The organism is Campylobacter concisus (genome assembly GCA_002092835.1).
Taxonomy (GTDB): domain Bacteria; phylum Campylobacterota; class Campylobacteria; order Campylobacterales; family Campylobacteraceae; genus Campylobacter_A; species Campylobacter_A concisus_K.
Window position 1 is genome coordinate 288,358 of sequence record LVWL01000018.1, and the last position, 57,671, is coordinate 346,028.

Here is a 57,671-nt window from a genome sequence, read left to right on the forward strand (position 1 = left end):
GCTTTGGCTATGCAAAAGTGGCAAAAACAAAGCATGATGAATGGCGCAAAAATTTAGATGAGTTTTTGAAATTTAGAAGCGACATTAGACTTTTTATACATCTAATTGACGCTAGACATTTTGATTTAGACATAGACGTAAATGTAGATGCTTATCTAAAAAGCTTTTTAAGGGCTGATCAGAAAATTTTAAATTTATATACAAAAAGCGATAAGCTAAATCAAAGCCAAAAGAGTGCGGTAATGAAATTTGACCCAAGCGGTATCTTGGTCTCAACTCTTAATAAAAGCGGTATCGAAAAGGCTAGAGAAGCCATCATGAATAACGCTCTTGGTAGATAAAATGCAAACCATAAGCAGCTTAGATATTAAAATTTTTAAAGAATTTTGGTGGGCTGTTTTTTTATTCTCATATGAGATCGCAACTACGCAATTTGGCTTTTTGCCACCACTCATTGGTATTTTTTTTACTTATATGATTTTGGAGTATTCAAGAAAACAAAAGCAATACGACGAGTTTAAGCACAATTGGTACTTTGCGATAATTTTTATAATATTTGCTGAGCAAATTCATGGATTTCATCTTTTTTCAACAATTATTGCATTTTTGCTTTTTTATAATTTTATTTTAGACTGGCTATATACCACGATGAAGTGGCGAAACTGCCTACTTATCATCTTTGTAGCAGCTGGATATACTTTAACATTTCTTGTAAATAATCTATTTGCTTACGTTTTAAATGAGCAAAATTTAGCATTTTCGTCTGAATATCTATTTTTTATAGCATTTGAAAGTATTTTTGCTATTGTTCTTTTTAGGGATAAAGTGCTATGAGAATGCGCATAGTCTTTAGTGTGATCGCTCTTTTTTGGATTATACTTTTGGGACGAATTTATCACCTAAGCATAAACTCAAATACCTACTACAATGAGATCGCAGAACAAAACGCGATAAAGACTATCTATATTCCGCCAGTTAGGGGTATTATTTTTGATACACATGATAAGCCAATGGCTGTTAATCGTCTTGGCTTTTCAGTATCCATTAGACCTCATTTAAGTGCTAATAAAAAGGTAAAAATTTTAGATGATGAGCTAGCTTACATTGGCTCACTATTTAGCGATCTAAATGTTACAAAGCTTAAAAATGAATACACAAAAAATGACTCAGCTTATAACCAAGATTTTATAAATGTGGTCGAATTTATTGATTATGATAAATTTTTACCATTTTTTGCATCGCTTTCTTTGCGTGAAAATTTAGAGATAAGGCCCGCTTCAAAACGCCATTATCCGTATAACGATCTAGCTTCTCACATTATCGGCTATGTCGGTAGGGCAAATCAAAAAGATATGGATAATGATCCTTTGACAAAGCTTACAAATTACATTGGTAGAAGTGGTGTGGAGCGGTTTTATAATCCTATTTTGCAAGGAATACAAGGCTTTAAAAAAATAAAGGTAAATGCCTTAAATGAAGAGGTTGAGCAGGTAAATTACCAAGCGCCACAAAGTCAAAATATCAAGCTTGCAGTCGATCTTGAGCTTCAGCAGTTTGTGGCCGATGTCTTTGGCAAAGATGCAGGAAGCGTCATAGTTATGAGTCTAAAAGACGGTGCTATCATAGCTGCTGGTAGCTTTCCAGAGTACGATCTAAACCCATTTGTACTTGGAATTTCTCAGCCTGAATGGGAAGAGCTTGTAAAAAACGTCGATCACCCTTTTACAAACAAGCTAATAAACGGCCTTTATCCGCCAGGTTCGGTCGTAAAAATGGGTATGGCGCTAGCGTTTTTGGATAATGGCATGAGTAAATACGATAGCTTTTTTTGTAGTGGCTCGTATGAGCTTGGAGGACGTAAATTTCGCTGCTGGAACTCTCACGGACATGGAAATGTTAATATGAATACGGCAATTAGAGAGAGCTGTGATGATTATTTTTATAAAGGTAGTCAAAAGATCGGCATAGACGCTATTGTACCGATACTTGAGCGTATGGGGTTTGGTAGAAAAACCGAGGTTGATTTACCAAATGAATTTGTAGGGACTTTGCCAAGTAGAGAGTGGAAGATGAGAAAGTATGGCAAAGCGTGGTTTCAAGGCGAGACCCTTATCACTTCTATCGGACAGGGAAATTTCTTGGTCACGCCTATGCAAGTGGCAAAATATACAGCAGGCCTTGCAACTGGGCTAAATGTGACTCCACATTTTTTAAAGAGCATTGATGACAAGGATGTTGATTTTACACCAACAGATGATGCTTTTACGCCGTTTGAGAAGTCGCAGTTACCAGCCATTAGGCATGCAATGTATGAAGTGGCAAATCACCCAAGAGGAACGGCAAATAGGCATTTTATTGGAAGCCTAGTTAAAGTTGCTGCAAAGACCGGTACTGCCCAGGTAGTTGGAATTTCTCAAACTGAAAAGAAGCGTATGAAAGAAGAGGATATGGCGTATTTGCAAAGATCCCATGCATGGATGACTACATATGCGCCCTATGAAGATCCGCAATATGTCATTACAATGGTTATCGAGCATGGTGCCATGGCGGAAGTGCGGCTGGGCCAAAAATTGCTCAAATTTATAATAAACTTGTTGAAATGGGATATATAAATTTAGAAAAAATCCAAAGTGATCAAAATAAAAAACAAGACAACAAGAAAAAATAAAGATCACTAAAAAGCTGTGGCAGTAACCACTTACTTATAAATTTTTACCTTGTGCTTGGTGCGTTTTGGCTAAATTTATCAACTACTTTTTAATCCTCCTTATTAAATTTTGGCAAGGTTGACTGAGAATTTATGTTTTTGGTAGGTAGCAAGAGTCTAAGCGTTGATATATCTTTAAATCTTAACAAAATGTGGTGATTAGGAAAAATATCAATTTCCAAAATGTTTAAATATAGTAAAACGTAGCAAAGCAAGATATCTCTTTGCTACTTTTAGAGGCTCATAAGGAAAATTTTTGATTTTTATATGAGATTTTATCAGTAGCATTTGCCTTTTTAAAGCCATTTAGCCTTAATCTACAGCTATCGCAAAGTCCGCATGCCTCGTCCTCGCTCTCGTAGCAGCTCCAAGTAAGCTCTAGTGGCGAGTCAAGCTCAAGCGACTTTGCTACGATGTCAGCTTTGCTTAAATTTACAAGTGGAGTAATTATCTCGCACGAAAAACTAGGCGATGTACCCAAATTTATAGCCTTGTTTATGCTTTTTATGAAGCTTTCTTTGCAGTCAGGATAGCCTGAACTATCTTCTTCTACGACACCGATATAGATAGCTTGTGCATTTTCTTTTTCGGCAAGTGCGGCAGCGACTGAGATAAAAATACCATTTCGAAAAGGCACGTAAGTATTTGGCACATCTTTTTCCACCCCATCTTTTCTTATTTGTAAGCTTTCATCAGTCAAAGAATTTCCGCCTATTTGGGCAATAAAGCTAACATCCAAACTCATCTTTTTTGTAATGCCTAATCTTTCACAAATTTCGTTAAATGCAAGTTTTTCGCGTTTCATCGTTCTTTGGCCATAGTCAAAATGAAGTGCTACAATATCATACCCAGCCTTTTTTGCCATTACAGCACAAAGCGTACTATCCATACCGCCACTCATTATACAAACTGCTTTTTTCATATTTTGCCTTTTATTTTTGCTAGAATTATACAAAAAGTTACTAAGGAAAGAGCCTAAAATGATACTTTGCGAAGAGAGCTATCCAAAAATTTTAGATGAAATTTGTGAATATTTGACACTAGGAGAAATCGAGCTAGTTTTTGTCGATAAAGAAGAGATGAGAGAACTGAATAAAACTGAGCGAGGCATTGATAAAACGACAGATGTTTTAAGTTTTCCGCTTGAGCTTGTCATTCACGCCCCACTTGGCTCAATCGTTATAAACAAAGATATAGTAAAAGAAAAAGCTGCAGAGCTAAATCATAGCGAAGATGCCGAAACCGCACTACTTTTTACACATGGATTGCTTCATATCTTGGGATTTGATCATGAAAAAGATGATGGCGAAATGAGAGAAAAAGAGTGCGAGGTTATCAAGAAATTTGAGCTGCCTAAAAGTCTAATCGTAAGAAGTGAGGATGTTAGGCTAATTGATCTTATAAATAATAAAAATTTAAAAGAGTAGATTTTCTTCAGATGCTTTGTGAAGCTCTTCTAAAAGCTCCTCTTTTTGGCATAAAATCAATATATAGATAAAATTTTTAAGCTTTTTTATCTCGCTTAAATTTTTAAAGTAGATTGCGTTTTGTACTTTTAATAACGAGCCTTCTGGTAAGCAAATTTTTATCTCATCAGGGCTAAATTTTTTATTTAAAAATATACTTTGGCTTATGAATAAATCTTCATCGCTTTCAGTAATTATGGCTCTAAAGCTATTTCCAAAACTAGTAGGAATAAAATTTTTATCTATAAAAATCGGGTCAAAATGCCCGTGAATCCTACCTTCGTAAGGCTTAAATGAAATTTTATTGCTATCAAGAAATTTTAAAAGCCCATAAAACATCCCAGCAAAAACTCGTGGTATGTTTAAGTTTTGATAGTATGTTTGCTTAAATACTGTGTTTGTAAAAAAGATCGAGCTTGGATTTATCTCGTGCATAGTCGTATCTGTGTAAATGGTCTCAAAAAGAGGCGATATTCGCTGAAGTGTTCTTGTGTCATCGCCAAAAAAGACATCAAAGACCTTTGCGTGAAAAATTTGATTAAAAAGCTCAGTGATATTTTTTGACATGACGTGTGCGTTAGAGCCAAGCTTTGATTTTTCTAAAAAGTCATTTATAAAAGGATTTACGGCGCAAAATTTTAAATCTTTGTGAGTAGCCTCAAATCTCATGAGTTTTATCATGGCGGTTTGTAAGCTACTAACTTTTAAAAAAGCGATCTCTTTATCGATAATTGGCACATTATCTTCGCTAATTATGGCGTATGCGCCTTGTTTAATCGCTGTTTCTATGTCGCTATCATTTGCGTTTAAGCAAATATATGCAAAGCCACGTCTTACATGCTTTAGCTCGAAAACAAACTCGCTTACGCTAGTTATCGTCGGTGCATTTAGAGCCTCGGCATTTATTAGACGAGTTAAATTTTCTATTGTCATTTAGCCAACGATCGCGCCATTTTTAACTTTACCTTGCGTACCAAGAAGTGTTAGCGAGCCATCAGATGCGCTTAGGATCATGCCTTGAGAGACATATTTTTTCATCATCGTTCGCTCTTTTAAATTTGCTAAAACGCAAACTTGCTTACCAATAAGCGAGCTAGGCTCGTAGTATTTTGCGATGCCAGAAAGAATTTGACGTGGCTGCTCCTCGCCAAGATCTATCTTAAATTTAAGCAGTTTCTCACTACCCTCGACTCTCTCGCACTCGAGCACTTCACCTACTTTTATCACCACCTTTGCAAAGTCATCAATGCTAATGATATCTTCCTCTCTTTTCTCTTCTTTTGGCTCAGTTTTTACCTCAACCTTTGGCTCATTTGCCTCGCTCATTAGCTCTTTTTCTATCCTTGGGAAAAGTGGCTCAGTGGCTTTTGCCACAAAATTTAAAATTTCATTTTTTAAGACAAGATTCTCGTAAGAAGCTGTGTCTATGCTAAAGCCAAGCGTGTCAGCTATCTTAGCACAAGTTTTTGGCATGGCTGGACTAAGTAGTATCGCCACTTTTGCAAGCAAATTCGCACAAAGTGCCACAAGCGCGTTTGCCTCGTCAGTTTTGCCAGCTTTTACAAGTGACCATGGCTCATACTTCGCAACGGCTGCGTTTGCAAGCGTTACGACTTTCCAAAGATCCTCTAAATAGCGGTTTGTAGCTAAAATTTCTAAATTTTTATAGCCTCATCAAGGTAGCCTTTTGCTTCATCAAGCTCAGCTTTGTGAAATTTGAGCACATCTTTTGAGCCGATTTTATAGTCGCTATACTTTGCACTCATGCCAACAATGCGACTTAGCAGGTTACCAAGTCCGTTGCCAAGCTCTGAGTTTATGCGCTCGATCAAAGCCTTTTGGCTGTAGTCGCCATCTTGACCAAATGGTACCTCTCTAAGCAAAAAGTATCTGAAATTTTCAAGTCCATAAGCGTTTGCAACCTCTCTTGGGTTTATAACATTACCCTTACTTTTGCTCATCTTTTCGCCATTTATGGTCCACCAGCCGTGCGCTGCTACGTGTTTTGGTAATGGCAAGCCAAGACTCATCAAAAATGCTGGCCAGTAAACTGCGTGAAAACGTAAAATATCTTTGCCAACGATGTGAGTAGTGTATGGCCAAAGATCCATTCTAGCGTCATCTCTTGAATATCCTAGTGTTGTTAGGTAGTTTATAAGCGCGTCAAGCCAGACGTACATAACGTGCTTTTCATCGTTTGCGCTCTTTGGTAGCTTTATGCCCCAGTCAAAGCTCGTTCTAGTTACTGAAAGATCTTTTAGTCCACCTTTTACAAAGCTTACGACCTCGTTTTTCTTACCTTTTGGGATGACGCAAAGCTCGTCATTTTCGTACCATTTTAAAAGCGCGTCTTCATATTTTGAAAGCTTGAAAAAGTAGCTCTCTTCTTTGACTAAAGACGTCACGCGGCCACAGTCTGGACAGTGGTTGTCTTCTAGTAGGTCTCTTTGGTTAAAAAAAGTTTCACAGCTAACGCAGTAAAATCCCTCATATTCGCCTTTGTAAATGTCGCCATTTGCTTGCATCTTTTCAAAGACATTTTGTACGGTTTGCTTGTGCTCTTCGTCGGTCGTTCTTATAAAATGATCATAGCTTATCTCAAACTCATCCCAAAGTGACCTAAATTTAGCGCTAATCTCGTCGGCGTACTCTTTTGGAGTCTTGCCTCTAGCACGAGCTGCTTGCTCGATCTTTTGTCCGTGCTCGTCTGTGCCCGTCATAAAGTAGGTCTCTTTGCCTTGCAAGCGGTTAAATCTAGCAAGTGTATCGGCGATGATGGTCGTATATGCGTGGCCAATGTGTGGCACGTCGTTTACATAGTATATTGGGGTCGTTATATAAGCTTTTTCTTTCATATTTTTCCTTTTATTTTAAAAATCAAATCCGCCATCGCTGCCAGTATTACCCTTTGACATCGAGTTATAGCAGCTATTTACGTACTCTTTTCTTGTCTCGCAGTCAAAAAATACTTCGCAACTAAAGCAGCTTTTTTGCCCTTTTTGGCTTTGGCACTCTTGCAAAATTTTTGCCTTTTGCTTTAAGGCTAGCTCAAATGCATCAAGTGACTCGCTTGCTTGTGTTTCTTGCATTATTTTTGCTCGTAAAATTTATGCAAAAGAGAAATTTCATCACGTGAGCCAAAAAAGCATGGCGTTGTTTGGTGAATTTTTTCTATTTTTATATCAAAAAGCGTTTGATTTTTACCGTTTGAGGTTGCGCCCTTTGCGTTTTCATATATGAAGGCAAATGGCAATACCTCAAAGACTACTCTTAGCTTGCCATTTGGATGATCGCTCGTTGCTGGGTAGCTAAAAAGACCGCCACCTTTTAGCAAAATTTGATGTAGGTCGCTTACCATCGCACCTGAGTATCTTAGTCTGTAGCCCTCGTTAAATAGCTCGTTTATAAAATTTCTATGTGTTTGGCTCCAGCCTTTTTGCGTGGCTCCCGTGGCATTTAGCTTGCCTTTTTCTTTTAGCTCAAGCTCTTTTACAAATTTAAACTCGCCATCTTTGCCAAGTCTATAAAATTTAGGCAAGGCGCCCTTTTTCTCGGCAATTACCAGCTCAAGTCTTGGACCATAGATGCTGTAAGCTGCGGCTATTAAATTTTCTGGTTTTACTTCATTTTCGTAGATACCAAAGATCGAGCCAACGGCAAAATTTACATCAACTAGGCTTGAGCCATCAAGCGGATCATAAGCGATTATAAATTTAGCATTTTTGTTTATCTCAAGCTCGTCCTCTTTTTCTTCGCTAATTAGTGCTTTTACGCAGGCAAGCTGCTTAAATTTAGCCGTGATGATCTCGTCGCTTTTGACATCAAGCTTTAGCTGGGTGTCGCCGGTCGCATTTTCGTGAGTTGTGTAGCCAAGATCGGCGTATTTTATCACTTCGCTTATCTCTTTTGCGATATATTTGATGGTGTTAAAAATTTGGTTTAGTTCTTGCATTATACAGCCTTTGCATTTTTGATTATCCACGCACAAATGGCGTCTATATCGTCTAAATTTATATTTTTTATCTCGTAAGGAATTTGTTTTTTGTATGTTGCGATAGCATCTGAAAAGCTAAGATATTTTTCATCTATTTCATCTTTAAAAACGCTTAATCTTGGTAGTGGAAGCGTCTTTAACCCCTCGACTAATAGCATATCAAACTCGCCTAGCATTTTAATGACGTCGCTAATTTCTTGTGGATTTTGTGAAAAATAAGTTGTTCTAGTCGGACTCATCACAACCACATCTGCTCCGGTTTGAGAAAATTTAAAGCTATCCTTGCCTTCAACATCAAATTTGGCCTTGTCGCCCGGGTCGTGTTTTACTATCGCGACTTTCAAACCATCATCTATAAATTTTTTTGCTACCTTTAAAATAAGAGTCGTTTTTCCGCTATTTGAAGGGCCAGAAAAAGCGATAGCAAGTCTTTTCATAAGAACCTTTTTTGTTAAAATTTCTCGCGATTATAACTTATGTTGGCTTTAAAATTTATGAGTGAAATTTAAAAATTAAAATGCTAAAATGGCAGAAATTTTAGAAATTTAAGAGTTTTTATGAGCAAATTTATATCGTTTTTTGTATTCATTTTGATGATATTTGGCTGTGCTGGTGAAAAAGTAATCGTGCATGAGCCGTTAAAAAATGAGCTTTTGGCCTACACAAGCAAGAGCGAGATCATTGACGGCACTGATAGAACGCTAATTGTAGCAACCTATCTAAATCCTATTTATAACTCAAATTTAGATGCAAGCAAAGAGCACTTTTTGGTGGCCATAAATCCAAAAGAGCACGCTAGTGAGCTAAATAATATCAAGGTAAATAACGACTCAAACGCCACAAATGCAAGACTGCTTGATGAAAACAACGAGATGCTTAAATTTGCTGGATTTTCTATGCCTTGGGCGGTCTATTACGAAGTGACCGCACCAAGTAAGCAAAGCGACGATCTTGCACTTAGTTTCGAAATTTATCAGTCAAAGCAGGTTTTGTTAAATTTTCGAAAAGTTGCGAAATCTTTATACTGGAACCATTAAGCGCCATATAGATCACGTAGTTTGCAAGCACCTTCTTGCCGTAGTTTCTAGTCTCAGCCACAGGGACTAGCTCGATCGATAAAAACGGCTCAAATTTACCTTCTTTAAACATATCATCTCTTGTGATGACTTTTTTGGTAAAGCCGATACCGCCGTTATACGCGTAGGCCGTAAAGAGCGGATGATAAAGAAATTTATCAAGGTAGTTTAAGTGGTGATTTGCAAATTTAAAGGCGACATCTGTTTTAAAAAGATCGTCCTGGTCAAAATTTGGAATTTTTAGCTCTTTTTTGCCGATCGCATTTGCAAGAAATGGCATAAACTGCATCATTCCAAGGGCGTAAGAGGTAGAAACGACGCTTGGGATAAAGAGACTCTCTTGTCTAGCCAGAGCGTAGATCATTGACTTTCTCTCGTTGCTGATACCCTCAAGCTCAGGAGAGCTTGGCATCAAGAAGTATTGCTTCTCCCAGCCATGCGCCTTTTGCATGAAGTATGCATAGGCGCCGATGCTTTCGTTTGTATAAAATTTCTTCGCAAATTCGCTTGCTTGCGTGGCATTCATATCTTTTGCAAGGGCTGCAGTTTTGTTCCATAAAAACGGATCGCTCACGTCAAAATTTTCGATATTTTGCTTGCTAGGTTTTGGTACGATGACTTCAAGTGGTTCGCCACCAATCAAATCTCTTGCGTAAAGCGAGTATATATTTGTATCCTTGCTGGCACTTAACTCTTTTAAAAAGCTTTCGTTTTTGCTTATCTGATAGAGCCAAAATGTCGCATTGTCTCTTTGCCAAGCCCTTTCAAGGGTATTTTTGGCTCTTGCAAAAAGACTAAAAGCGATATCGTCTTGTCCTAGTAGAATCGCATTTAATCCAAGCGTAAAAGCATCACTTTTTTCAGTGACAGCTGGATCAATACTCAGCAAATTTCTTCTAAAATCTTCATTTTTCTTGTTAAAAACAAGGTCGTTTAATAAATTTGTAAAGCCTTTTTGAGAGTATAGCTTAGTCATAAAATTTGCGTCAAAATTTGCACTAAAAAGTGTGTTTTTATTTTGTGAGCTAGAGGCGTTAAAAAGTTCTAAAAAACTCTTTGTATCGTTTAGATTTACAAATGCCTGGGCCGGATTTGCCTCGTTTAAAGTGCGTAAAATCCTAGCTTTTTCTGGGTTTGTGCTTGCAAGATTTGCCGCTAAAATTTCACGAGTTTTGCTATCAAGTTTTAGAGAAAAGCTCATCGTTGTTAGTAAATTTTGGCAAGCCAAGCTAGCAGTTGTAATGTTGCTTGCACTTATGTCAGGACATTTGCTAGGGGCTGCTTTGGGAGGTAAAATTTTATTGATTGATTTTTGAACTAAGCCACTTTTTCTAAAAACGTCGCGTGAAAGCTCAGCTATCTGCTCCTTTGTGTAGCTGCCTTCGTTTATAAGGCGGTTTATGTAGTAGTCTTTTGCAAGGCTTTTTGGCTCGTTTTTTAGCTCCTCGTAGGTGTAAATTTTAGCTAAAAGAGCAACGCAGGCTAAAGAGAGGATACTAAAGTGACGCAGCAAAAACAAATAAAAGCCTTATTAAAAATTGATCTATGAGTTGAAGTGCTAAAAGCACGATGAGTGGGGAAAAGTCGATGCCGTTAAATTCTGTTTTGATGTAGCGTCTGAGGAAGCTATAAACAGGATCAGTCAGCCTATAAAGTAGCTGCACGACTGGCGAGCTAGGATCAGGCTTGACCCAGCTAATGAGTGCTGCCGCGATGATGACCCAAGTATAGACCGTAATAATAAGGTGCAAAATGTTTGCAATCGCTGAAAATAGAGTGGAAAGTATCATTTTTGCTCCTAGATTAAAATTTTGCCTAGATCATCTTTGATGAGTGGATAGAGCTCGCTAAGCTCAGGGCCGTGAAGGTCGTTTGTAAGAAGCGCACGTAGCGGCATGAAAAAGTTTTTGCCTTTTAAATTTGTAGCGCTCATAAGCTCTTTTTTAAACTCATCAAATGTTTCGCACGGTTTTAAATTACGAGCTGCTTTTTTGATGATCTCAAATTCATTTTTATACTCATCTGGAGCTATTTTTGGTGAGTATATAGCCTCAACTTTTGCCTTTATCTCAGGCACTAGCGAGCTTTCTTGAGTGTAAAATTTAACTAGCTCAACCTTGCTCTCATCCACGCCAAATATCTCTTTTATGCGCTCTTTTGAAGCAAGCTTGATGTGTTCTCTATTTATCTGCTCAAGTTTTTTCACGTCAAATCTAGCAGGTGAGCGTGAAATTTTAGTTATATCAAACCACTTTACCGCCTCTTCAATGGTAAAAATTTCGGTTGGAGTTTTGTTGCCAAGAAGTATCAGATAGTTAGCGATCGCCTCAGGTAAAAATCCCTGCTCAAAGAGCCATTTTACGCTTGATTCGTTCTCGCGTTTGCTCATTTTTTTGCCCTCTATATTTAAAAGGATAGGCAAATGCGCGTAGTTCATCTTGCCGGTGTAGCCAAGCCCCTCACGTATGAGGTCTTGCTTTGGTGTGTTACTCACGTGATCCTCGCCGCGTATGACAAAGGTCACACCCTCAAGCATATCATCAACCGCGCAGGCGAAGTTATAAGTTGGAGTTTTGTCTGCTCTCATGATGACAAAGCTATCAACGGCGTCTGGCTCGAAGCTTAGCTCGCCTTTGATCGCGTCTGTAAAGCTCATCGTGCGCGTTGGCTTTTTCATACGGATGACAAATGGCTTCTCACAGTTTAAAACTTCAGCATCGCTTAGTCTCTCGCAGGTACCGTCATATCTATATGCCACACCTTGCTCTTTTGCTTTTTGTTTTTTTGCCTCGAGTTCTTCTTCGGTGCAAAAGCAAGCAAAGGCCTTTTTGTCAATGAGAAGCTTTGAGGCTAGCTGTCTGTGGAATTTTAAATTTTCACTTTGGATGTAAATTTGCTCTGGCTTTATACCAAATTTGCTTAAAATTTCTAAGATATCTTTCTCTTTTCCCTTAATATTTCGCTCTTTGTCGGTATCTTCTATGCGTAAAATAAAGCCACTTTTATCTTGCAAAGAACAAATATAATTAAAAATAGCGGCACGTAAATTTCCTATGTGCATATCTCCTGTTGGAGAGGGTGCAAAACGATACATAAGCTCATTCCTTACGTTAAATTTTGAGTTTGGATTATAACACCAGCTTGATAAATTTAAAGTTATGTAATTTGATTTTTTTAGCCGAAGCAAAGCATTTCTTGAATAAAATCCGAACAAAAATTTAACATTTTTAGGAGAAACAATGAGTTTTATAAGCGAATTTAAAGAATTTGCGATGCGTGGAAATGTCATAGATATGGCTGTTGGTGTTGTTATAGGTGGCGCGTTTGGAAAGATCGTTTCATCACTAGTTGGTGATGTCATCATGCCAGTTGTTGGCGTTTTAACTGGCGGTGTAAATTTTACTGATCTTAAGCTTACACTAAAAGAAGCGGTAGATGGCGTACCTGCTGTTACGATAAACTATGGCTCATTTATACAAACAATGGTTGATTTTTTAATAATCGCATTTTGTATTTTCTGCGTTATCAAAGCTTTAAATACACTTAAAAATAAATTACCAAAAGAGGAGCCAGCTCCAGCAGAGCCTGAAACTCCAGCTGACATAGCACTTCTAACTGAGATTAGAGATCTACTTAAAAAATAATTTCATAAATTCAAAGGGAAAATTCCCTTTGAAAATCTATTAAAATTTATCTTATTTTTATATGCTAAAATATTTTTATTTTAAAAAAGCGAGTAAAAAAAGGCGAGTGAAAATATGATAGAGAAAATCCCATTTTTTCAAGGCTTAAACGAAGAAGATTTAGCCAAACTTGAAGCCATAAGTGTTGTAAAAAAGTATAAAAAGGGCGAATTTTTATTTATAGAAGGCGAGGAGCCAAAATGGTTAATATTTTTGATAAGTGGCTCTGTTAAGCTTTATAAAACCACGGCAAACGGAAAAGAAATTTTTATTCATCAGTTAGCACCTATGAATTTTGTAGCTGAAGTCGTAAATTTTGAAAATATTGTCTACCCGGCTAGTGCCATTTTTACCATATCTGGCGAGGTATTAAAGATAAATTATGAAAAATTTGCAGCAGAATTTTTAATAAAACCAGAAATTTGTATGAAATTTTTAAAATCAATGTCTGAAAAGATAAGAATCACAACAAATCTACTTCATCAAGAGTTAATTTTAAGCTCAGAAGAAAAAGTGGCTAGGTTTATTTTAGATCATGAAGATTTATTTAATGAGCTAAAACATACAAAAATTTCATCAATACTTAATATGACTCCAGAAACTTTTTCAAGGATTTTAAATAAATTTAAAACAAATGGTTTGGTTAAACTTGACGAAAAGAACCAAATTTTGGAAAAAGATGTAGGTGGACTGCAAGAAATTTATTCTTATTGAAAGTTAATATCAAATAAATATTTTTATTTACTTAAAGAAAAAATTTATATATTTTTTGATAGTATTCACTTAAAATTTTCGTAAAAATTTACGATATATTGATAAATTCAGGAGGAGATTTTGGCTGAAGTTAAGAAGAAATTTTTTGTTTGGTCATCTGTTATTATCGGCATTGTGATCGGACTTATTGCGTCTATGGGTATTGCTGATGCGCTTCATGCAACTGGTAGCGGCTACATCTGTACCATTTGCCACACTATGGATCCTATGAATGCTGCATATCATGAAGATGTACACGGTGGCAATAACAAGCTTGGCATAAAAGCTGAATGTTCAGCCTGTCACCTAAATCATACAAGTGCCTATACCTATGTACTTACAAAACTTAAAGTATCGATAAATGATGGTTATAAGACATTTTTTACAGATACGGACAAGATCGACTGGCGCAAAAAACGCGAGCATGCATCTCACTTTGTCTATGATAGTGGATGTTTGACTTGCCACTCAAATTTAAAAAATGTTATTCAAGCTGGTAAATCATTCTTGCCACATAGAGATTATTTCGTTCTTGGAAATCCTAATAAAAAATCATGTGTTGACTGCCACGAGCACGTTGGTCACAAGAATTTAGGACTACAAATCGATAAATTTGAAGCAATTAAAAAACAAGAAAACAATAAAACCAAGTAAGGAGGAGAGATGTTTAAAAAGTCGCTAATGTTATTAGCCTGTCTAATGTCTTTTGGCTTTGCCGCAAACATGGATGCAAATAAATCTGACGCTTTAAACCTTAATGTTGTAAAAAACATTAAAGTTGCTCACAAAATGTCAGACTTATCAAAAAGCTGTGTTGAGTGCCACGCTAAAGAGACACCCGGCATAGTTGCCGATTGGAAAAATAGTCGCCACGCTCACGTTGGCGTAAGTTGTATGGATTGCCACTCTGTAAATGCAGATAATCCTATGGCTTCAGTTAAGGTGCATCCAAAAGATTCTAACAACCATGTTTCAATGCTAGTTAGCCCAAAAACTTGTGCTAAGTGTCACGAAAATGAGGTTGAAGAATTTGTTAAGAGTGGTCACGCAAGAGGTGCTATGCAAATGTATGCTAACCCTGTGATAGTAAAACTAATGTATCACTATGAAGGTATGGATCATCCAGAATACAAAATGGCTCCAGACGCTACTGGTTGTTCTCAGTGCCACGGAACCGTCATCAAACTAGACGCTGATCACAAACCTACAAAAGAGACTTGGCCAAACTACGGTATAGGTAATGTTTATCCTGATGGTGGCGTAGGCGGATGTAAATCATGCCACAGCGCACACACATTTAGCATAGCTGAAGCTAGAAAACCAGCTGCTTGTGCATCTTGCCACCTTGGACCTGATCACCCAGATATTGAGATCTTTAACAACTCAATGCACGGACATATCTATAATAGCGAAGCTCACAAATGGAATTTTGATGCTGCTCCTGATACATGGGATGTACCAGACTTTAGAGCTCCAACTTGTGCAGCTTGCCACATGAGTGGTGTTGGTGAAACAACAACAACTCACAACGTTTCAAGAAGACTAAAATGGAACCTATGGGGCGTCAGCAGTAAGCTAAGAACAGCTGGTGATGAACAAGCTGCTGTTGTTTACGAAAAAACTGGCAAACTAAACGTAGGAACACCTCTAGCAGGTCATCCAAATGGACCAGAAGCAGCAAGAGCTGAGATGAAGCTAGTTTGTAAAGCTTGCCATACATCAACTCATACAGATAACTTCTTCATTATGGGTGATAAACAAGTAGAGCTTTATAACGTTTACAATGCTGAAGCAACTAAGATGCTTGAAGAGTTGAAAGCTAAAAACCTACTACTAGAAGATGCTTGGGAAGATGAATTCCAAGATGTCTATTATCATATGTGGCACCATGAAGGTCGTCGTATGAGACAAGGCGCTCTAATGGGTGGTCCTGACTACTCACACTGGCATGGTGTATTCGAAGTTAAAAACGATATAAGAAAACTTCGTGAGATCCACAAACAAAGAATGGAACTGGTAAAGTTAAATAATTCTTTATAAGGTGGGCTTTGTCCCACCTTACTTACTTAAATAAATATTAGATTTACTCAACTTTAAATCATTTTTTATACGTCCAAAACTATACAATTTTTAAGACTAATAACATTAAAAATAAGATATTAATTTTATAGTACAAATTTAAAAATATAAAATATAATTTTTATTTTTTACAAGGAGAGTTTTTTGGGGCTTTTGAGAATTATTATTGGAGCATTTATATTTAGTTTTCTTATAAATTTTTATTCGTATAATCGTTTCATAAAAAAGGTCTCGTTTTTTATACCATATCTTGCAAAAATTAGAATACTTCTATATGTTATTTGTATTCTTGAGTTTATATTTGTTCTTCAGATCAGGTTTTCATTTTTAAGTATTGAGCTTTATTTGATCGCTGGTACGCTCATAGGCTTTTCGCTATTTTTGTTTGCTGTTAGTCTATTTTATGATATTTTGCGTAGCTTTTTTTCTAAAAGTAGTTTTAGTCCAACAAGACGAAAATTTATAAAATTTTGCTTTGATATTACATTTGTCATTTTTGTAATTGCTTGTTTTTTAAAAGGTATTTTCAATGCTTTAACACCACCAAAGATCAGACAAGTAGATATAAAAATAAAAAATTTACAAAGCAGCTTAAAAATAGCCATGATAACGGACATACATATAGGAGAATTTCTGCAGAAAGACTTTATGAAAAAACTCGTCAATGACATAAATTTGGCAAATCCTGACATCGTAGTGATAGTGGGCGACTTGGTTGATGTAAATGCTGCTTTTATAGGAGATTTTTTAGAGCCATTAAAAAGTCTTAAAAGCACTTATGGGACTTTCTATGTCCCCGGCAATCATGAGTATTATCATGGGATAGATGGTATTTTAGAAAAGATCAGTTCTCTTGGCATAGAAATTTTAGGTAATAAAAACAAAAAAATTGCGAGTATAAATCTAGCTGGCGTTTACGATTTGGCTGGCATTAGGTTTAAACATTTAGAGCCAAATTTAGATGAAGCATTGACAGGATGTGACCCGTCGCTACCTACTATCTTGATCTCCCATCAGCCAAAATTTATAAAATCAATGCAGCAAGACGTTGATCTAGTGCTTTGCGGACATACACACGCTGGTCAAATTTTTCCTTTTGGTCTTTTGGTTTTACTTGACCAGGGATTTTTACATGGACTTTATAAGATTAATGATAAAATGCAAGCTTATGTTAGTAGTGGTGCTGGATTTTGGGGGCCTCCTGTTAGAATTTTTGCTCCAAGTGAGATTGCAATATTAAATTTAAGTAAGGAATAAAATGAATAAAGACAATCTGTTTTCTCAAATTTTTGGAAAGGTTGCAAAGATTAACTTTTTCAAACCACTTCAAGAAGCCATAAATTCTTTTTACATAAAGCTGTTTAAGATAGACATGAGCGAGTTTAAACCAGCAAATGAATATAAAAATTTAAATGAGCTTTTTACTAGAAGGCTCATAAAACCAAGAGATTTTGATGTAGCAGATGAGATGTTTATAAGCCCAGTTGATGGTACTTGTCTTAGTTTTGGCAGTACAAAGGAACTAAAGGCCTTTAGCATAAAAGGCATGGAGTATAGTGTAAGTGAACTATTGGGGCAGAGTGAGCTTGAGGGCGAATATGACTTTGCAAATATCTATCTTAGCCCAAAAGATTATCATCATTATCATGCGCCTTGCGATATTGCCATTAAAAAAGCCATATATATTCCGGGTAAACTTTATAGCGTGGCTGCAAAATGGCTTGCAAAAGTGGATAGTCTTTATACAAAGAACGAACGCGTCGCACTATCTTGTGAGATGAAAAATGGTAAAAAACTTTGGCTTGTTTTTGTAGGTGCGCTAAATGTCGGAAAGATGAAATTTTGTTTTGATGAGCGTATACAGACAAATGCGATGGCAAATTTTACACAAATTTACGAGTATGAAAATTTACATATCAAAAAGGGCGAGCGTCTTGGGAATTTCGATCTTGGCTCAACTATCGTGATACTTAGTGAAAAAGATGTGATCGAATACAATCTCTTTGAAAATAAAGAGCTTAAATTTGCTGAGACCATTGGAATAATAAAATAAATATGCTAGGCATATAAGTAAAATTTTTATACCTTACTCGTGGCCGGTGCTATTTGCTCAGACTTTGGTGGTTTTTTCATATATCCATTATAATATGAGCTTAAAATAGTAACATGTTTTTATAATCATAAAACTCATAGTTTTCAAAATTTATTATAGGTATGAAAGCTTGTAAAATATAATGAGTGTATTATTTTAAAATTTACTAAATAGTCAATATCGTCAACCTCTGCAACTAAGCTATTATCTTTACTTATAAAACCCATATTGATATCACAGAGCTGATAGCTTTTACATCATTGCTTGTATAGAGAAGCTTATGTATCAATAAGATATTAATAAGACGATATAGCTTAGTATATTTTTCAAAAGAATTTTTATCAACTATAATAAGGAAGTTTTAATTTACCTTATGCAGCCCAAGGATTAAATATTTTTTGACTATTTAGCCCAAAAAGGGCTAAATTTAGACATTAAACCTAAAGTGCATCACGTCGCCATCTTGTACGATGTAGTCTTTGCCCTCAAGTCTCATCTTGCCAGCCTCTTTAGCTCCGTTTTCGCCGCTATGTGCAATGTAGTCCTCGTAGCTTATCACTTCAGCTCTGATAAAACCCCTCTCAAAGTCGTTGTGGATGACGCTTGCTGCTTTTGGCGCTTTCCAGCCATTTGTGATCGTCCAAGCCCTTACTTCCACGACGCCAGCGGTGAAATAGCTTATCAAATTTAGCTTTGCAAAAGACGTTTTGATGATCTTTTCAAGTCCGCTTTCGCTCGTGCCAAGAGAGGCTAAAAACTCGTGTGCCTCTTCGTCGCTTAGTCCGATTAGCTCCTCTTCTACTTTGGCGCAAAGCTTGATCACCTCGTGATCTGAGGCTTTTGCGTACTCTTTTAACGCTTTTACAAATTTATTATCTTCGCTAAGTCCCTCTTCATCGACATTTGCGCCATAAACTACCTCTTTTGCGCTTAGTAGTCTTAGCTCTTTGTTGAGTGCCAAAAACACCTCGCTATCTCTTTGCTCAAAGCTGCTTGCGCTTTTGCCATCATTTAGGTGAGCTAGAAGTAAATTTGCTATCTCAAGCACCTCTTTAGCGCCTTTTGCATTTGCTTTTGCCTCTCTTGTGAGCTTTTCTATCTTTTTGTTTAACTGCTCGATGTCAGCTAGTATCAGCTCGGTTTGGATGATCTCGATGTCTCTTACTGGATCGACGCTGCCCTCGACGTGAGTGATGTTCTCATCCTCAAAGCAGCGAACTATGTGTAAAATAAGCTCGGTTTCTCTGATGTTTGATAAAAATTTATTGCCAAGCCCTTCGCCAGAGCTAGCCCCTTTTACAAGGCCTGCGATATCTACGAATTCGATGGTTGAGTATTGAATTTTATTAGGACTTACTATCTTTGCAAGCTCATTTAGGCGCTTATCAGGCACTGGCACGATGGCTTTGTTTGGCTCGATAGTGCAAAACGGATAGTTCGCACTCTCGGCATTTTGCGCCTTTGTAAGTGCGTTAAATGTCGTTGATTTGCCCACATTTGGTAGGCCTACTATTCCAACTGAAAGTCCCATCAATTCTCCTTGCTAAGTGCTTGTAAAAAGTATAAATTCATCCTCACGCCAGCCCCGCTCGCACCTGTTTGATTGTATCCCCAAGCCTTTTCGCGGTATGCTGGGCCTGCGATATCAAGGTGTAGCCACTTATCTTTATATTCATCTTTGATAAATTTGGCTAAAAACATGCCAGCTGTGATCGCGCCGCCATATCTGCTTGAGGCGCAGTTGCTAACGTCTGCGATCTGGCTTTTGATAAGCTCGCTAAGATAAGGGTTAAAATCAAGCGTAGTCGCTAGCTCGCCGCTATCTTTTATCTTGTTTTTAAACTCGCTTTTTAGGCTCTCGCTGTTGCCCATGATGCCTGTTGTGTATTCGCCAAGCCCCACGACGCAAGCGCCAGTTAAGGTTGCCATGTCGATTAGGATGTCTGGCTTAAAGTCCTGCGCGTAGCTTAGGCAGTCAGCCAAGACCAAACGTCCCTCTGCGTCGGTGTTTCTAACCTCTATGCTAACGCCACTTCTTGAAATAAGCACGTCATCAGGTTTGTAGGCGTTACCACCGATCATATTTTCAGTGGCACCTAAAATGGCGTGAATTTCAAATGGTAAATTTAGCTCTGCTGCACCTTTAATAATGCCAAGAGCTGCTGCTGCGCCGCTTTTGTCTGACTTCATAGTAAGCATATAGTCAGCTGGCTTTAAGCTAAGTCCGCCGCTATCGTATGTTAGGCCTTTGCCAACAAAGATGATGCGTTTTTTAGACTTTTTAGGCTTATAGGTTAGGTGGATGAGCCTTGGCTTATGCACACTTGCGCGATTTACCGCCAAAAATGCGTTCATGTTCTCTTTTGCTAGAAATTTCTCGTCATAGACCTCGCACTTTATGCTGGCGATATTTTTAGCTAAATTTTGCGCATCCTCGGCCATCTTTTGTGGTGTGTAAATTTCTGGGATTTCATTTACGATATCTTTTGCGAAATTTGTAGCACTTGCTATTATCTCTGCCTCTTTAAAGCCCTCATTTGCAGCCTTTAGATCGACCTTTTTGCCAGAAAATTCTTCAGTAGAAAAGATGATCTCTTTAAGGGTGTATTTCTCTTTTTTCTCTTTATATTTATTAAATTCATAGCTTCCTAGCAAAAAACCCTCAGCAAGTGCTTCAAAACTTAGTTTTTGACACTCCGCTACGTAAGAAGCTAGCTTTATACTCTTAATGTTTAGCGATTTTAGTGCGTTATAAGCTTTAGCGGCTGCAACTCTAAGCTCGTCAAGATCAAACTTGGAAAGTGGCACGTAAGCCCTTTTTGCCTCGCTTAGGATGAGGACACTATCGCCTTTGTAATTGTTAAATTTAATAGCCTCTTTATCGCTTATAAATTTATGTTTTAAGTCCTTATCCACTATGAAAATTAGTTCAATGTCAGCTTTTATATCTTTTAATTTTTTATCAACTATTTGAAACTGCATGTTTTCTATCTCTCCTTTCGTTTAAAATTTTATTTTCGATGCGCTTAAATGTGTATATCAAAAGCCCCATAAATATGGCAACCACCGGGATAGCGACGTACCAGTGCTCTTTTGCTTTTTGAAGCAGCACTAATATATGCTCGCCAAGTATCCAAGCAGGTATGGTGGTGATCGCCGCCCAGCACCAAGCGCTGATTAAATTTATAAAGGCGTATTTTTTAGCGTCATAGCCGGTAAGTCCTATGCAAAGCGGTATGATGACACGAAAGCCATACATATAGCGTTGCAAAAAGATGATCGGCCAGCCGTATTTTTTCAGCATTATGTGCGCCACTGCAAATTTTCTCCGCTGTGTGTGAAGCTTTTTTGCGATGTATTTTTTATTGTAACGGCCAAGATAGAAGTAAATTTGATCTCCCACAAAGCCTCCAAGTCCAGCCACAAAGATAGCAAGCGCGATGTGCATATGTGTGGTGTGAGCGAGAATTCCAGCCATTATTAAGGCCATCTCGCCCTCCATGATACACCAGACAAAAAGTATGATGTAGCCGTACTCTTTAAGCAGTTCTATAAAAAACTCTTCCATTCTAAACCTCTAAAACGCTGTAAATTTTAGTAAGCGACTTTAGCCTTTCGCTACCTTTTAGATCGACTAGATCTATGAGAAAGCACGCCTCTACGCAGGTTGCGTTAGTTTGATTGATAAGCTCAACTGAGGCCTTTGCAGTGCCTCCAGTGGCTATGAGATCGTCCATTAAAAGTACTCTAGCACCTGCTTTTTCTCCAAAAGCATCGATGTGAATTTGCACTTCATCGACGCCATATTCTAGGCTATATTTTTGAGAAAGCGTGATAAAAGGCAGTTTTTTTGGCTTACGAATAGGTACAAAAGGCAGCCTTAGCCTTGCTGCAAGTGCCGCGCCAAAGATGAAGCCGCGAGACTCAATACCAGCGATGTAGTCGATATTTGCACCCTCATATCTCGCCACTAAATGATCTATCAAAAAGTTAAATGCTTCTTTGTTGTTTAGTAGTGTCGTGATGTCGCGAAAGACTATGCCAGGCTTTGGAAAGTCGTTTATGCAGCGAATAGAGTTTAGTAAAAATTCTCTTCCATTTTGATCTAAAATTTTCATAAATTTCCTTAAATTTGAGGTTATAGTAGCGCTTCGATCTTGCCTTCAAGCTCACGGATGCGTTGTCTTAGCTTGTCGTTTTCTAAGCGGTACTGGGAATTTCTTGTGCGAAGTGAGGTTACGTCGTTTTTGGTCTTATTTAGCTCGTCTGTCAAGATGTCGATGTTGCCTAGACTTCGTTGGAGTTGGATCTGAAATTTTCTTATGACGACCTCGGTGTCTTGGAGGTTATTTTTCATAAAATCTTTTGTCGCACGCTCTTTTTTTAGAAGCGTTTTGAAGTAAAAAACCATGACGGTTAGGTAGATCGCAGCACAAATAAGAGCGGTAAAAACGATCCACTCGCCTATCATTTGCCTGCCTCAAGCTCTATTTTTTTGACTCTTCTTTTGTGTCTGCCGCCTGCAAACTCAGTCTTTAAAAAGGCTTCTACTGCCGATATAGCCACACCTGCGCCGATAACCCTTGCACCAAAAGCGATCACGTTTGCGTCGTTGTGCTCTCTTGCAAGTCTAGCGGTAAATTCGTCGTGGCAAAGGGCACACCTTACGTTTTCATGCCTGTTTGCAGCTATTGATATACCTATGCCTGTGCCACAAACTAGCACGCCGTAGCAGTTAGGCTCAAGTTTGCTTGCTAGCAAATGCGCATAATCAGGGTAATCAACGCTATTTTTATCGTTTGTGCCAAGATCAACTACTTCGTATCCAAGCCCTTTAATAGCCTCTTTAAGCTCGTTTTTTAGCTCAAAACCAGCGTGATCGCTAGCTAAGAAAACTTTGTCTATCTTCATGAAAAGTCCGTTAAATTTTTTGTTGATTATAGTCAAAGTTGCATTAAAATAAAATTTTACTCTCAGCCAAAATGAAGCTATAATTTACCAAAAATTTAAAGGAGAAAATGTGAAAAAAGTGCTCTTTTTGGTGGCTTCTACACTAGCCTTTGCAAATGAAAATTTGATAGAGATCTACACGGATCAAACCATAATCACTCAAAAATTTAGTGACGCAAATAGCTCTTTTAGCGCCTTTGTACCAGAAGGCGTGCAGAGTGAGAGCATCATTATAAATGGTGATTGTGACGCGAATGCTTATTTAAAAAAGATCAGTGAAGAAAATAGCCCAAGCTACATAAAATGGAAGCAAGAAGTTGCAAATTTAAGTAGCAAGCTTGAGGCGCTAAATGCAAGAGGTAGGTTTATAGAGCAAGCTTTGATAGAAGAAAACAAAAGTAACGATGTGACAAAAAGAGCTAATGAGTTTTATAAATTTAGCCTAGAAAATATCGAGAAAATTTCAGCTGCTAAAAGTGAGCTTGAAGCGCTTAATAAAAATGAGCCAAAGAGTGAGATGGCTGGATTTTTGCAGCTTGATATGAAATTTGCTTGCAGTCCAAAAGAGGCGACGCTTTCATATATGGATGATGAGGCGCCAAAGACGCTAAATGAAATTTATGCAGACACAAAAAACAAAAATATCTTGATAAAACAAGAAATTTTACTCACCAACCCATATGCTAGTGAAGTTAAAAATTTAAAGCTCGCTATCTATCCAACCAGATATCAAAAGGCTCTTGCTCCAAGCAAGTTTTACCCTTGGTACGAGGAGAGCGAGGTGGAGGCTGATGGTTACGGTGCTTCAAAAAATATGCTAAGAGCTGCGAAAGTCACTGCTGAGGTCGCTGATATGCGTGTGCAAAGAGATGAGAACGAGTTTGCCAAAATTTGGAAGATAGATGGGATAAATTTAGCAAAAGGCGAGAGTAAATATATAACTTACGACACGCAAAAAATGGATGCAAATTTTAGCGTTTTTGCTGATTTTTACGGCTCACTAAAGGCATATAACGTAGCTAGCTTTAAGCTAAATGACGATCTAACGCCAGCTAAAACGCAGTTTTATGTTAATGGTGTGAGTGTTGGTAGTCCAAGCGAGTTTGAGATGAAAGCAAAAGATGAGCCAGTGCAGTTATTTTTAGGACAAAACGAGCTAATCGAGCTTAAAAAAGAGCGATTAAATAAATTGAAAAAGAGCTCGCTTCTTGGCAAAGACCGCATAAGCGAAGAGGGCTATGAGATAAGTGTTAAAAATAACTCAAGTAAGAGTGTCGATGTCACTTTGGTTGAACGCGTGCCAGTATCTGCTGACGAGGCGGTAAAGGTCGAGATAAAGGGCTTTGATAAAAAAGATATCAGCAAAGATGGCAAGGTGGAGCTTAAATTTAGCCTTGCGCCAAAAGAGGAATTTAAAAAAGAGTACTCTTATAAGATCACAAAGCCAAAAATTTAGAGCAAATTTACTCTAAATTTAGCCATTTATAAAGGCGCTTGCGATATCTAAAACGTATCTTGTCGGATAAAAGATAGTATCTTTTAAAGGCGAGACGAGGATGATGATAAGGATGACAAAGCCATATCGCGAGATGCCCTCAAGCTTTTCTGCCAGTGCGTGAAAGCCAAAATTTCTAAGCGCATACTCGAGCGCGTGAAAGCCGTCAAGTGGCGGGATCGGATAGAGGTTAAAGATGGCTAACATCAAATTTAAAAGCGCAAGCGTAAATAAAAACTGAAGTAAAATTTCAAAGGTTTCTATGTTTAGCAGAGCCTTTAACACAAAAAGCGACAAGATACCTAGGATGATGTTGTAGCAAATACCAGCTAGACTTACGTAGATAGCTGCCTTGTATCCGCCATTTCGCACGACTGTGTAGGTATTTACAGGCACTGGCTTTGCCCAGCCAAACATCATGCCAGTGCTTAGATAAAGCACCAGTGGCACGATGATAGTGCCAACAAGATCGATGTGTTTTATTGGATTTATGCTAAGTCTGCCAAGGCTTTTTGCGGTGTTGTCGCCAAATTTATAAGCGACATATCCGTGAGCGATCTCGTGGCCTACGATGGCGATTATTAAAGAGATGACGATAGTGGCGACTTTTATGGGATCAAAATTAGTGAAGTCCATCAACTTCTCCCTCTTTTAGAGCTTGTTTTGTGAAAAACTCATCATTTTCTATCGTATCTACAAAGCGTCCGATACGCTCCCAGCGCACATTGTAGTTGCTATCCCAGCTAAAATAAATAAACCAAGGCTGACCGACTATGTCCTTGTAAGCCACGCTTCCCCAAAAACGGCTATCGTTTGAGTGATCGCGGTTGTCGCCTATCATAAAGTATTCATCTTTTGGCACTTTGACGTAAAAAGCGTTAAAGTTAAAATTTTGATTTTGCGGTAGTGAGCTAATGAGCGCTGGCTTCATAAAAACGTTTGATTTGTTTGTATTTAGCATGAAAACCATCTGCTCAAATAAATTTACATTTTCGTCGTAATGGATGCCACTAAATCTATACGGCTCTTTTATGAAAAGTTTGCCATCAAGCTCGGCTATGTCGCTGCATGAGTAGCCAAATTTACTCTCTTTGCCATTTAAATTTTCACGGCAGTTTGCCTTTATGAAGCTATCTCCCTCTTTTGGGCGCAGATAGAGGGCTTTTTCAGTAAAAACGATCTCGTCCTCGCTAGTTGCAAAGCAGCGCTTTACAAAGTGAGTTTTCTCATCGTTTGGATAGCGAAAAACGACTATATCGCCCCTTGCAGGACCATCGCCAGTTATAAGGTGACCATTGTCATTTAGCTCAGGTAAAATTTTCACCTCAAGCCAAGGAATTCTTGGTGTTGGTATGCCATAAACATACTTTTTAGCAAATAAAAAATCCCCAACCAAAAGTGTGTTTTTCATCGAACCAGACGGGATCACAAAGGCTTGAGCCACAAAGAAAATGACAAGCAAAACGATGATAACCGTGCCTGTCCAGCTCGAGCAAAAGTCATAAAATTTAGTAAAAGCTCTCTTCATTATCTCACTCTTTAATTTTTTTTGCCTGTGCAGCAAGGATGGTGTTGTTTAAAAGCATGGCTATGGTCATAGGTCCAACGCCGCCAGGAACAGGCGTGATATATGAGCATTTTGGTGCGACCTCTTCAAAATCCACATCGCCCACAAGCCTGCCATCATCAAGTCTATTTATGCCCACATCAACGACTACTGCGCCATCTTTTACCATATCAGCCTTTAAGAAAAATGGCTTGCCAATGGCTGCAACTATGAGGTCAGCATTTTTGCAAATTTCTTTTAAATTTTTAGTCTTGCTATGTGTCACAGTAACCGTTGCAGAGGCATTTAGGAGTAAATTTGCCATAGGCTTGCCAACGATGTTGCTTCTGCCGATCACCACTGCATTTAGCCCAGCCACTTCTATGCCATACTCTTTTAAAATTTCCATCACACCAAGCGGTGTGCAAGGCACGAAGCCATCAAGTCCGCTAACAAGTTTGCCAACATTTACAGCGTGAAAGCCATCTACATCTTTTCGTGGATCGATCGCTGCGAGCACGACGTTTGTATCGATATGCTTTGGCAGTGGCAGCTGAACCAAGATGCCGTGGATGCTATCGTCTAAATTTAGCACGTTTATAAGGGCAAGTAGCTCGTTTTGGGTTGTATTTTCGCTTAGACGGTGAGCCACGCTTTTTATGCCGTATTCGTTGCAGGCTTTCTCTTTGGCTCTAACGTATGTTTGAGATGCTTTATCTTCGCCGACTAAGACGACGGCCAAGGTTGGCTCAACACCAAATTTCTTTAGCTCATCAGCTCTTACTTTTACGCTTTCTTTGACCTTTAAAGATACGGCTTTTCCGTCTAAAATTTTCATATTCGATCCTTACTTAAAAGCTTTTTTAATCACAAGGGTGGTATCATACCTAAAAATAAATTAAATTTTTAAAAGAGAGGTTTATGAGGTCTGTTTTTTTGATTTTGCTTTTTTGCGTGGCGATTTTTGGTGCTGATTTTATCACAAAAACCGAGTACGCCAAGATGCTATACCTAAATCCACGTGGCATAGGATGCGACAAATGTCACGGTGCAAAGGGCGAGGGTAGTCTGATATCCAAATACAAACACTTTGACAAAAAAACAAACAAAACGGTTGATGATGAGCTTAGAGCACCAAAGATAAATGATATAGATTTTGAGAGCTTTAAAGCCGCTTTAACAAAGCCAAAAGGTGTCATGCCAAGCTACTTTTTAACAGACGAGGAGACAACCATCCTTTATGAATACATCACGAATAAGATGAAAACTCCTTTAAAAGCAGCAAAAGCGCAAAATTTAAACAAGCCAGTTGATACTGATACGACGCAAAAACAGCCAGAGCAATCTGCTAAATCCGCCCCTGCTACAAAACCAGCTGAGTCAGCAAAAACTGCACCAGCTAAGCCAGCTGAGTCAGCAAAAACCGCCACTACGCAAGCACCAAAGTCAGCAGTAAAACCAGCTACAAACCCAAAAGATAATCAAAAAATAAATCTAAAAACACAAAATCAAAAGGATAAAAAATGACAAATAAAGAGGCATTTAGCGAAGCCAAAAAATATATCCCAGGCGGGGTAAATTCACCAGTGCGAGCATTTGGTAGTGTTGGTGGTGAGCCTGTGATGATAGATCACGCTAGGGGTGCTTATCTATACGACGTCGAGGGCAAAAAATACCTTGACTTTATCCAAAGCTGGGGACCGCTCATATTTGGTCACTGCGACAAAGATATCGAAGAAGCTATCATCTCTGCTGTAAAACAAGGCGTATCTTACGGCGCGCCATCTCCAAAAGAGACCGCTCTAGCAAAGCTAATATGCGATGAGTTTAAACAAATAGATAAAATTCGCTTCGTTAGCTCTGGCACAGAGGCTACCATGAGCGCTATCAGAGTGGCTAGAGGATATGCTAAAAAAGATGGACTAATAAAATTTGAAGGCTGCTACCACGGACACAGCGATGCACTTCTTATCAAAGCAGGAAGTGGCGCTACGACATACGGCAACGCTTCAAGCAGCGGCGTGCCACAAGATGTTGTGAAAAACACTTATCTAGCAGTTTATAACGATATAGAAAGCGTAAAAGCCATCTTTGAAAACAATAAAGACAAGATAGGCGTCGTCATAATCGAGCCTATCGCTGGAAATATGGGGCTTGTGCCAGCTGATAAGAAATTTTTAGAGGAGCTTAGAGCACTTTGCGATAAATTTGGAGCTGTGCTTATCCTTGATGAGGTTATGAGTGGCTTTAGAGCTTCTCGGTTTGGATCATATCCATTTCACGAAGTGGACGCTGATCTCATTACATTTGGCAAGGTTATAGGCGGAGGTATGAACGTCGCTGCATTTGGTGGCAAGGCTGAGATAATGGACTGCTTAAGCCCAGAGGGCGCTGTCTATCAAGCAGGCACGCTAAGTGGCAACCCAGTAGCGATGAGTGCTGGTATAGCGGCTATTTCTAAGATAAATAGCGATACAAATTTATATTCTAGACTTGAAAAACTAGCTAAAAAACTAATGGACGGCTTTAAAGAGGCTGCAAAGAGTGCTGGCATTACTATCCAAACTGATGTTCGTGGCTCTATGTTTGGCTACTTTTTTACAGATCACGCCGTAAAAAACTACGACGATGCGTTAAAGAGCGATACAAAGCTATTTGCTAAATTTCACCAAACGATGCTTAAGCGTGGAATTTATCTTGCACCTAGCCAGTTTGAGACTGGATTTGTCTGCGATGCGATGAGTGAAGCGGATATCGATCTAGCGGTAAGCGCAGCTAAAGAGGCGTTTTTGGAGATAAAAGCCTAATGGCAAAATTTAAGATAAAAGATATCGTAGCGGGTGCTGAGCAGCTAAGCCTTGGAGTTTCAATCGTAGTTGCGATCTTGCTTGGCACCGGACTTGGGTATTTTGTAAAAAAGGCTACAAATTTTACGCCAGCTCTTTGGATAGGCTTTGCTATTGGCATCGCAGCTGCCATTTTAAATGTCTATAAAGCTTACAAAGCACAGGTTAAAAGCCTAGATGAGCTAAAGGATGAGACTAGATATAAGGGCTATAAAAAAGACGATGATGACGAGGACGATTAGCAGGATTTTTATTTGCTACTTTGCGCTTTGGCTAGCCCTTAGCGTGGTTGGCAAATTTATATCAAATCAATTTTTTATAAGCTCACAAATTTCATTTTTTGCCTCGCTTATCATCCTAACGGCTAGCTTTTTTGCCTATAAAAATCGCATAAACTCAAGGCTAGAAAATGCAAGAGATGAAATTTTAGCCAAGATAGAAGAAGAGGATGAAGAGGATGAAGAAAATTTGCCCCAGAGGGAGGCAAAAGAGTTTAGCCTAAAAGATGAAAAAGCAAGGCTAAAAAAGCAGAAATTTTCATTTAAAGATAGAAGCTTTGTGGCAGCTTTTATGCCTTATCGCTTGGTTGCGTATGCGATACTTTTTTTTGGATTTATATTTTTAAAAAATGAAAATTTACTAAACGTGCCTGGCTTTTTAGTTGGGCTTGCTCCGATGCCAATTGGCGCATTTATTTTTGGGCTTATGGAGAATAAGTTTAATACCACAAAGGATACTGATGGCAAGTAGCTTTAGGATCATCCGCTCGATGGGACCGCTATTTTTGGGCATGAGTTTGCTTTTTATCGGAAATGGCCTAGTCATCGCATCTTGTAGCGCACTTCTTAAGCAAAATGGAGTGGGTGAGCTAGAGATTGGATTAATCAATACAGGCTTTTTTGTAGGCGCGTTAATTAGCACCATTACAGCTCACAGAGTCATCTCAACTACTGGCCACATAAGAGCCTTTGCCATCTTTTCAGCCATTTTTGCAGTCTCAGCTATGCTTCATGCGGTAAATCAAAATTTAGCATTCTGGGCGATCTTGCGTGCATTTTTGGGATATTGCTACTATGCGCTTTTGATGGTTATAGAAAGCTGGCTAAATGCAAAAATTCCAAATAAAATAAGATCTCGCGTGATAGCCTTTTATGAAGGCGTTTTTTACACAAGTTTTGGACTTGGCATTTTGATCTTGGCGCTTAACCTTAATACCTTTGAAATTTTTATCATAAGTGCAGCTTTTATCATGCTCTCAAGCATTCCTTTAAATTTGATCCGTATAAATCAGCCTCAAATCCCAGAGCGTCAGCCCATAAACATCCCAAAAATTTTTGGTATCGTTCCGCTTGCTCTTGTTGGCGCGCTCATTGCAGGCTTAGCAATAAATGGCTTTTTTTCGATGGCAAGCCTTTTTGTTTTGCTTCAAGGATACGGCACAAAAGAGGCATCGTTTTTTATGACGGTTGCGATGATCGGAGGCTTTTTAGCTCAAGTTTTTATCGGTAGTTTTTCTGATAGATATGGCAGAAGGCCAGCTATTTTGCTTTGTAGCAGCGTGGCTTTAATAAGCGCGGTTTTGTTTTTGCTAAATGGCAAAAATTTAACGATTGAATATCTACTTTCATTCTTTTTTGGAGCTGGAATTTTTTGCACATATGGACTTTCTTTAGCTAGAGCAAATGATGAGATCACAGACAAGACAAAGAGTGTGCAAGTCGCACGTGCTTTGCTATTTAGCTACTCTTTGGCTTCGCTTTTCTCACCGCTTCTTATGAGCTATGCGATGAAAATTTTTGGAGCATTTGGCTTTATCTATGTTTATTTGGTGCTTTTTGCTGGGCTTATTTTATTTGCACTAACGCAAAAGACAATACCACAGCACATGAGAAAAGAGTATAACGACAGGCTCGTTGCAAGGACGGCTGGTATCGCTACTATTGAGCAAAATGGAAATTTTGTCGATAGAAAAAATAAAAAGTAAAAAATGAACGTAGGAAATTCTTTGAATATATCAAATACTTCGGTTCAAACTGGACAAAATACTGCTCAAAATGTGCCAGTTCGTAAAAATGAAGGCTCGCTTTTTAAAAATCAGCCAAGCGTACAAACGCCTAGTGAGCAAAGCATTTCAGAGACACTTGATAATGTTGGGAAACTCGTTGCAAGAGTGCTTGATGATCTAAAAAGCGCTTCAAGTCTTAGCAAGGCTGAACAAATTTTATCTCAGGCAAAAGACACGAAAATCTCTCCAAATTTAGCCAGCGAGCTATCAGACCTTGCAAAAAGTTTAGAAGCAGAAGCAGCGCAAAATGAAAATAGTGAGATAAAGAGCCTTGCACTAAAGCTAAAAGAATTTCTAAAACCAATAGCCGATCTAAAAGCCGGCTCACTAAATGATCAGATCAAAAACTCAGGCGTAATGCTTGAAGCAAATTTAAAACACGCACTTAGCCCAGAGAAGCTTCCAAGCTCGGTTCAGAAGCTACTAAGCGATATAAAAAATCTCTCAAGCGGGAATTTACTAAATCAAATTTTAACCCTAAGTGATGAAAAATTAGACAATCAAAATTCTTTTTCAAAACTTGCTTCTATACTTGAAAAAGCGAGCAATGACGCAAAAAACATCCTTGATAACTCAAGCATAAAAACCCTTTTAAAAGATGTTGATAAGCTTGATAGTGTGGTTAAATTTTTAGATAAAAATTTTTCAAAAGATCAAAATGGCGAGCTAGTAAAAAATCAAATAGGCAAAATGCAAAATTTCATCTCAAATTTAAGCGAGAAAGTCGCAAGCCTAGCAAATGAAAAGCTAAATCAAAATTTTGGTTTTAGCCAAAATCACAAAGAGCTAAAAACTATCCTTGATAGCATAAAAAACGATCTAAAAACGCTAAATAATATAGGCGATGAAGCAGGGCTTGTAAAGGCATTTAATGAGATGAGCGATGTTTCAAAGGATGGTAGCTTGCAAGATAAGCTCCAAAGCGCGGCGAGGCGTCTTGCTCATAGCCTAAGTCTTGCTGATGCTAAGGCAAGTTTGGCTAAAAATGAACTAAGTGAGAGCAAGGCGCTTTTAAAACAACTAAATCTCGCTACAAACGATATAAATAATATTACGACTAAAAATAGCAACGAAATTTCAAAGGTGCTAAGCCAAGATATAAAAAGTACACTTTTAAATATCAGTGAAAAGAGTCAAAATCCGCAAAGCGTAAATGCTGCAAATAAGATGATTTCGCAGATCGAGATGCATCAAATGATATCAAGCCTTCAAGGCGGGATCCAAACTTATATGCCTTATATTTGGGACGGCGTTGAGGGTGGAAATATCGCATTTAAGCAAGGCAAAAAGGATAAATTTTACGCTCAGATCGATCTAAATTTTAAGAAATTTGGACAGATAAATGTGATGGTTGGACTTATTGATAAAAGGTACATTGATCTCTCGGTAGCTACGCAAACAAATGAGTTTAAGGAGCTAATCCTCTCAAACTCTAGCGAATTAAAACAAGCAATATCAAAGCTTGGACTTATAGTTTCAAACTTTAATATAAAAACTTTGTCAAAAGTGAAGCTAAATGATAGATTTAAAAAATTTGGTGGCCTTGATGTGGGCTTTGATAAGAAAATTTAATGCAAGTAAATAAGAAAAAAGCAGTAGCTCTTGGCTACAACAGATCTAAAGATAATGCTCCAAGAGTGCTGGCTAGTGGCGCTGGTGAGATAGCAAATAGAATAATTGATCTTGCAAAAGAACATGATATACCGATCAAAGAGGATCCTGATCTTATTGAAATTTTAAGCAAGGTTGAAGTTGATCAAGAAATTCCACCAAATTTATATAAAGCTGTTGCTGAAATTTTTAGCTTTTTATATAAGATCACAAAGAAATGATCTATAAATTTGCTTAAAAATTAGCAAGGCATATAAAGAGTGGCAGGGATATTGACGATATACAAAAAAAGTGGCGTAAGCTAAATATTAAATTAAAATTTTAAAGGCTATTTGTGGCACAAAAATTAATATTAATAGGGGCATCTACTGGCGGGCCTGGACATTTAAAAAAGTTATTAAAAAACGTAAAACTAAATGGAGCTATCATCGTGATAGCCCAGCACATGAATAAAATGTTTATAAATTCTTTTGCTATGCAAATAGGAAAAGAGTGTGGCTTGGATGTTGAAATTTTAAATGAGAGGAAAATTTTAAAAGAAAATACCGTATATGTCTGCGAGCAAAATGTAGTGGTGTCGCCAAATTTACCAATCAGTGCAAAGCCAAATACGGAAGAAAAGACTATATATACGCCAAATGTTGATGTGTTGTTTAAATCTGGAGTTGGAATTTGCAAAAGCGCAAATGTCTTAGCTATCTTGCTAACTGGCATCGGAGATGATGGTGCATCTGGGCTTGATAAGCTTTATAAGGCTGGAGCAAAATGTATAGCTGAAAATGAAGAGAGCGCGATAGTTTATGGTATGCCAAAACGTGCAAAAGAGCTAAATCAAAGCTTAAAATCATTAAATCTAACTATGATAAAAAAAGAGCTGGAGGATTTTTTAAATGCTATTAACTAATGACGCAAAAGATACAAAAACAATGCAAACAAATACTTCACAAGATATGGATAGTTTTAATGAATTTATGAACGTTATCAAAACCCTTTGCGGAGTTGATCTGGAGCCAAAAAGAGATATTACATTGCAGCGAATTACCATTTTTATTAGAGATCGTCAGATAAAAAGCTTTAAAGATCTTGTTTCGATGATAAAATATAACTCAAGCTTGCGACAAGACATTTTAAATCTAGTAACTGTAAATGAGACTTATTTTTATAGGGAGTTGCCTCAGCTTAAAGATGTGATCTATTACGCAAAGGAGCTTGGAGGAGCTAGAATTTTGTGTGCTCCTTGCTCTACTGGAGATGAGTCATATTCGCTTGCGATGCTTGCTTATGAGATGGGATTTAAACAGCATGAAATTTCAATCGTAGGTATAGATATAAACTCAGAAGCCATAGCAAGCTGTCAAAATGGTATTTTTAGTGAGAGGAGCTTGCATAGATTAAGCGATTTTCAAAAAGAGAGATTTTTTACAAAAGTCGATGATAAATTTAAGATAAAAAAAGAAATTTTACCAAGGTGCGAGTTTAAAATTTTAAATGTTTTTGATGATGCTATTTTTAATCTAGGAAAATTTGATATCGTGCTTTCAAGAAATATGATGATCTATTTTGATGATGATTTTAGATTAAAATGCGTTGAGAGGCTTCATAAGTTGCTTAAGCCAGATGGTAGGCTTTACGCTGGGCACGCTGATCTTGTGCCTTACACTCCAGCTTATGAAAAGCGCTTTTCAAATGGAACTACCTACTATCTAAAAAAATAAAAATTTGCCAAGTCGCCTTTTAACTTGGGCGACTTAATTTAAAATCAATCACTTTATTTTGTAGCTTTTTAATACGATGTGATAGTAAAAAGCTCCTACAAAAAAGAGGCTTCCCATAAAACTCGCAATCATCTCAACGCTAAGTCCAATATCATAAAGCAGACCAATGATAAATGAAATGAGAGCGCTAAAGCCAAGAAAAACCATATCGTTATATGCAATCACTCGGCCATAAAATTCTTTTTTGCAGTTTTGCTGAAGCATCGTATAGGTGTAGCTCCAAAGACTTGATGTGCAAAATCCAGCGAAGATAATGCCAATAAGCGATAGATAAAAATTCCAAAGCGATAAAGCCCAAATGATAATACCAAGACCTTGACCGATATATACGAAAATAAGCGTATTTTTATTTATAAATTTGCTAAGTATGGCTGGAGCAAACATAAGTGAAATGGATCTTGAGGTATTTAATAGTCCTATAACTAGCGATGTTGAGAGTAAATTTGCATATTTGTAATCAGCCAAAAGTGCGATCAATGCGTCATAAGCGGTAATGCCAACAAAGGCGTGCAAGAATATAAGATGCACGATGAGTCTATTTTCTTTTAGATATTTAAGCCCATTTTTGAGCATTTTTAGAGGCTTTTCTATAAATTCTGGCTTTAGACCTTGTAAATTTAAAAAATATAAAAATCCAAAGCTAAAAATGTATAGTATGCCATCAAGCAAAAATGCGCTTTTTATCCCAAAAAAATGTATATAAACTCCCGCTAGCCCCATGCCAGCGGTGTATGAGACTGCCAGATGATAGAGTGGATCTCATTTGCGAGTTTGAGATTTTCTTTGCTTAAAATTTTTGGCAGTACGCTCATCTCTACTTGAAAATACATTCCGCCAGTGCCATTTCTAACAAAAATAATAAGTAAAAGTAGCCATAAAAAATCAAGTGAGTCTATAAAAAGAAGCATGAAAACGCTTATCGTCTCAACTGCCATCATGATGACAAGCATTGGTTTTGGGCTAAATTTATCAACTAAAATTCCACTAAATGGAGCTATGACAACACCTGGGATAAATGCCATCGCTGCACTTAGCGTAATTGCCCAAACAGGAGCGTCAAGCTTGATAAGAAGGGTAAAAATACCTGTGTGCGAAAACCATACGCCAAAATAGCATATAAGCTGAATGATGCTTAAGAGGCGAAAATTTTTCTCTTCTTTTAAAAGTTTAAGATATTCTTTCAACTTATTGATTCCACATTAGCGTTATTTGCTCTATCTTTGTTTCATCTGGTATATCGTTTAGGCTTGTTATATCTTTGGCAAGTGGATTTTTTAGTGTGATTAACATATCGTGGCTATCTATTTTTAGATAGATATTGTTTTTGTCACTACTAAATTTAGAGATAACAAGAGAATTTTTTATATCTTTGAAATTTGATTTAAGGCTGATATTTTCTGGAGTTTTAAACTCGTTTGAGTAAATTTCAATGCTTGTGATAATGCCATTTAGCAAGGTGTATTCAAAAATTCTTTCATTTTTGTTTGTTACGATGTAGCTGTTTTCTTTTTTTGTGTTATCCCGTTTTATGTTTTTTGAGCCATAAATTTTTATCACATCTCTATTTGCTGATTCGTTTGTCAGCTCTGCAAAAAAGCCTTTGCCAAAGAGATTTTTTTGATCTTTATCTTTTTTATATCGTCCACTTATGTGAGCATTTTTACAAATTTTATCGTTTGCTACTAGAAAAATTGCATTATTTATCCTATGTATGCTTAGGGCAATGCCTTTTTCATCTAAAAGGTAAAAAATTCCTTTATCGTAAAGTAGCTCCGAACTAAACTCGCAAAGTGGCGAGCCATTTTTTAATGATGAATAAAAACTTATTTTCGCACCATTTTTGCTTGGTACGATTACAATGTCTAAAAAGTTATCTTTGTTTTTAAATTTATAAAATTTAGCAAAAAAACTATCTTTGTAAGTTTTATTTACCGGCTCGAAATTATAAATTTGAGCTAGCACGCCAACTCGCTTATTTTTCTTGTCATCAAGCTGAAGAAGTGAGTTTTTATTTAGCACAAAGTAGCTAAGATTGCCATTTTCATCTTTTAAAATGATAGCACTATCATCAACATCAAATGTGCCGTTTTTTTCAACCGAGCTTACTTCTTTATCTATAGTAAGCATTGTTTTTGTGTAGGTTTTATCTTTATTTAGCGTAATGATAGTTTTTATGCCTTCGCAGTTTGGGCAAGGCAAAATAGTGTGAAAACTACTATAAATTGAGTTTGGAAGTATTAGCTTTTCTGACTTTTTGGGTGTATTTGCCTGAACTAACGGCTTGTCTTCTTTTACTGTATTTTGTGTGCTTTGTTTTGGCTCTAAATTTTCATTTTTTGCGCAGCCAAGGATGAAAAATGAGATAAGTATGGCAAAAAGATATTTCATTTGCAACTCCTTAAAAATTGCAAAATTATATCATTTTGCCTTTAAAATTTATTTTACGCGTTTAAAGATGTATTTATCTTTTAGCTCGCCAGTGACCTCTTTTTGATCCATATCTAGCATTTTTAGGTTCTCGCCTTCTATTTTATAAAAGCTCTTTTCTTTATACTCATCAATCGTTGTTATCACACCATTTTCGATTGAGTATTTGCCTTTGCTAACGGCTTTGTAGTTGTCTTTTGACTTATAGTCCATCACACTTTCAAATGTGCCGTCCTTTTTTAGTATAAGGGTTGAGTCTATGCCCATGCAGCTAGCGCAAGGTAAAAATGCCTTGTAAGTGCCCTCGATGCTGCTTACTGGAGCCATGCAGCTACCTTTTACTTCACATTTGCCTTGTGGGACGTTTGCGTTTTGGCTAGATGAGGCACAACCTGCCAAAAGTAGAGCCGCACTTAGTGCAAATATAAAATTTTTCATGCTAATCCTTTTTGAAAATAAAATTTAAAATGTATTATAATACTTAAGAAAATAACAAATTATAAATTAAAGGAGTAAAAATGCAAATCGAAGCATTTGGCGTTTTAGTCGTAGTTCTGGTTATCTTTGCGTTCTTGTTTTTAAAGGCTGGTATCAAGATCGTCTCACAAGCTGATAATCTACTCATTGAGCGACTTGGCAAATTTCACAAAGTGCTTGATGGCGGATTTCACATAATCATACCATTTGTCGATCAAATAAGAGCGATAATCACCGTAAAAGAGCAGCTTGTAGACATCACAAAACAGCAAGTCATCACAAAAGATAACGTAAACATAAGCGTCGATGGTATCGTCTTTTTGAAGGTCTTTGATGCAAAAATGGCGGTTTATAATGTAGATAACTACAAGCGTGCCATAGCAAATTTAGCCATGACTACGCTTCGTGGCGAGATAGGCGCGATGAATCTTGACGATACACTAAGCTCACGTGACCGCCTAAATGCCGCACTTCAAGTGGCTCTTGGCGACGCTGCTGGCAACTGGGGCGTAAAGATTATGCGTGTAGAAATTTCTGAAATTTCTGTTCCACTTGGCATCGAAGAGGCGATGAATATGCAGATGAAAGCTGAGCGTGAAAAACGTGCGATCGAGCTAAAAGCCTTGGCTGAAAAAGAGGCTTTAATCCGCAATGCCGAAGCACTAAAACAAGAAAAAGTGCTTCAAGCAGAGGCGATTGAGCGTATGGCTGATGCGAAAAAATACGAGCAAATCGCTATCGCAACGGCTCAAAAAGAGGCCATGGATATGATAAATGACAGCATGAGCAAAAACGCAAATGCGGCTGAATTTCTGCTAGCGCGCGATAGAGTTGGGGCATTTAGTGAGCTAGCTAAAAATAGCTCAAAAGATAAAATTTTAGTCCCTTACGAGGCGACTGAGCTTATTGGTTCACTTAGCGTTTTGAAAAATTTCCTAGCTAAGGATAAGGCGTGATCAGCCCTTTTATAATGATAGCAATCGGTGTGGTTTTGTGCATCACCGAGTTTATCTTTTTCTCATTTTATTTGCTATTTTTTGGCATAGCTTTTATCGTAGTTGGAGCTATAAATTTTGGTTTTAGTTTTGCTTGGAGCTATCAAATTTTAATTACAGCTGCGATTGCGATTGTACTTCTTGTGCTTTTAAAAGCGCCGTTAAAGAGTAAATTTATATCCAGAAAAGAGAGCTTTAACGAGGAATTTTTAGACGAAGCCGGAGTTGGTGAGATCAGAGAAAATATGGTCTATTTTAAAGGCACTCTTTGGAAATATGACGGAAATTTAGCTAATGGAGAGAAAGTGACGGTTCTTGGCACCAAAGGTGACAAGGTGATATTAAAATAAAAGTGCCAAATGGCACTTTTACTATTTTGCGTGAGCTGGGCAGCCTGCTGGCATTTGCTCATGCATCGCCCCTTGCATGCCATGATATGGGCAGCCTGGCATATTTTCTTGCATCATTTTTTGATGATGAGCACATCCGCAACTTTCTCCTTGTGGCTCAGCCGGCTTTGGCTCGTTTTTAGCACAACCAACTAAAAATAGTCCGCAGATAACGGTAAATATCACCTTTTTCATAACTCGCTCCTTTAAAGAATTTCTCACATTTTAGCCTTTAAAAATTAATTTTTCATAACGCCTGATTTATCATATTTAAAAGCATTTTTGGCTAAACTTTCGCCCAAAAATAAGCAAAATAAAAGGTTAAATTTGAAAAGACTTAGTGTAAATGAGGCTATCGATCTTATAGAAAATGCACCGCTTCACGAGCTTGGCAAGATGGCGCTAGCCAGAAAAAAAGAGCTTCATCCAGAAGGCATTACGACCTTCATCGTAGATCGCAACATCAACTATACAAATGTTTGCTGGGTGGATTGTAAATTTTGCGCATTTTACCGCCACGCAAAAGAAGAAGACGCTTATGTGCTAAGTTTTGAGGAGATCGGCAAGAAGATCGAGGAGCTAATCGCCATTGGTGGTACGCAAATTTTATTTCAAGGTGGCGTTCATCCAAAGCTAAAGATCGAGTGGTACGAGGAGCTTGTAAGCTACATCAGCAAGCACTATCCAAGCATCACGATACATGGCTTTTCTGCCGTTGAGATCGACTACATCGCAAGAGTTTCAAAAATTTCTACAAAAGAGGTCTTAAGACGCCTAAACGAAAAGGGCTTATACTCGATGCCAGGGGCTGGAGCGGAGATTTTAAGCGATAGAGTGCGTGACATCATCGCCCCAAAAAAATGCGACACCGCAGACTGGCTTCGCATACACAAAGAGGCGCACGAGCTTGGCATGAAAACGACTGCCACGATGATGTTTGGCACGGTTGAGAGCACTCGTGAGATCGTGGAGCACTGGGAGCACATCAGAAATTTACAAGATGAAACGGCTGGATTTAGGGCATTTATACTTTGGAGCTTTCAAGGGCTAAATACAAAGCTCATGCAAGAATTCCCAGAGATAAAAAAGCAAAGCTCAAATGTCTATCTAAGGCTTCTTGCGGTTTCAAGGCTCTTTTTGGATAACTTTAAAAATATCCAAAGCAGCTGGGTCACTCAGGGCAGCTACGTAGGCCAGCTAGCGCTTCTTTTTGGCGCAAATGACCTTGGTAGCACGATGATGGAAGAAAACGTCGTAAAGGCTGCAGGAGCGAGCTTTAGGATGAATCAAGATCAGATGATCGAGCTTATAAAAGATGTTGGAGAAATTCCAGCTAAGCGCAACACAAACTACGATATTTTGGAGAAATTTTAGATGAAAATTTTAGATATCAATGTAAAAAATATAAAAATTCCAGTCGTTTTTGAAAGCTCAAAAGCGATGCCAGTAGTTAGCCTAAAGCTAGTTTTTAAAGCAGCTGGTAGCTCTCAAAATGGCAAACTAGCAGGCCTTGCAAGACTTAGTGCAAATTTGCTAAACGAGGGCGATATGAAGCTAGGCTCGGCTAAATTTGCCAAAGAGCTTGAAGTAAGGGCTATCAGCCTAAATGCAAGCTGCGGCTTTGAGACATTTTGCATAGACCTAAACTGCCTAAAAGAGCACTTTGCCTTTGCGTGCGGCAAGCTAAAAGAACTACTACTCGCTCCAAATTTAAGAGATGAGATCCTAAATAGGTGCAAAACCGTCACTCTTGGCGAGATTGCAGCAAATGAAAACGACTTTGACTACGTGGCAAGGCAAGGGCTTTTTGAGCTTTTATACCCAAAAAGCGTGCTTGCTCAGCCAAGTATCGGCACTAAAAAGAACGTAAAAGCGATCACGCTTGAAGATGTGAGGAAATTTTTAAACGAGCATTTAGACCTTTCAAATTTGCTCTGCGTGCTTGGTGGCGACATCGACGAGAAGCAGACAAAAGAGCTTGCTAGCGTTTTAGAAATCCTAAAACCTGGCAAGGTGCGAAAACTAGAGCGCTTTAGCCCAAGTAACAAGTGCGAAAGTAGCGAGATCATCAGGCAAAGCGAGCAGGCATACATCTATTTTGGCGCGCGTTTAATGTAAAACCTGAAGAGAAATACAAGGCCGCAGTGGCGACATTTATTTTAGGCGAGGGTGGCTTTGGCTCGAGGCTCATGGAGGAGATCCGCGTGAAAAGAGGGCTTGCATACAGCGCCTACGCTAGAAATTTGCTAAATCTCTCTTACAACCAACTTTACGGCTACATGCAGACAAAAAATGAGAAAAAAGATGAGGCGATTGCCGTTATAAAAGAGGAAATTTTAAAATTTAGCAAAAAAGGCGTTAGCAAGGCCGAGCTTGAGCAGGCGAAGAAATTTTTACTTGGTTCGTTGCCACTTAGGCTTGAGACACTGTTTAAGCGACTTGACATCGCGCAAGGCGAGTTTTACGAACATGGCGAGCTTGGGGCATTTTTAAAGGACCTTGATAAAATTTCAGCCCTTTCGCTAAACGAGCTAAATAGCTTCATAAAAGCCCACGCAGAGATAAATGAGCTAAGTTTTTGCGTCCTAAAAAATGAAATTTGAAGCAAGCGACAGAGCAAAACTTCTAAAAATAGGCGTGCTTAGCTACTTGACCTTGCTCTTGTGCTGCCAAAGGGCTTTGAGGATACGACGATCGCTAAGAGCCCAAGAGAAGGGCAGGTCTGCATAAATGTAAAGATCACCTCGCTCGCCTCACGCCCTGGTATGCTGACAGCACTTGCCTTTTGTGAGCAGTGGCAAAGTAGCGTAAAGATCGTCATTTTTAACGCAAAGTCTTGGCACTATGGCGCTTTTAAGGTCGGCAAAGAGATGGCGATATATGGGCTTTGCTCCTACGCCTTTGGCTCGTGGCAGATAGTAAATCCAAAAATCACCACAAAAATAGGCCAGATCGTGCCTAAATTTAAGACCGAGCTAAAAGACGATGAAGTTAAAAAACTCGTTTTAAAATATATAAATTTACAAAATTTATTAGCCGAGGGCTTAAATGAAAAAGAGGCTAAATTTCTAGCTGATCTGCAAAGGCTAGATGAGCAAAGCGTACAAATTTTATATCACCTAAAAAATCATAATGAGGGCGCGCACATTTTAAAATTTGTGGAAATTTTTAACTACATAAAAAAGCTAAGTGCGAAAAAAACTTACTTTAAAAGCCCTAAAATAGAGCTTTTTGATATAAGCTCTTGGCTTAAGAGCTTGCCATTTATGCCGACAAACGACCAGATAAACGCGATAAATGATATAAGAGACGACCTTAGTGCCGTGCAGGCAAAAAGGCGCGTCATAATGGGGGACGTAGGAAGCGGCAAGACGCTTGTTATCCTAGCAGCTGCTCTTAGCGTCTATCCGCAAAGTGCCATTTTGATGGCGCCAACAAGTATTTTAAGCGAGCAAATTTATAACGAAGCAAAGAGATTGCTGCCGCCATTTATGAATGTGATGCTGGTGCGAAGTGGGGAGAAAAAGATAGACTTTAGCGGTGTAAATTTGATCGTTGGCACGCATGCGCTGCTCTTTCACGAGCTACCAAATTCGCCGCTTGTCATGGTCGATGAGCAACACCGCTTTGGCTCAAATCAGCGCAAAAAGATAGAAGAGCTTGCCTCAAACGAGGACGAGCGAGCAAATTTCGTGCAGTTTTCAGCTACGCCCATACCAAGGACGTTAAGTTTAATTCAGTCTGAGATCGTAAATTTTAGCTTTTTAAAGCAGATGCCATTTAAGAAAAATATAACGAGCCAAATTTTTGGTGCTAGCGAGTTTGGCTATCTGCTCGCTCACATTAAAAAGCAGCTAGAAAACGGCTTTCAAGTAGCCATCATCTATCCATTAGTTGAGAGCAGCGAGAGCTCAAACTATCAAAGCCTAAACGAGGCGCAGGGCTTTTGGCTAAAGAATTTCAAAAATGTCTTCGTCACGCACGGCAAGGATAAGGAAAAAGAGGAAATTTTAAGGCGATTTAGAGAAGAGGGCGAAATTTTACTCTCGACCACCGTTGTTGAGGTTGGAATCTCACTGCCAAGCTAAATACGATAGTGATTGTAGGGGCTGAGCGGCTCGGCCTTGCCACGCTTCATCAGCTAAGGGGTAGAGTAGGGCGAAACGGTGGCGATGGATACTGCTTTTTATTTACCAAGCTAAAAGAGACACCAGCTAGACTAAAAGAATTTTGCGCGACAAATGACGGCTTTAAGGTGGCCGAGCTTGATCTGAAAAACCGCCAAAGTGGCGACATACTAAATGGCTTTGTACAGCATGGAGCGACATTTAACTTCTACGACTACGAGGATGATATCACACAGGCTGCAAAGGCTAGAGTAGCGGCACTTGCTAAAAATAATACCCAGTTGCTTTTAACTTAACTTAAAATTTTTGATTTTCTTTTACTGGCTCTTTTGACTTGTTTAAATTTTTATAATTTATCGAATTTGAAGTGAGTGGCAAGGCTAAGCTTTGTAAAATTTATAAAATTATTTTTCTATTCTGCGCTCTTTGCATACATTTTCGCATGGTATGCCGTCACGATCACGGTCAAATCCACTGCGTCCGCATTTTCTTAGATAGTGATATGCTTCTTCGCAACTTTTCATCTCCTTGCAGTAGCGTTTAGAACAATCAAACTTATCAGCCGCATTTGCTATCAATGCAAAAAATAAAATCAAAACTAACTTTTTCATTTTTACTCCAAAGGCGGTATGTGTGAAATAACAAAAAAGTACAAAAGGTGCTTTCAAAAGAATTTATCCTTTTGAAAGCAGATAAATTTAAAGTGGATATGTTAGGCAACACTCTCTTTGCACTTTGTCGATATAACTTACATTTAGATCAAGTCCGTAAAGCTTGCTTAAATTTTCACTTCTGATGATCTCATCAACCGTGCCAAATCCAACCTCGCCATCACCTTTTACAAGTGCCACATATCCGCCAAGAAGCACGGCAAAGTCAGGGTTGTGAGTGGTTAGCACGACCGAGTAGCCAAGCTCTTTTAGCCATTTGACGGTGCGTAGGAATTTATACTGGTTGCCAAAATCAAGCGCGCTCGTTGGCTCGTCAAATATGATCATCTTTGGCTGCGCAGCCATCGCACGAGCGATCATACACATCTGCTTTTGACCGCCACTCATCTGCGTGATAAAGCGATCTTCAAGATACTCGATCTCAAGCTTTTTGGTGTAAATTCTAGCGATCTCTTCGTCCTCTTTGCTAGGTCTTGCAAAGATACCAAGGTGCGCTGCGCGTCCCATCGTGATAAACTCAAGTCCGGTGTAGTCATACTCAGTAACCTCGCTTTGAGCGACATACGCCATGATCTTAGCGCGCTCTTTGTTGCTTAGGCTATCTACATTTTTGCCATCAAGAAAGATCTCTCCTGAAACTGGCTTTAGTGAGCCGCTTATTAGCCCAAGAGTTGTTGATTTGCCAGCTCCATTTCGACCAAGAATGGTTAAAATTTCCCCAGCGCCTATCTTTAAATTTACATTTTCTAGTTTGCCAGCCCCATTTGGGTAGCTAAAGTTTAAATTTTTAACTTCAAGCATCACGCAACCTTTTTATTTCGCCACAAGACCCAGACGAAAAATACTGTGCCGATAAAGCCAGTAAGTACGCCAAGAGGCACTTCGCTCACGCTTATGCTGCGCGCTAAAGTATCTACAAAAAGCAAAAATATCGCACCCATAAATATGCTTGCTGGCATGCTTTTTATGTTATTTGCACCAACTAGCATACGTGCTAAGTGAGGCATGAGAAGTCCTACCCAAGCGACTATGCCGCTTATGCAGACGCTGCACGCTGTAAGAAGCGTAGCGCAAATGATAACGATAGCACGTTCAAAAGCTACGTTTACGCCAAGTCTCGCTGCACTCTCGTCGCCAAGAGATAGCAAATTTATACGCCAGCTCATGGCGATTAGTAAAATGGCGCAGATGATCATAACTGGGGCTATGTACTTTAAATTTTCACTATCAAGCTTTGCAAGGCTACCAAGCTGCCAGTAAACGATGTCAGGTAGCTTTGTTTCGGGATCAGCGACATATTTTAAAAAGCCGATTATTGAGCCCATAAGGCCACTTACGATGATACCAGAAAGAACTAGCATAAGTGTACTAGTACGCCCCATCATCTTTGGTATGGCTAGAGTGATAGCAACAGCTGCTAGACCAAAGCCAAAAGCAAAAGCCTGCACCCAAAATAGCGATAGATCAAAGATAATGGCAGTTGCAGCTCCCACGCAAGCACCAGCCGAGACGCCAAGAAGATCAGGGCTTACTAGCTGGTTTTTAAAGACGCCTTGATAGGCAGCACCACTCACGCTAAGAGCGGCACCGACTAAGATAGCTGCGATGATACGTGGGATACGTAAATTTTCTATCACGTTTGTGATGTTGCTAGCTGCGCCATCTCCAAAACCAAAGCTGTGAGCTAGCACGCTAAAGACGTCGTTAAAAGGTATGTAAAATCTACCAACGCCAAGTGCGACAAAGGCACAAACAAGCGTTAGTAGAGCTAAAAAGATAACAACTATTGAAAAATTTGCGTTTTTCATATCTTACTTACTGCTACCGTCTGGATTTAGACCTTTTAAGATATAGCCATACTCTTTGTCACTAAGATCGTGATTTAAAAATTCTTTATAAAACTCTTTTGTTTTTACTTTCATATCGACATCTTTAAATAGATCTGGTTGGATAGTCTTTGCTGCCCATAAAATTTGAAGTACGTTTTCAGCACCATATCTATCCCAGCTAAATACACCTTTTGGGTTACCGTAAATTTTGCCGTTTTTAACAGCGTTTGAGCCAGAGAATGCAGGGTGCTCTTTTATCTTTTTGATCTGTGCGTCTGTGTCATTACCACCAACGATGATGATATCAGGGTTTGCATTGATGATCTCTTCAGCGCTAACTTCGATCATTGAACCCTCAGTATTGATAGCATTTACGCCTCCACCTAGCTTGATCCAAGTGTTTTGGATAGTGTTTGTGCCATCAACTTTTAGTAAATTTGCGCCACCAAGCAAGTGAAGTACTTTTGGACGTTTAGCGTCAGGGATGTTTTTTGTTCTTGCTGTTACAAACTCAGAGTTATCGTGGATTTTATTAGCAAGTTTTTCAGCTTTTTTTCTAGCATCATCAGTGCCTATGACTTCAGCTGTTGCATAGATGCTTTTCTCCATATCTGGATAGTCTCTAAAGATCAAATTTACCGCGCTAAAGCCATTTTTGATAAGTTCATCTTGAAAATTTTTGTTATACACTATGATAACGTCAGGTGCAAGTTTAACAAGCTCTTCGATCTGAAGGTCTTTGCCATTTAGTGCAGCTGGTAAATTTTTAAGTTTTGGATAGACGTGCTCAAACCACTTGTTGTTTTTGATCAGATCAGTTGTGGCTACAACCTTATCCATACCGCCAAGTGCTAGGATGATCTCGTTGTTTGCATTCCACAGTGCAGCGATCTTTTCTACCTTTTCAGGCACGCTTACTTTGACACCTTTCATATCTGTGATGCTTCTTGCAGACTCAGCTGCGCTTAGGCTAAGAGCCGCAAAAAGTGAAGCAACAAGGCTAAATTTAGCTACTTTGTGCATGAAATTTGTTTGCATATTTTTTCCTTTATTTTTGAAGTATAAACATGTATGTTAATAATATTTATATTAATTCTATGTAAATTTTGCATATACATTATGAAGAATTTGCATATATTGTAAATTCTTATAAAACTAATGGGATAAATTCTCTCCTTTTGTTGACATATGTCATTATTTGCTTTTTTAAAATGAGATAAACTTCGCCTTAAAATTTTTAAAAAAGGAGAATCAATGCGTGAATACAAAAAGTATTGGCTAGCACTTGTTGCAGTACTAGTAATTTGCTTTAGTATTTTAGGCTACTACGGCGTTGAAGTTTATAGAAGCTCGCCACCAGTTGTAAATTTTACAGATGAGAATGGCAATGTCGTTATCGACAAAGAGAGCATCTATAAAGGTCAAGAGGCCTGGCAAAGCATAGGAGGTATGCAAGTTGGCTCTGTTTGGGGACACGGCGCATATCAAGCGCCTGATTGGAGTGCGGACTGGCTTCACAAAGAGTTAGTTATATTTTTAGAGTTAAAAGCAGATGAAATTTATCACTCAAAATATGCTGACTTAAATGATGATCAAAAGGCAAATCTAAAAGTTCTACTTAAAAAAGAGTACCGAGAAAATGACGTAAAAGACGATAAAATCGTACTTAGCAGCGATAGATTAAAGGCTATGAAACAAGTAAGCCAAGAGTATTCATCACTTTTTGGAAATGACCCTAAGTTTAAATCTTTAAGAGAAGCTTATGCGATGAAAGAAAATACTCTTCCAAATGCTTCTGATAGAGATGATCTTAATAACTTTTTCTTCTGGTCAGCCTGGGCAACCGCAGCAAATAGACCTAATAGCGATGCTACATACACAAACAACTGGCCACATGAGCCACTAATAGATAATGTACCAACAAGCGAAAATATCTTTTGGTCAATCGCAAGTGTTGTAATACTTATTGCTGGTATTGGATTTCTTGTTTGGTTTAGCTCTTTTTATGGTAAAAAAGATGATGAAAAGTTGGAAACTATTAGCGAAGATCCGCTTAGTAAATTAAGCCTAACTCCATCTCAAAAAGCTCTTAAAAAATATCTTTTTGTAACTTTGGCTCTTTTTGCTTTCCAAATTTTAATAGGCGGCTTTACAGCTCACTATACAGTAGAAGGACAAGAATTTTACGGTATAAATTTATCAGCTTATATTCCTTATTCACTTGCTAGAACATGGCACATTCAGGCTAGTATTTTCTGGATTGCGACAGGATTTTTAGCAGGCGGTCTTTTCTTAGCACCTATTATAAATGGCGGCAAAGATCCAAAATTCCAAAAGCTTGGCGTAGATTTGCTATTTTATGCACTACTAATCCTTGTAGTTGGCAGTTTTGCTGGCGAGTATTTAGCGATCGCAAATATTATGCCTATAAATTTAAGCTTCTGGTTTGGACACCAAGGATATGAATATATCGAGCTTGGACGTGTTTGGCAAATTATTTTATTTGTTGGCCTTGTCATTTGGATGCTACTTTTACTTCGCGGATTTATCGGCGGATTTAAGAACAAAGGTGATAAAAATTTACTTGCTATCTTTGCAGCTTCAGCCGTTGCAGTTGGATTATTTTACGGAGCAGGATTATTTTACGGCCAAAGAAGTCCACTTCCAGTGATGGAATACTGGCGCTGGTGGGTTGTACACCTTTGGGTTGAAGGCTTTTTTGAGGTCTTTGCTACCGCTTCACTTGCTTTTGTATTTGTTAGTCTTGGTCTTGTTTCAAAGAGATTTGCTACGTTCTCAACACTTGCGAGTGCATCACTTTTCTTAGTAGGCGGAATTCCAGGAACTTTCCACCACTTATATTTTGCGGGCACTACAACACCTATAATGGCAGTTGGCGCTAGCTTCTCAGCACTTGAGGTAGTTCCTCTTGTATTGCTTGGCGCTGAAGCTTATGAGCATTACAGACTTCAGTTTGCTCAAACTTGGGCTAAGACATTAAAATGGCCACTTTACTGCTTTATCGCAGTTGCTTTCTGGAATATGCTAGGTGCTGGTGTATTTGGATTTTTAATCAATCCTCCGATTTCACTATTTTATATCCAAGGCCTAAATACGACTCCAGTTCACGGACACGCTGCGCTATTTGGCGTTTATGGATTTTTGGCACTTGGATTTGTTTGGCTAGTAGCTACTTATCTATTCAAAGGTCAAGAATTTGATGAGAAACTTATGAAGGTAGGCTTTTGGGGCTTAAATATAGGCCTTATGCTAATGATCGTGCTTTCACTACTTCCAATAGGAATTTATCAAGCATTTGCAAGCCTAGAGCATGGTATGTGGTATGCAAGAAGCGCTGAGCTTTTACAACAATCACACTTACAAAATTTAAGATGGGTAAGAATGATTGGTGATACGATTTTAATAATCGGTGGAATCAGCTTCCTTGCACAACTTCTAAAATTTATGCTTAATAAAAAAGCTTAAAACTAAAGGGGTATTTTGCCCCTTTATTAAGCTATCTTTTCATAAAATAACGCAAATTTAAAAGGAAAGAAATGATTATATTTTTTAAAAGAATTTGCATTATTTTTATAATACTCTTACACTCTTTTTTGGCTCTTGTAGTTGATTATTCATTTCCACACTATGCAAATGTACAAATCACAGGTGGCGATGTCAAACGTATGGACAAAGATGGTATCATCGATGCTAAAAATCCGGCTGATGGCCCTACCAGAGATGTTTATTTTATCTACACTAAAGATTCTAATAATTCAAATAAAGTCATGGCTTATAGAAATGAAGATACTGCATGGGGATTTCCGTTTTATTTTAAATTTAACTCAGCTGATGTACAAGCCAAGGCTCAAGGCTTTGCAAATAGCGATAAAAACGTAACTGTAAAATATTATGGATATAGAATTTCTATGCTTCAAGAATTTAGAAATGTCATCTCGCTAAAAGAAAGCGGCACTGATACTAGTTGGCCGGTAGCTAGCTATGTATTTTACTTTATCTTATTTATCTCGCTAATCATTTGGATAAGAAAGATAAATAAGGCCTTTAGACCAAAAATTAGTGAAAATTTAGAGAAATAGATAGTATTTGTTTTAGCTATTTGATATTTTAAAAAAAAAATAAAAAGAGAGCTTTGTCCCTCTTTTATCCTTAAAAATTTCTAGTGCTATCAAGTATTTTTAGCTCGTTCGCTCTGCTATGCTCCTCTACGCTTTCTCGGTCTATAAAATAAAATTCTACATCTAGATTATTTTTAAGAAAATCACCCGCTTTTTTATGGCATATAATTCTTTGCCTTGCCATTCATCATTTGTGACCTAGTTTAGTTCGCCAAGATATTCTTAAAATGGCTTACAGGGAATCCTTCTTGCATCTAGATCTATCTTACGCAAGGATATCTATTCTATTTTTGAAAATTTAAAGCCATTTGCTAGCGTATCAGTTTTTGCAACAAGATTTTTTAGATTTTAGAAAGAAAATTTATAGTGGATTGGCATAAATTTTAGGGGCAAAGCTGCCCCTAATTTTAGTAAAGACCGAAAGTTCCGTCTGTTCTTTTGTAGATCACACGCATTTTTGCGTCAACATCGTTAAATACATAAAATTGTTTATCGCTTGATTTTAGTTTTTCAAGTGCTTCTTCGACCTCAAGTGGTTTATAAATTTCAAGTTCCATAGGTACGATCTCCTCGACACCTTCGATCTTTTCTTCTCCTATTCTTGAGCGAAATTCTTTGTCGTCAGCCTTGCCTTTAACAGTAAATTTCTTATCATGCTCTCTTCTTAAAACTTTTGATGCTTTTTCGATAGCAAGATCGATCGCAGCGTAAAGATCTTTATCTTTTTGGCGAACGACTATGGTGTCTTTATGGGCCATATTTAGAGAAAATTCTGCGTTAAAACCTTTTTTTCCTTGTTTTTCATCAGCTGCTACAACACATCTTACTGAGATGATGTCGAGATTGTATTTACCAAGCGTATCAAAAGCGTCTTGGATATAGTTTTTGATTGGCTCTGTTAGCTCAAATTGTTTTCCTACAATGCTTATGTTCATCGTAATCTCCTTTATAGAAAGTAAGATGATTATAACACGCTAAAACTAAAAACAAATTAAACTAAAATCTTTATAAAATTTTAAAATTTCTGAAGAGTTCGTTTGTGAAAATTTATAGGATTTGGCATTTTTTTATCTTTTGATGTTACAAAAACATCAAAGATCATGTTGCCAGTACTTGCGACTCCGTTTGTTCCTGGCATAATTGTCGGTGGAGTGCATATGCCGATATCGCCAAAGTAAGTTATTTTTACTTTAAAGTCGAACATATCGTTAAATTCTCCATCTACTTTATCTAAACATTTGTTTGAAAAATCAGTTCTAAAAATTTCAAACATCGCATACTCTGCTGCTGCTTGAGCAACGAGTTGTGCTTGCTCCCTTAGATAAATTTCACTGCTTTGTCTAGCTGATGTGCTAGCTATCGAAAGGGCAAGAGTACTGATAGAAGCTGCTACAACTAGAAAAAATATCGCTGCTATTAACGTAAATCCTTTTCTCATTAATAAACCGCCTTTGATTTGCAAATGGTTATTTCTGATTTTTCTGCTTTAAGGCAGAGCTTTAGCGCGATGACTCCATTTTTTTCCGTGAAGACAAATCTTGTTACATGTTTAGCTAGCGTTGCACTTTCGGCTTTGATATCCTTTGTAGATGTTGAGCTAAATTTTTTAAAGCTTTCATTTAGCCATGGCCTATAATTGTAGTAAATTTTAAGGTCAAAAGAGCCGTTTTGTATATCCTCGGCACTTTGCTCAGCTGGTGCTATGGCAATGGCTGTATAGGCTAGTTTATACTGTTCTGAAATTTTTTTATTTTTAAAATCATTTGAAATTTTAAGTGTGTCGATTGACTGTATGCCTACTTTTGCAATATCTAAGTGTCTTTGGTCTAAATTTTCTTGATAGCCAAAGCTACTACCAACTCTATAAAGTATGCTAGAAAATATCGCTACTAAACCACCATTTTCATTATCGGCGTTTATACACCTAGAGCCGCTATTTACATCTTCTTCATCGCTATCATTTTCGCAGGTCAAGTCCATTACGCCGTTTCTAAAAGCATCATTAAATTTGCTTCCAGGGCTTTTTAATCCATTTGCAACAGAGCTATTTGCAAGATCTACATATCCGCTATATATGCCTTCTTCGATGATAGGATCTCCGTTAGTATCATCTCCTTTGTATTCGTTGATACCATCAAATAGCTCATAAGCAGCTGGGATAAATTCTAAAATTTCAAAGTCACTACTTAAATTTACGCCACTATCATTTAGAGCTAGATAATCTCCATTTTTTTTCCTGGCGATAACGCTTTGTTTGATTCTGTGGCTAAGTAGCATTGAAATTTGCTCAAGAGCGATTTCACTTTGTGTTTCTAGTTCGTTTATTACTTTGCTTTGAAAATAGTTTTGATATAAATTCATAAGCGTGTTAAAGCTCATAAGTGAGATAACACCAAGTACGGTGATGACTATTATTAGCTCAATTAATGTAAAAGCTTTTTTTGTTTTTTTCATTTCCATTCTTTTACACTTAGAGTACTGCTTTCACCTATATTAAAGGCATATCCATAAAGTACGCTTTTGCTCTCTTTTGTAGTTTTCATAGTCGTATCTAGCTTTATTTGTAAAACGTCGTTATCGTTTAAAGGAGTGCTAACTACAAATTTATCAGCTCCATTTGTTATAGTTGGAGTCGTCTCTGTATCTATGATAAAGTCGCGTTTAGTAGTGCTAGCAGTTGGTGAGATGGATTTTTGAGTATTGAAATTTTTGATAGATTTTACTTTAAAATTTACGCTTTTGATTGATTCTGGAAGCTTTGAATCACTAGGCCTTGTGGCACATGCAGATGAATTTTGCACCGGATATGCAAGTATCCTATGTCCTTCACCTTTTACACCGCTTTTTTCATAAAAATCCGGATTTGCCCCTTGGTCGCAGATAATAAGAGGAAAAATTATAGCCTCTTGAGTCGTTATGGATGATGGCATGGTATTTTTACCGGCTATTAAGACTTGATCGCTAAATGGTGCTTTTAATATTAATGACATATAAGTTTTAGCATTCATTAGTCCTTCTTGCATTAAGGACTGCTCGCTTAAATTTGAAGTAGTTCTTACTGCTAGTGGCAAGCTTGCACTTACTATGGCTACTACAAGCACTGACAAGATAAGCTCTATCAATGAAAAGCCACCTCTTTTTACCACTCTATTCTCCTGTTTGTCTTATCGCTTATATCTAGGTTACTATCACTATTTGATTTTACTCCTATAAAACCTCCAACTGCACCGCTTGTCTTATCTTCTATATTATTGCTCTTTAGGACTTTACCAGCCCATTCGCCATTTGGTACTAGAAAATTTAGATTGAAATTATTTGTTTCAGGTTTCTCATCAAATTCACTATAAAGAAGCCAACTAGGTGCTCTCATTTTAGCCACATCAGTAACTGCTGACGGGTTTCTTATAAAAATTATCTGCTCGCCATTGCTTATACTGCTTACATCATTTCTTAAAACAGTACCGCTGTAAGTGTTTGTAAAGCTAAAGTCGTGATAGTTAAGTACTCCTGCGCTATGTTTTGGATTGGTAGCCCAAAATGGTGCAGCTGGAAAGTCTTGCCATAGTTTGCCATTATCTTTCATATAGATATTTTTATTGCATCCATCGCAGTAGGCACCATAATAAATTTTGGCATAAAAGCCACTATAAAGCCCTTCATAAAATGGTGCATAAACCCTACCAAAGTAAAATTTTGCCGTTGTTTCTGTTGCTGGTTTTTCATATTTTTTTACTGTATCGGTGCTATCTGACATGCCACTAAAACTAAAATCATTACTTGAAATAGTAAAAGGATTTTTAGCATGATTTACTTTTCTTTCAAAATTAAAATATACTTCACCTTTGCCTACGCCATTTACAAAAGTGTTTTTCTCTACATAAAATGTTGATTTTGTAGCACTTGGATCTATTGCTTTTCTAGTATTTGAGCCAGGAATTTCAAAAAATAAAATTTCTTCATTTGCTTTTGCTAATGTACCGGCATTGCCATCATTATCTGTAAAATTTAAAGGAACTCTATCTAGCTTTATATCAAAGTTCATATTCTTTGCATAGCAATCTTCATTATAAAGTTTTGCAGGGTCATCGTTAAACAACCTAGCAGTTACTTCAAAGTCAAGCTTTGCTTTTTGTATGCCTTCATTATCAAGGTATGTTATATCGTTATCTTTTGTTATCTTTAACTTGCTTATTTGTATATCTTTTGGTCTAAATAAATAATCTCTATTACCTTCTAGCTTTATATTGCATCCGATTCTTCCTTCTTGAGCAGTGTCTTGTGATGGATCGTTGCTAATTGAGTTTTTTACACAATCATCAGCTCTTGATGGTGTATGTTGATCAGTTGCTGTATAGTCTTTGTCTAATACATAAAAATATGTATCACCTATATCCGAGTAAGAAAAGCCAACAGGCCCACTTGATGTGTGACGGAAAATTTTACCCAATGCTTTATTTGGATCGTTAAAATCTACGCTTAGTTTGTTCTCGCTCTCTATAATGCTAGGATCGCAAGTCGCACTATATGCTGGTACAAGTTTTATCTCTCCATTTGAGCCACTTATGTTATTTATATAACCATTTGCTAAGCCACTATCAAGAGGTTTCATAGCCGCAAGAGCAATGTTGTTATAGGCTTTGCCGCCTATTAAAACATTGTTATTATTGATCGTATTCTTGTCAGTATCCCATAGCCTAAAGTGACTTGGTCTTATGGCAAAATCATCTAATTTTTCGCATTCAACCTTTGTAGTATTTGTCACTGGATCAAGATGAGAAATTCTAAATTTTACGCTTTTATAGGCTCTATTAATACTAATGCCTGACAACAAAATATCAGTTACGCCATTAAATGTTATATCTTGTTCATATAAATTTGTTGGAGCATTGCAAGACTCGACCAACTCTACTTTTACATCCACTGGAGCATCTGGTACTTTTTTATTGCCATCTGTATCATAGTTCGTGATATAGACATTAAATGGCGTAGAAACGATTTTAGTTAGAAGTCTATTTTTAAATTTAGCTTTAAAAGTTGCCGAGCCATCGTCTTGTCTATTGCTTGCGACGAAATTATTTGGACTGGCACTAACGCCTAAAGTAATGTTGTAGTTTTGATTGCTGCATCTTCTTATATATGTGTCATAGGGCTGTAAATTTATATCAGCATTAGCAACTGTGGCTTTGTAACTATTTGGCTCAAATTTAGACTTAAGGGTCGTCTCATATATGGCATAAGCGTAGTTACCTTGATGAATTAGCATTTCTCCACCCTTATTTGCAGCAGCACCTTGTCCTAAATAAAAAGTTAAGTCGCTTCCGCTTAATTGCTGCAAGCCTGTGTTGTCGTTATAGTGTACCTGTCCTGACATAGTAAGTAGATCACTAGGTCCTTGCGATGCTTTATCTGCGTATATGTAAGTTGAGTTTGGATTATAAATTTGGCTTGGATCTATTGTAGCTTTTAGTGCAAAGTCTTGGGCAGCTTCATTAGTATTGTTTGTAACTTCAACGAAAGTTTTTAAAATAGTATTTGCTGGCACTACTGTCGGGGTATTTTCCTGCACCTTTGTAAAAGTACTATCGCTAGGTTTTTTTGCATAAATATATTCCATATAGCAAACATCTGGTTTATATATACGGGTAGAAAAGCCTACCATAGCCAAATTTATACGGTCAGCGCTTACAACATTAGCACTGCCTGAATTTTTAATTGTTGTAACTGTAAATTTTATATCTGCTTCTTTTTGGGAATGTGACATTTTGTCTGATATATCAAATATATCTAAGTCTGCTTGAGAGTGAAATTTTTTGCCTAGATTTATAGGTTGTCCAAATTTTGTCATGGTTGAGTTAAATTGATCACCTTTTGCATTGTATTTGCTGGTTATACTCAGATAGCTACCTTCGTTTTCTATTTCAATATTCTCACCTTTTGTTTCTGGCTTTCCACCAAAAGAAAACATTGTAAGCGTAGCATTTATATCGCCTGCTTTTGGTGTATAGATATTTTCAAATTTTACATCTACGGTTGAGCTCTTTACAGTACCAAATGGATCGCTTGACTTCATCCAGTCTGCTGCAAGTCTTTCTAGTCCATCAAATATACTAACAAGTTTTGGCTCTATATTGTTTGCTGCGGCAGTTTTATCATCAAAGTCATAAATGATGACCAAACTCCAAGCTGCAAATTGTGGTGCGATGGATTGTATCCAGTAGCCATTTTGTCCTTGGACTGGCGAAAACAGCAGTGTGCCGTATGTTTTTTTTAATTTTCTATTAGTGGAATTGTTTACCTTATATATGCCATCATTTGGGTCTATAAATTCATCACTAAAGGGAATCGTAGTTGATCTGATATTGCCAGCATAAAATGTCCTATCTGACTCACTAGTACCAAGAGAGTCTCTAACTATATCTGTTACATCAGCACTTGCTACATATTGGTAGTTTATTCCAGCCTTTACATAGTAGCTATTAGACTCGTTTTGATTATATGATTCAAGAGTCATTGATTTTGGTTTATACTCACTAAATGAGCCAAACCAAAAGACATCTTTTGGATCAGCATCTATTGTAATTATATTTTTTCCAGGAGCTTTAAAATCAATCCTGCTATATCCTTTTATGTAATTTAAGGCGCTTACATATAAATTTGACCCAAGATTTTTTATTGCCCAGTTTTGATAAAGAGAGCCACCCCAGTAAAGTCTGGCATAGACCACATTTTTACCTTTTAAATTATTTTGTATAAAGGTATTTTTCTCACTAAAATCAAATGTGGAAGAGGATGAATTTTGACAATAAGGATACTTGCTAGGATTATAAATATATGTTTTTTGACAAAGCGTGTAATTACTAGACGTAAAACTACCAGTATTTAAAAATATTCTATCGGCTGTAGATGATGTTTTTGTTACGTTAGATGGATCTGGAACAAAATTATATCCAGTGTATTGCGGAATCATAATAGTAGCACCAATGGTAGCTATATCGCCATTTACTCTGGTATTTAGATTGCCATTTATTGATCTTTGTCTTAAGCCTTTAGAGTGATCATCCCACATACCTATTAGTGATCGTTGATTCCATGGAGAAAATTGCTCAACGTAAATATGATAGTGGTCTTGTGCTAAACCTGAAGAAAAGCTATTGGTATCTATCGTCCAAGTTCTATCAGATTTTCTTATACAATGTGGGATATTTTTAGAAGAGTTGTCTTGATACTCTTCAGCGTCTATAAAGCAAGAATAATTTGCTCCACTACAACCAATAGATGCTGCTTCTGCTGTCGTACAAGCTCTGGGTGCACAAAAACCAAACGTGACAATAAAACAGAGTAAGTATGCTATCTTCACAACAAATCCTCTAAATAACAATAAAAAATCTCTCCTTAGATTTTCTAAAAGCTTTTAGCTACTATTTTTGTATAAAATTTTCTATCATTTCAGCTTGCCCATACTGAGGATATTTGGCAATGTCTAAAACGACTTGAGATAAGGTCATGTTGTCCATATTGCAAACGATAGGAGCTATAAAATTTACAGTTGATTTTTCAAGCGGGAGTGCAACAACGATAATGTTATAAATTCTGAGTTGAGAGCTTTCTTTAATCTCCATAAGATCTTCATAATAGCTTGGAATATCGAATTCGTAGCTTCTTAATGCAAAAGGATTTATCATTGTAAAAGATGTCTCATCATCTTTGCTTGCTAGCTTAACAAAAAATTTATCAAGTTCAATTAACGCCATCGTCTTGATATGCTCAAAGCCTAAAATAGGGCTTTTAACACTAAAAATCATACTAACTCCTGTTTTGTAAAATTGCTGTATTTTATCATAGTTTTAAAAAATTTATACAAAAATAATGCCAAAAAATGTAGAATACGAGGATTTAAATTTTTTAAGGAAAAGCATGAAAAGATTTTCTAAATTTCTAGCAGTCGTAGCTCTTTTAGGGCTTTTTAGTGGTTGTGCTGAAAAATACACCGAACTTTACAATCTAACTCCAGATGAGTGGTACGCTCAGGTCATCGCTGACATCAAAGATGGCGATCTGGAGTCAGCTGATAAACACTACGTTTCAATGGCTAGCGAGCACGTTGCAAGCCCGCTTTTGGAGCAGATTTTACTCATCCTTGCCCAAGCTCACGCAAATGACGAAGAGTATCTCATGGCAAATCACTATCTTGACGAGTACATCAAAAGATATGGTGACAACGGTCCAAAAACAGAGTTTGCTCAGTATCTAAAGATAAAAGCAAATTTTGACTCATTTACTCAGCCAAACCGCAACCAAAAGCTTATGGAAGATAGCGTAACAGAGATCGAGAAATTTCTTTATATGTATCCAAATACTGAATATAAGCCACTTATTGAGACTATGCTTATTAAATTCAAACTCGCGCTTTACTTCCTAGATATGCAAATAGCTGATCTTTACAATAGGACTGGTCGTGATGTTTCGGCCAAAATTTACG

General features: G+C 37.7%; 56 protein-coding genes and 5 pseudogenes (2 of these 61 only partly in view). 29 read left to right on the forward strand and 32 right to left on the reverse strand.

Annotated features, from left to right (window positions below):
* From A3835_03260 to A3835_03270, 3 genes and pseudogenes are all read left to right on the forward strand, one after another.
* Positions 1 to 341, forward strand: partial view of a YihA family ribosome biogenesis GTP-binding protein gene (locus tag A3835_03260; protein ID ORI08564.1) — the 3' portion only. Its footprint begins 274 nt before the window's first position; 341 of the gene's 615 nt are visible here — the last part of the coding sequence; its start codon lies beyond the left edge, outside the window; it ends in the stop codon at positions 339 to 341.
* 1 nt (position 342) lies between these two features.
* Positions 343 to 834, forward strand: a complete 492-nt coding sequence (locus A3835_03265) for a hypothetical protein (GenBank protein ORI08761.1) — start codon at positions 343 to 345, stop codon at positions 832 to 834.
* Positions 831 to 2,668 (forward strand): annotated as a pseudogene (locus A3835_03270) (penicillin-binding protein 2). Before A3835_03265 ends, A3835_03270 begins: the two are co-directional and overlap by 4 nt.
* 280 nt (positions 2,669 to 2,948) lie before the next feature.
* On the opposite strand, the gene A3835_03275 reads toward A3835_03270, so the two are convergent.
* Positions 2,949 to 3,629, reverse strand: a complete 681-nt coding sequence (locus tag A3835_03275; GenBank protein ID ORI08565.1) for a 7-cyano-7-deazaguanine synthase — start codon at positions 3,627 to 3,629, stop codon at positions 2,949 to 2,951.
* 58 nt (positions 3,630 to 3,687) lie between these two features.
* Between A3835_03275 and A3835_03280 the strand changes: the two genes are divergently transcribed.
* On the forward strand, positions 3,688 to 4,134 hold the full coding sequence (locus A3835_03280) for an rRNA maturation RNase YbeY (protein ID ORI08566.1): 447 nt from the start codon (positions 3,688 to 3,690) through the stop codon (positions 4,132 to 4,134).
* Here the strand turns inward: A3835_03280 and A3835_03285 are convergent.
* From A3835_03285 to A3835_03305, 5 genes and pseudogenes are all read right to left on the reverse strand, one after another.
* Positions 4,123 to 5,106 (reverse strand): ferrochelatase, encoded by a 984-nt coding sequence (locus A3835_03285; GenBank protein ORI08567.1) that lies wholly within the window; start codon positions 5,104 to 5,106, stop codon positions 4,123 to 4,125. The genes A3835_03280 and A3835_03285 overlap by 12 nt on opposite strands.
* Positions 5,107 to 7,028, reverse strand: a pseudogene (locus A3835_03290) (methionine--tRNA ligase).
* 15 nt (positions 7,029 to 7,043) lie between these two features.
* Positions 7,044 to 7,262, reverse strand: coding sequence for a hypothetical protein (locus A3835_03295; GenBank protein ID ORI08568.1), 219 nt, complete (start codon positions 7,260 to 7,262; stop codon positions 7,044 to 7,046).
* Positions 7,262 to 8,125, reverse strand: a complete 864-nt coding sequence (locus A3835_03300; protein ORI08569.1) for a fructose-bisphosphatase — start codon at positions 8,123 to 8,125, stop codon at positions 7,262 to 7,264. Before A3835_03300 ends, A3835_03295 begins: the two co-directional genes overlap by 1 nt.
* Positions 8,125 to 8,604: a molybdopterin-guanine dinucleotide biosynthesis protein MobB gene (locus A3835_03305; protein ID ORI08570.1), complete on the reverse strand. Its 480-nt coding sequence runs from the start codon at positions 8,602 to 8,604 to the stop codon at positions 8,125 to 8,127. The genes A3835_03300 and A3835_03305 overlap by 1 nt, the downstream gene beginning before the upstream one ends.
* A 120-nt stretch (positions 8,605 to 8,724) precedes the next feature.
* Between A3835_03305 and A3835_03310 the strand changes: the two genes are divergently transcribed.
* On the forward strand, positions 8,725 to 9,204 hold the full coding sequence (locus A3835_03310; GenBank protein ID ORI08571.1) for a hypothetical protein: 480 nt from the start codon (positions 8,725 to 8,727) through the stop codon (positions 9,202 to 9,204).
* On the opposite strand, the gene A3835_03315 is transcribed toward A3835_03310, so the two are convergent.
* From A3835_03315 to A3835_03325, 3 genes are read right to left on the reverse strand one after another with little or no spacing between them, the layout of a single operon-like run.
* Entirely contained in the window at positions 9,125 to 10,762 is a 1,638-nt protein-coding gene (locus A3835_03315) for a lytic transglycosylase (GenBank protein ID ORI08572.1), read from the reverse strand. The genes A3835_03310 and A3835_03315 overlap by 80 nt on opposite strands.
* Positions 10,740 to 11,033 (reverse strand): hypothetical protein, encoded by a 294-nt coding sequence (locus A3835_03320; protein ID ORI08573.1) that lies wholly within the window; start codon positions 11,031 to 11,033, stop codon positions 10,740 to 10,742. Before A3835_03320 ends, A3835_03315 begins: the two co-directional genes overlap by 23 nt.
* A gap of 8 nt (positions 11,034 to 11,041) precedes the next feature.
* A complete protein-coding gene (locus A3835_03325) occupies positions 11,042 to 12,337 on the reverse strand; it encodes a glutamate--tRNA ligase (GenBank protein ORI08762.1) in 1,296 nt (431 codons plus the stop codon).
* 145 nt (positions 12,338 to 12,482) lie between these two features.
* Between A3835_03325 and A3835_03330 the strand changes: the two genes are divergently transcribed.
* The 6 genes from A3835_03330 to A3835_03355 all read left to right on the forward strand — a co-directional run bounded on the left by A3835_03330 (position 12,483) and on the right by A3835_03355 (position 17,811).
* Complete coding sequence (locus A3835_03330; GenBank protein ORI08574.1) at positions 12,483 to 12,887, forward strand: large-conductance mechanosensitive channel MscL; 405 nt, start codon at positions 12,483 to 12,485, stop codon at positions 12,885 to 12,887.
* A 114-nt stretch (positions 12,888 to 13,001) separates the two neighbouring features.
* Complete coding sequence (locus A3835_03335) at positions 13,002 to 13,640, forward strand: transcriptional regulator (GenBank protein ORI08575.1); 639 nt, start codon at positions 13,002 to 13,004, stop codon at positions 13,638 to 13,640.
* A 120-nt stretch (positions 13,641 to 13,760) separates the two neighbouring features.
* Positions 13,761 to 14,333 carry a cytochrome C gene (locus tag A3835_03340; protein ID ORI08576.1) on the forward strand — a complete coding sequence of 191 codons (573 nt, stop codon included), beginning with the start codon at positions 13,761 to 13,763 and terminating at the stop codon, positions 14,331 to 14,333.
* Positions 14,334 to 14,342: 9 nt separating this feature from the next.
* The gene (locus A3835_03345) at positions 14,343 to 15,719 is read left to right on the forward strand and encodes a beta-ketoacyl-ACP synthase (GenBank protein ORI08577.1); all 1,377 of its coding nucleotides are present in this window, start codon (positions 14,343 to 14,345) and stop codon (positions 15,717 to 15,719) included.
* A 183-nt stretch (positions 15,720 to 15,902) separates the two neighbouring features.
* Positions 15,903 to 17,015 carry a metallophosphatase gene (locus A3835_03350; protein ORI08578.1) on the forward strand — a complete coding sequence of 371 codons (1,113 nt, stop codon included), beginning with the start codon at positions 15,903 to 15,905 and terminating at the stop codon, positions 17,013 to 17,015.
* Position 17,016: 1 nt separating this feature from the next.
* A complete protein-coding gene (locus tag A3835_03355) occupies positions 17,017 to 17,811 on the forward strand; it encodes a phosphatidylserine decarboxylase (GenBank protein ORI08579.1) in 795 nt (264 codons plus the stop codon).
* Between the two features lie 466 nt (positions 17,812 to 18,277).
* Here A3835_03355 and ychF read toward each other — a convergent pair whose 3' ends face one another.
* Genes ychF through A3835_03385 form a run of 6 tightly spaced genes read right to left on the reverse strand, consistent with a single transcriptional unit; the run spans position 18,278 to position 22,761 of the window.
* Positions 18,278 to 19,381: a redox-regulated ATPase YchF gene (ychF, locus tag A3835_03360; protein ID ORI08580.1), complete on the reverse strand. Its 1,104-nt coding sequence runs from the start codon at positions 19,379 to 19,381 to the stop codon at positions 18,278 to 18,280.
* On the reverse strand, positions 19,381 to 20,832 hold the full coding sequence (locus tag A3835_03365) for a leucyl aminopeptidase (protein ORI08581.1): 1,452 nt from the start codon (positions 20,830 to 20,832) through the stop codon (positions 19,381 to 19,383). The genes ychF and A3835_03365 overlap by 1 nt, the downstream gene beginning before the upstream one ends.
* Positions 20,813 to 21,418 (reverse strand): hypothetical protein, encoded by a 606-nt coding sequence (locus tag A3835_03370; protein ORI08582.1) that lies wholly within the window; start codon positions 21,416 to 21,418, stop codon positions 20,813 to 20,815. The genes A3835_03365 and A3835_03370 overlap by 20 nt, the downstream gene beginning before the upstream one ends.
* A 1-nt stretch (position 21,419) precedes the next feature.
* The gene (locus A3835_03375; protein ORI08583.1) at positions 21,420 to 21,968 is read right to left on the reverse strand and encodes an adenine phosphoribosyltransferase; all 549 of its coding nucleotides are present in this window, start codon (positions 21,966 to 21,968) and stop codon (positions 21,420 to 21,422) included.
* Between the two features lie 20 nt (positions 21,969 to 21,988).
* Positions 21,989 to 22,321: a hypothetical protein gene (locus A3835_03380; protein ORI08584.1), complete on the reverse strand. Its 333-nt coding sequence runs from the start codon at positions 22,319 to 22,321 to the stop codon at positions 21,989 to 21,991.
* Positions 22,318 to 22,761 (reverse strand): ribose-5-phosphate isomerase, encoded by a 444-nt coding sequence (locus A3835_03385; protein ID ORI08585.1) that lies wholly within the window; start codon positions 22,759 to 22,761, stop codon positions 22,318 to 22,320. Before A3835_03385 ends, A3835_03380 begins: the two co-directional genes overlap by 4 nt.
* Positions 22,762 to 22,870: 109 nt before the next feature.
* Here A3835_03385 and A3835_03390 point away from each other — a divergent pair, with 109 nt between their 5' ends.
* Positions 22,871 to 24,256 (forward strand): hypothetical protein, encoded by a 1,386-nt coding sequence (locus A3835_03390; protein ID ORI08586.1) that lies wholly within the window; start codon positions 22,871 to 22,873, stop codon positions 24,254 to 24,256.
* Between the two features lie 18 nt (positions 24,257 to 24,274).
* On the opposite strand, the gene A3835_03395 is transcribed toward A3835_03390, so the two are convergent.
* From A3835_03395 to A3835_03405, 3 genes are read right to left on the reverse strand one after another with little or no spacing between them, the layout of a single operon-like run.
* A complete protein-coding gene (locus A3835_03395) occupies positions 24,275 to 24,931 on the reverse strand; it encodes a peptidase M50 (GenBank protein ID ORI08587.1) in 657 nt (218 codons plus the stop codon).
* Positions 24,918 to 25,823, reverse strand: a complete 906-nt coding sequence (locus tag A3835_03400) for a S26 family signal peptidase (GenBank protein ID ORI08588.1) — start codon at positions 25,821 to 25,823, stop codon at positions 24,918 to 24,920. The genes A3835_03395 and A3835_03400 overlap by 14 nt, the downstream gene beginning before the upstream one ends.
* A gap of 4 nt (positions 25,824 to 25,827) precedes the next feature.
* On the reverse strand, positions 25,828 to 26,679 hold the full coding sequence (locus tag A3835_03405; protein ORI08589.1) for a bifunctional methylenetetrahydrofolate dehydrogenase/methenyltetrahydrofolate cyclohydrolase: 852 nt from the start codon (positions 26,677 to 26,679) through the stop codon (positions 25,828 to 25,830).
* An 83-nt stretch (positions 26,680 to 26,762) separates the two neighbouring features.
* On the opposite strand from A3835_03405, the gene A3835_03410 reads away from it, so the two are divergent.
* The 9 genes from A3835_03410 (at position 26,763) to A3835_03450 (ending at position 34,078) form a co-directional block, all read left to right on the forward strand.
* Positions 26,763 to 27,368 (forward strand): hypothetical protein, encoded by a 606-nt coding sequence (locus A3835_03410; GenBank protein ID ORI08590.1) that lies wholly within the window; start codon positions 26,763 to 26,765, stop codon positions 27,366 to 27,368.
* On the forward strand, positions 27,365 to 28,648 hold the full coding sequence (locus A3835_03415; GenBank protein ORI08591.1) for a glutamate-1-semialdehyde aminotransferase: 1,284 nt from the start codon (positions 27,365 to 27,367) through the stop codon (positions 28,646 to 28,648). The genes A3835_03410 and A3835_03415 overlap by 4 nt, the downstream gene beginning before the upstream one ends.
* On the forward strand, positions 28,648 to 28,929 hold the full coding sequence (locus A3835_03420) for an arginine biosynthesis protein ArgJ (protein ORI08592.1): 282 nt from the start codon (positions 28,648 to 28,650) through the stop codon (positions 28,927 to 28,929). The genes A3835_03415 and A3835_03420 overlap by 1 nt, the downstream gene beginning before the upstream one ends.
* Positions 28,910 to 29,437: a hypothetical protein gene (locus tag A3835_03425; GenBank protein ID ORI08593.1), complete on the forward strand. Its 528-nt coding sequence runs from the start codon at positions 28,910 to 28,912 to the stop codon at positions 29,435 to 29,437. The genes A3835_03420 and A3835_03425 overlap by 20 nt, the downstream gene beginning before the upstream one ends.
* Complete coding sequence (locus tag A3835_03430; protein ID ORI08594.1) at positions 29,427 to 30,671, forward strand: MFS transporter; 1,245 nt, start codon at positions 29,427 to 29,429, stop codon at positions 30,669 to 30,671. The genes A3835_03425 and A3835_03430 overlap by 11 nt, the downstream gene beginning before the upstream one ends.
* A 3-nt stretch (positions 30,672 to 30,674) precedes the next feature.
* Positions 30,675 to 32,324 carry a flagellar hook-length control protein FliK gene (locus tag A3835_03435; protein ORI08595.1) on the forward strand — a complete coding sequence of 550 codons (1,650 nt, stop codon included), beginning with the start codon at positions 30,675 to 30,677 and terminating at the stop codon, positions 32,322 to 32,324.
* Positions 32,324 to 32,584: a type III secretion system protein gene (locus A3835_03440; protein ORI08596.1), complete on the forward strand. Its 261-nt coding sequence runs from the start codon at positions 32,324 to 32,326 to the stop codon at positions 32,582 to 32,584. The genes A3835_03435 and A3835_03440 overlap by 1 nt, the downstream gene beginning before the upstream one ends.
* A 113-nt stretch (positions 32,585 to 32,697) precedes the next feature.
* Positions 32,698 to 33,267 (forward strand): chemotaxis protein CheB, encoded by a 570-nt coding sequence (locus A3835_03445; protein ID ORI08597.1) that lies wholly within the window; start codon positions 32,698 to 32,700, stop codon positions 33,265 to 33,267.
* A 22-nt stretch (positions 33,268 to 33,289) separates the two neighbouring features.
* Positions 33,290 to 34,078, forward strand: a complete 789-nt coding sequence (locus tag A3835_03450; GenBank protein ORI08763.1) for an SAM-dependent methyltransferase — start codon at positions 33,290 to 33,292, stop codon at positions 34,076 to 34,078.
* A gap of 48 nt (positions 34,079 to 34,126) precedes the next feature.
* On the opposite strand, the pseudogene A3835_03455 reads toward A3835_03450, so the two are convergent.
* From A3835_03455 to A3835_03465, 3 genes and pseudogenes are all read right to left on the reverse strand, one after another.
* Positions 34,127 to 35,322 (reverse strand): annotated as a pseudogene (locus A3835_03455) (MFS transporter).
* 1 nt (position 35,323) lies between these two features.
* Positions 35,324 to 36,526: a hypothetical protein gene (locus A3835_03460; protein ID ORI08598.1), complete on the reverse strand. Its 1,203-nt coding sequence runs from the start codon at positions 36,524 to 36,526 to the stop codon at positions 35,324 to 35,326.
* A 48-nt stretch (positions 36,527 to 36,574) separates the two neighbouring features.
* Entirely contained in the window at positions 36,575 to 37,003 is a 429-nt protein-coding gene (locus A3835_03465) for a copper homeostasis protein CutF (protein ORI08599.1), read from the reverse strand.
* An 80-nt stretch (positions 37,004 to 37,083) separates the two neighbouring features.
* Between A3835_03465 and A3835_03470 the strand changes: the two genes are divergently transcribed.
* Positions 37,084 to 37,998 carry a paraslipin gene (locus tag A3835_03470; protein ID ORI08600.1) on the forward strand — a complete coding sequence of 305 codons (915 nt, stop codon included), beginning with the start codon at positions 37,084 to 37,086 and terminating at the stop codon, positions 37,996 to 37,998.
* A complete protein-coding gene (locus tag A3835_03475; GenBank protein ID ORI08601.1) occupies positions 37,995 to 38,387 on the forward strand; it encodes a nodulation protein NfeD in 393 nt (130 codons plus the stop codon). Before A3835_03470 ends, A3835_03475 begins: the two co-directional genes overlap by 4 nt.
* 21 nt (positions 38,388 to 38,408) lie before the next feature.
* On the opposite strand, the gene A3835_03480 is transcribed toward A3835_03475, so the two are convergent.
* On the reverse strand, positions 38,409 to 38,621 hold the full coding sequence (locus A3835_03480; GenBank protein ID ORI08602.1) for a hypothetical protein: 213 nt from the start codon (positions 38,619 to 38,621) through the stop codon (positions 38,409 to 38,411).
* Positions 38,622 to 38,753: 132 nt separating this feature from the next.
* Here A3835_03480 and A3835_03485 point away from each other — a divergent pair, with 132 nt between their 5' ends.
* From A3835_03485 to A3835_03495, 3 genes and pseudogenes are all read left to right on the forward strand, one after another.
* On the forward strand, positions 38,754 to 39,800 hold the full coding sequence (locus tag A3835_03485; protein ORI08603.1) for a dehypoxanthine futalosine cyclase: 1,047 nt from the start codon (positions 38,754 to 38,756) through the stop codon (positions 39,798 to 39,800).
* Positions 39,801 to 41,029: pseudogene (locus A3835_03490) on the forward strand (peptidase M16).
* A pseudogene (locus A3835_03495) lies at positions 41,019 to 42,849 on the forward strand (ATP-dependent DNA helicase RecG). Before A3835_03490 ends, A3835_03495 begins: the two co-directional pseudogenes overlap by 11 nt.
* A gap of 108 nt (positions 42,850 to 42,957) precedes the next feature.
* Here the strand turns inward: A3835_03495 and A3835_03500 are convergent.
* The 4 genes from A3835_03500 to A3835_03515 all read right to left on the reverse strand — a co-directional run bounded on the left by A3835_03500 (position 42,958) and on the right by A3835_03515 (position 46,076).
* Positions 42,958 to 43,164, reverse strand: a complete 207-nt coding sequence (locus tag A3835_03500) for a nuclease (GenBank protein ID ORI08764.1) — start codon at positions 43,162 to 43,164, stop codon at positions 42,958 to 42,960.
* An 87-nt stretch (positions 43,165 to 43,251) separates the two neighbouring features.
* Entirely contained in the window at positions 43,252 to 44,025 is a 774-nt protein-coding gene (locus A3835_03505) for an iron ABC transporter ATP-binding protein (GenBank protein ORI08604.1), read from the reverse strand.
* Positions 44,025 to 45,032, reverse strand: a complete 1,008-nt coding sequence (locus tag A3835_03510) for an iron ABC transporter permease (GenBank protein ID ORI08605.1) — start codon at positions 45,030 to 45,032, stop codon at positions 44,025 to 44,027. Before A3835_03510 ends, A3835_03505 begins: the two co-directional genes overlap by 1 nt.
* Positions 45,033 to 45,035: 3 nt before the next feature.
* Positions 45,036 to 46,076 carry a peptide ABC transporter substrate-binding protein gene (locus A3835_03515; GenBank protein ID ORI08765.1) on the reverse strand — a complete coding sequence of 347 codons (1,041 nt, stop codon included), beginning with the start codon at positions 46,074 to 46,076 and terminating at the stop codon, positions 45,036 to 45,038.
* Between the two features lie 231 nt (positions 46,077 to 46,307).
* On the opposite strand from A3835_03515, the gene A3835_03520 reads away from it, so the two are divergent.
* Together A3835_03520 and A3835_03525 are read left to right on the forward strand one after the other, a co-directional pair.
* Positions 46,308 to 48,539 (forward strand): nitric oxide reductase large subunit, encoded by a 2,232-nt coding sequence (locus A3835_03520; protein ID ORI08606.1) that lies wholly within the window; start codon positions 46,308 to 46,310, stop codon positions 48,537 to 48,539.
* 71 nt (positions 48,540 to 48,610) lie between these two features.
* Positions 48,611 to 49,153: a hypothetical protein gene (locus A3835_03525; protein ID ORI08607.1), complete on the forward strand. Its 543-nt coding sequence runs from the start codon at positions 48,611 to 48,613 to the stop codon at positions 49,151 to 49,153.
* A gap of 446 nt (positions 49,154 to 49,599) precedes the next feature.
* Here A3835_03525 and A3835_03530 read toward each other — a convergent pair whose 3' ends face one another.
* The 6 genes from A3835_03530 to A3835_03555 form a co-directional block, all read right to left on the reverse strand.
* On the reverse strand, positions 49,600 to 50,127 hold the full coding sequence (locus tag A3835_03530; protein ID ORI08608.1) for a 30S ribosomal protein S30: 528 nt from the start codon (positions 50,125 to 50,127) through the stop codon (positions 49,600 to 49,602).
* Between the two features lie 80 nt (positions 50,128 to 50,207).
* Positions 50,208 to 50,630 (reverse strand): hypothetical protein, encoded by a 423-nt coding sequence (locus A3835_03535; protein ID ORI08609.1) that lies wholly within the window; start codon positions 50,628 to 50,630, stop codon positions 50,208 to 50,210.
* Positions 50,630 to 51,652 carry a haloacid dehalogenase gene (locus A3835_03540; protein ID ORI08610.1) on the reverse strand — a complete coding sequence of 341 codons (1,023 nt, stop codon included), beginning with the start codon at positions 51,650 to 51,652 and terminating at the stop codon, positions 50,630 to 50,632. The genes A3835_03535 and A3835_03540 overlap by 1 nt, the downstream gene beginning before the upstream one ends.
* Complete coding sequence (locus tag A3835_03545) at positions 51,643 to 52,338, reverse strand: hypothetical protein (protein ID ORI08611.1); 696 nt, start codon at positions 52,336 to 52,338, stop codon at positions 51,643 to 51,645. Before A3835_03545 ends, A3835_03540 begins: the two co-directional genes overlap by 10 nt.
* Complete coding sequence (locus tag A3835_03550) at positions 52,332 to 56,549, reverse strand: hypothetical protein (GenBank protein ORI08612.1); 4,218 nt, start codon at positions 56,547 to 56,549, stop codon at positions 52,332 to 52,334. Before A3835_03550 ends, A3835_03545 begins: the two co-directional genes overlap by 7 nt.
* A gap of 61 nt (positions 56,550 to 56,610) precedes the next feature.
* A complete protein-coding gene (locus tag A3835_03555) occupies positions 56,611 to 56,994 on the reverse strand; it encodes a flagellar biosynthesis protein FliW (GenBank protein ID ORI08613.1) in 384 nt (127 codons plus the stop codon).
* Between the two features lie 112 nt (positions 56,995 to 57,106).
* Between A3835_03555 and A3835_03560 the strand changes: the two genes are divergently transcribed.
* A protein-coding gene (locus tag A3835_03560) for an outer membrane assembly lipoprotein YfiO (protein ID ORI08614.1) crosses the window boundary here: on the forward strand, positions 57,107 to 57,671 show its 5' portion. The gene runs 83 nt beyond the window's last position; the window shows 565 of its 648 coding nt (coding positions 1-565); its start codon is at positions 57,107 to 57,109; its stop codon lies beyond the right edge, outside the window.

Coding starts and splice junctions, on each gene's coding strand:
- A3835_03265 (ORI08761.1), top strand. CDS start 343: ATGCAAACCATAAGCAGCTTAGATATTAAAATTTTTAAAGAATTTTGG.
- A3835_03275 (ORI08565.1), bottom strand. CDS start 3,629: ATGAAAAAAGCAGTTTGTATAATGAGTGGCGGTATGGATAGTACGCTT.
- A3835_03280 (ORI08566.1), top strand. CDS start 3,688: ATGATACTTTGCGAAGAGAGCTATCCAAAAATTTTAGATGAAATTTGT.
- A3835_03285 (ORI08567.1), bottom strand. CDS start 5,106: ATGACAATAGAAAATTTAACTCGTCTAATAAATGCCGAGGCTCTAAAT.
- A3835_03295 (ORI08568.1), bottom strand. CDS start 7,262: ATGCAAGAAACACAAGCAAGCGAGTCACTTGATGCATTTGAGCTAGCC.
- A3835_03300 (ORI08569.1), bottom strand. CDS start 8,125: ATGCAAGAACTAAACCAAATTTTTAACACCATCAAATATATCGCAAAA.
- A3835_03305 (ORI08570.1), bottom strand. CDS start 8,604: ATGAAAAGACTTGCTATCGCTTTTTCTGGCCCTTCAAATAGCGGAAAA.
- A3835_03310 (ORI08571.1), top strand. CDS start 8,725: ATGAGCAAATTTATATCGTTTTTTGTATTCATTTTGATGATATTTGGC.
- A3835_03320 (ORI08573.1), bottom strand. CDS start 11,033: ATGATACTTTCCACTCTATTTTCAGCGATTGCAAACATTTTGCACCTT.
- A3835_03325 (ORI08762.1), bottom strand. CDS start 12,337: ATGTATCGTTTTGCACCCTCTCCAACAGGAGATATGCACATAGGAAAT.
- A3835_03330 (ORI08574.1), top strand. CDS start 12,483: ATGAGTTTTATAAGCGAATTTAAAGAATTTGCGATGCGTGGAAATGTC.
- A3835_03335 (ORI08575.1), top strand. CDS start 13,002: ATGATAGAGAAAATCCCATTTTTTCAAGGCTTAAACGAAGAAGATTTA.
- A3835_03345 (ORI08577.1), top strand. CDS start 14,343: ATGTTTAAAAAGTCGCTAATGTTATTAGCCTGTCTAATGTCTTTTGGC.
- A3835_03355 (ORI08579.1), top strand. CDS start 17,017: ATGAATAAAGACAATCTGTTTTCTCAAATTTTTGGAAAGGTTGCAAAG.
- ychF (ORI08580.1), bottom strand. CDS start 19,381: ATGGGACTTTCAGTTGGAATAGTAGGCCTACCAAATGTGGGCAAATCA.
- A3835_03365 (ORI08581.1), bottom strand. CDS start 20,832: ATGCAGTTTCAAATAGTTGATAAAAAATTAAAAGATATAAAAGCTGAC.
- A3835_03370 (ORI08582.1), bottom strand. CDS start 21,418: ATGGAAGAGTTTTTTATAGAACTGCTTAAAGAGTACGGCTACATCATA.
- A3835_03375 (ORI08583.1), bottom strand. CDS start 21,968: ATGAAAATTTTAGATCAAAATGGAAGAGAATTTTTACTAAACTCTATT.
- A3835_03380 (ORI08584.1), bottom strand. CDS start 22,321: ATGATAGGCGAGTGGATCGTTTTTACCGCTCTTATTTGTGCTGCGATC.
- A3835_03385 (ORI08585.1), bottom strand. CDS start 22,761: ATGAAGATAGACAAAGTTTTCTTAGCTAGCGATCACGCTGGTTTTGAG.
- A3835_03395 (ORI08587.1), bottom strand. CDS start 24,931: ATGGACTTCACTAATTTTGATCCCATAAAAGTCGCCACTATCGTCATC.
- A3835_03400 (ORI08588.1), bottom strand. CDS start 25,823: ATGAAGAGAGCTTTTACTAAATTTTATGACTTTTGCTCGAGCTGGACA.
- A3835_03405 (ORI08589.1), bottom strand. CDS start 26,679: ATGAAAATTTTAGACGGAAAAGCCGTATCTTTAAAGGTCAAAGAAAGC.
- A3835_03410 (ORI08590.1), top strand. CDS start 26,763: ATGAGGTCTGTTTTTTTGATTTTGCTTTTTTGCGTGGCGATTTTTGGT.
- A3835_03415 (ORI08591.1), top strand. CDS start 27,365: ATGACAAATAAAGAGGCATTTAGCGAAGCCAAAAAATATATCCCAGGC.
- A3835_03420 (ORI08592.1), top strand. CDS start 28,648: ATGGCAAAATTTAAGATAAAAGATATCGTAGCGGGTGCTGAGCAGCTA.
- A3835_03425 (ORI08593.1), top strand. CDS start 28,910: ATGATGACGAGGACGATTAGCAGGATTTTTATTTGCTACTTTGCGCTT.
- A3835_03430 (ORI08594.1), top strand. CDS start 29,427: ATGGCAAGTAGCTTTAGGATCATCCGCTCGATGGGACCGCTATTTTTG.
- A3835_03435 (ORI08595.1), top strand. CDS start 30,675: ATGAACGTAGGAAATTCTTTGAATATATCAAATACTTCGGTTCAAACT.
- A3835_03440 (ORI08596.1), top strand. CDS start 32,324: ATGCAAGTAAATAAGAAAAAAGCAGTAGCTCTTGGCTACAACAGATCT.
- A3835_03450 (ORI08763.1), top strand. CDS start 33,290: ATGCAAACAAATACTTCACAAGATATGGATAGTTTTAATGAATTTATG.
- A3835_03460 (ORI08598.1), bottom strand. CDS start 36,526: ATGAAATATCTTTTTGCCATACTTATCTCATTTTTCATCCTTGGCTGC.
- A3835_03465 (ORI08599.1), bottom strand. CDS start 37,003: ATGAAAAATTTTATATTTGCACTAAGTGCGGCTCTACTTTTGGCAGGT.
- A3835_03470 (ORI08600.1), top strand. CDS start 37,084: ATGCAAATCGAAGCATTTGGCGTTTTAGTCGTAGTTCTGGTTATCTTT.
- A3835_03480 (ORI08602.1), bottom strand. CDS start 38,621: ATGAAAAAGGTGATATTTACCGTTATCTGCGGACTATTTTTAGTTGGT.
- A3835_03500 (ORI08764.1), bottom strand. CDS start 43,164: ATGAAAAAGTTAGTTTTGATTTTATTTTTTGCATTGATAGCAAATGCG.
- A3835_03505 (ORI08604.1), bottom strand. CDS start 44,025: ATGCTTGAAGTTAAAAATTTAAACTTTAGCTACCCAAATGGGGCTGGC.
- A3835_03510 (ORI08605.1), bottom strand. CDS start 45,032: ATGAAAAACGCAAATTTTTCAATAGTTGTTATCTTTTTAGCTCTACTA.
- A3835_03515 (ORI08765.1), bottom strand. CDS start 46,076: ATGCACAAAGTAGCTAAATTTAGCCTTGTTGCTTCACTTTTTGCGGCT.
- A3835_03520 (ORI08606.1), top strand. CDS start 46,308: ATGCGTGAATACAAAAAGTATTGGCTAGCACTTGTTGCAGTACTAGTA.
- A3835_03525 (ORI08607.1), top strand. CDS start 48,611: ATGATTATATTTTTTAAAAGAATTTGCATTATTTTTATAATACTCTTA.
- A3835_03530 (ORI08608.1), bottom strand. CDS start 50,127: ATGAACATAAGCATTGTAGGAAAACAATTTGAGCTAACAGAGCCAATC.
- A3835_03535 (ORI08609.1), bottom strand. CDS start 50,630: ATGAGAAAAGGATTTACGTTAATAGCAGCGATATTTTTTCTAGTTGTA.
- A3835_03540 (ORI08610.1), bottom strand. CDS start 51,652: ATGGAAATGAAAAAAACAAAAAAAGCTTTTACATTAATTGAGCTAATA.
- A3835_03555 (ORI08613.1), bottom strand. CDS start 56,994: ATGATTTTTAGTGTTAAAAGCCCTATTTTAGGCTTTGAGCATATCAAG.